Here is a 56,732-nt window from a genome sequence, read left to right on the forward strand (position 1 = left end):
GGCCGCCAGGTCGCCCAGGCGCTTGAACGCCGGGTGCTGCAGGCAACTGATCGCCCCGAAGGTATAGCCCAAGGGCAGCATATCGACGAAACGCAGCAGGTTGCGGATCAGCGAGGCGGACCAGCCGATGGGGCGGCCGTCGTCCTGCACCACCCGCAACCCCATCATTTGCTTGCCGGGAGAGCGCCCTTGGTGCAACACCTCGAACAGCACCATGTACCACCAACTGACCACGAACAGCAGGATGGAACCCAGCCCGATACCCAGGTCACCGAAAAATGCGAGGATGCCGAACAGAAAACCCAGCATCAGCCCCCGTATTCCCAGGTCGATGGCAAACGCCAGTGCGCGGGGCATCAACCCGGCTGGGCGCAGTGGCAGGTCGATGCCTTCGGGTGTCTCGACCTGATACCGCGTGTCCAGTGGCGGGGGCAGCGTCGCGGTCCTTTGCAGTGCTGGTGTCTCGAGCATGGGCAACCTGAGTGATGGGCCGGTTCGAACATTGATCCGGGCAGATGCTAGCAGCCTTCGTGCAGGCAAACGATACAACGGTGTATGTCATTTTATGGATCGTGACGTGATTCAATACCCGGACCTCTGGCCGAAGCCGGGTGGGACCCCCTAGACTTCGCCAGTCTTTTGTTCAGGAACAGCCCGTGACCTCCATCTTCTGGTACGACTACGAAACCACCGGCATCGATCCGCGTTGCGACCGACCCTTGCAGGTGGCGGGCATCCGTACCGATTTCGAACTCAATGAAATCGATGAGCCGGTGAACCTGTATTGTCGACCGAGCGATGACATCCTGCCTCATCCGGCGGCTTGTGCGATTACCGGTATCACCCCGACGTGCCTGGCCGAAAAAGGTTTGAGCGAAGCCGATTTCATGACCCGTGTCCACCAGCAACTGGCGGCGCCCGGTACCTGTGGCGCCGGCTACAACACCTTGCGTTTCGACGATGAAATGACTCGCTACAGCCTCTATCGGAATTTTTTCGACCCGTATGCTCGGGAATGGCAGGGTGGCAACAGCCGTTGGGACTTGATCGATCTGGTGCGCACGGCCTACGCGCTGCGCCCTGATGGCATTGCCTGGCCGCAAGAGGACGGCCGGGTCACCCTCAAGCTCGAGCGCCTGACTGCCGCCAATGGCATCGACCATGGCCAGGCTCACGACGCGTTGTCGGACGTGCGCGCAACGATTGCCCTGGCTCGTCTGATCCGTCAGAAGCAGCCACGGCTCTACGACTGGCTGTTCCAGTTGCGCAGCAAGCAGAAGGTGATGGACCAGATCCGCCTGTTGCAGCCGATGGTGCATGTTTCCGGACGTTTCTCGGCCGCACGAAACTACATCGGCGTGGTTTTACCGCTGGCCTGGCATCCGAAGAACCGCAATGCCTTGATTGTTTGCGATCTGCACCTGGATCCCCAAGGGTTGTTGGACCACGATGCGGACATCTTGCGGCAACGTTTATATACCCGTCGGGACGAGCTGCTTGAGGGAGAGTTGCCAGTGCCTCTCAAACTCATTCATATCAACAAATGTCCGGTGGTCGCGCCGCTGTCGGTGCTGCGCACCGAGGACCGGCAACGACTGCAACTGGACATGGATGGGTTGCAGCAGCGGGCATTGCAGCTAAGTGATGCCCAGCAAGTTTGGCAGGATAAACTTCAGGCTATTTATGGTCGCGAGGATTTCTCCGTCAGCGAGGACCCTGAGCAACAGTTATACACAGGCTTCCTCGGGGATCGCGATCGCCGTTTATGTGAACAAGTGCGCATGGCGGATCCGGCGCATTTGGCACAAGAACGCTGGCCTTTTGATGATGAACGTTTGCCGGAATTATTGTTTCGATATCGCGCGCGTAACTTTCCAGATACGTTGAATGCCGAAGAGCAGGGGCGCTGGCGGCTGTTCTGTCAGCAACGCCTGTCATCACCACAGTGGGGCGCGCCCAATACCCTGGAAAGTTTTGATGAGGCGATGGGAGAGTGGCTGGCGCTTTCCACGCCATTGCAGCGAGAGGTGCTTGTGGAGTGGCAAGGTTATAGCCAGCAACTGCGCAAACGTTTAAGCCTTTGAACGGCGATGAAGTGAAAAATCACAGGCATGAAAAACGCCAGCAATGGCTGGCGTTTTGTGTGCGTAGCGAACGCTGAAACCCGACGAGGCTTAGCCCAGCAGGGTTGCCCAGCCTTCAACCACGTCGCCGCCCCACTTGGCTTTCCACTCTTTCAGAGTCTTGTGGTTGCCACCTTTGGTTTCGATGACTTCGCCGTTGTGCGGGTTTTTGTATTGCTTAACTTTGCGAGCACGCTTGGTGCCGGTAGTTTTCACGGCGCCACCACGAGGTGCTTTAGCCGACTTGGCTTCTGGATCCAAGAGAGCAATGATGTCGCGCAGGGACTTGGAGTATTCGCCCATCAGAGTGCGCAGTTTGCCTTCGAATTCCAATTCTTTTTGCAATTTATCGTCTTTGGACAGGTCGGCCAGACGTTGTGTCAGTTCTTCGATGGCTTGTTTTGTAGCGTTGTATTCAGTGATCAAGGACATGGGGACTACCTTATGTAGGGCGCTGCGGACAAGGAGACAGTGTGGCAATAGTAATCAGACAGTTTCATCAAGTAAACATTTAAGCAGGCTTTTATTTAATTACTTAGTGCCAGGCCACAAAAAAGGGCCTCGCAGTTAAATACCCTCACCGGTTTTCACATCCATACACAATATAAGCGCTTGCCCCGGAGCCAACCCGCTCGCTGCCCGAAGGGCTCGGCCTGTCACTCAATACTGCAGTTTTGCTGCGCAATGGCTAGAATGGCCGCCTTTGCGAAGTTCTGGAGTTCTCTAATGCGCACTTTTCGGCTGGTGATTGCTTGCCCGGACCGCGTCGGTATCGTTGCTAAAGTCAGTAACTTTCTGGCGTCCCATAACGGCTGGATCACTGAGGCAAGCCATCACTCGGACAATCAGAGCGGCTGGTTTTTCATGCGTCATGAGATTCGTGCCGACTCGCTGCCCTTTGGCATCGAAGCTTTCCGCGAGGCGTTCGCGCCGATCGCCGAAGAGTTCTCGATGGACTGGCGCATCACCGACACCGCGCAGAAAAAACGCGTGGTGCTGATGGCCAGCCGTGAATCCCACTGTCTGGCAGACCTGTTGCACCGCTGGCACAGCGACGAGCTCGACTGCGACATCGCCTGCGTGATTTCCAACCATGACGACCTGCGTAGCATGGTGGAGTGGCACGGCATCCCGTACTACCACGTACCGGTCAACCCGCAGGACAAGCAGCCGGCGTTCGCTGAAGTCTCGCGACTGGTCAAGCACCACGACGCCGAGGTGGTGGTACTGGCCCGTTACATGCAAATCCTGCCACCGGACCTGTGCAGCGAATACGCGCATAAGGTCATCAACATCCACCACAGCTTCCTGCCGTCGTTCGTCGGCGCCAAGCCTTACCACCAGGCTTCGATGCGCGGCGTGAAGCTGATTGGCGCCACTTGCCACTACGTGACCGAAGAGCTGGACGCCGGCCCGATCATCGAGCAGGACGTGGTGCGCGTCAGCCATAGCGACAGCATCGAGGACATGGTGCGCTTCGGGCGCGACGTGGAGAAGATGGTGCTGGCGCGGGGCTTGCGTTATCACCTTGAAGACCGGGTGCTGGTGCACGGCAACAAGACTGTAGTGTTCTGATTTCGGAACCCGGTCAACCAGGAACTCTTGTGGCGAGGGGATTTATCCCCGCCACAAAGTTCTGTGCTGTCTATTATTTGGCTGACAGAGGCTCTTCATGAGGCACGCCATGACCGATCCACTGGACAAAGCCACCTCCAAGGCCCCGGCCACCCTCGGTGAGGGTTGCCTGAGCCGCTACGATCCCGAAGAGCTGGGGCCGGAGGACGGCACGGAGTTTCCCGACGCCGCCGAACTCTGGCAACAAACCCATCCCCAGGACGATGCCGAGTAGGCCATCGACCGCTTCAGGCTTCTCTGAGCTTCATCAGCTTCTTGATCAACGGACGCCCCACCATCAGAAAGAACACTGGCCCGCCAGCCACCAGGTAAAAGTAGTAGGTTACCGCCCGCCAGATCAGGATCGCCGCCGCCGCGGTGGACTTGCCCACCATCGGCGCCAGCAGTGCGGCCGAGGTCACCTCCGCGGCCCCGGCGCCGCCGGGCAACAGGCTGAATTGCCCTGCGCTGAGGGACAGCATCTGGACCAGGAAACTCCAGGCCCATTGCAGATCCGCCCCCAACCCCTTCAGCGCCAGGTAGAGCACGCTATACCGCAAGGCCCAATGCAGGCAGGTCAGGCCGAATACCTGGAAGAGCGTCTGCCTGGGCAGTTTCAGCGTCGTGGTGAACGCCGCCAGGAAATTCAGGATCTTGCGCCCCCAGCGGCGGCGGGTAGTGGCTTTGACGCGCAAATGTCGCAGCAGCCTGGCGCCCAGCAGGATCAGCCAGCGATGGTAGCGCGCCACCAACGCACAGCCGATCAGCCCGCCGAACAGCGAAAACGCGCTCAGCGCCAGCATCCATTCCATGCGCTGGCTGAGATTCTGGGACAGTGCATACAGCAAGATGCCCACCAGCGCGCAGAGGAAGAACAGCAGGTCGCTCAACTGATCCATGGCGAACACCGCGCTGGCGTGGGCCGGGCGCACGCCGTTGCGGCCCAGCAGGGCCATCAGCGTCAACGGCCCGCCGCTGCCGCCGGGCGTTGCGCACATGGCGAATTCGGTGGACATCACTACGCCGATGCTTTTCAGCCCGCCGATGCACCCACGTTGTTCACCCAGCAGCAGGCGCAGGCGCACAGCGTTCAGCGCCCAGCACAGCCCGATCATGCCCAGCATGCTCAACAGCAATGACAAGGGAAAGCGCTGCACCCGTGACCACATTTCTCCGCCGCCCACCAGCAGGGGCACCAACAACGCCGTGAGCAGCGCCGCAGCCAGCCAGATCAGCCGTTTCATGCGGCGCGGTCGAGTCGCAGGCCTTGGGTGGCCAGCCACCCGGCCTTGGTCATCGGTATGCGACCGTCGTCGAGCAGGCGCTCAAGGATTCGCAACCAATAGTCCCGGGAAAACCGATGGCGCATATCGACCGGGTGCAGGCCCAGGCGAATCACCGGCGCCTGGCGCCAACGCTGTTCGCGCTGGTCGCTGAGCACTTTCGACAAACCACGGCGCCAGGCACTGCGGGCGCTCCAGACCAGCCCTGGGGCGTCGATGGGGGTGAAATCAGGCAAGCGGTACAGATGCCGGGTATCGCTGGTGTAGCTCAACGGTAACTGGCGCAAGGCCTGACGCGTGCCTTCGCTCATCAACCAGGCCGGGGCAACGAAGCCTTCCAGTGGCCATTGATAACGCTCAAAGGTTTCGATCCCGGCGCGCAAGCGAGCGAGGGCGGCTTCCTCGGACAGGTTGTAAAACTCGCCCTCATGGGTGTAGACCCGGCGCATGAACCAGTCCTTGGGGTGGCGGGCCGGTGGGCCGTCGTCGCAATGGTAGTAGCCGTGCAGCACCAATTCGTCGCCGCGCTCGACCCGGCTGTCGAGCAGGCGCCGGAAGCCCGGATGATCGTCCAGCGCATTGGTGTGATGGAAATCCGGCACCACCAGCCAGGTCATCGGTACATGACCGAGAGCGTCGACGGCTTCGACGAAGGGCTGGTAGTCGGGCCAGGTTTGCGGTGCCACATCATGCAAGACCAGTAATACACTGGGTGAGCGATTCATCGGCACGGACCTCATCTCAACCATTGGCCTGTAACGGCAGCTGTTCGCCGAGCACCGCGTAATAGTGCCCGAGCAGGCTGTTGACCACTGAATCCCAGGCGTAATGACGCTCGACATGGCGACGCGCCAGCAAGCCGCGGCGCTGGCAACCTTCGGCGAAGAGCTGCCGCACGGCATTGGCCATGGCCTGTGGATTATTCGGCGCGCACAACAGGCCGCAGTCTTCGTGGACTATTTCGGTGAATGCCCCAGCCGCGACCGCCACCACTGGAATGCCGCTGGCCATGGCTTCGAGGATCACCAGGCCGAAGGTTTCCTGATCGCCGGCATGCAGCAGGGCGTCGGCGCTGGCCATCAGCCGGGCAACTTGCGGCGCCGGACGGAACGCATCAATCACGGTGACGTTGTCCGGCACGATGGCAGGCATTGACGAGCCCACCAGCAGCAGGTGGTAGCGCTCGCCCAGGCGTTTCATGCATTTGAGCAGCACCGGCAGGTTCTTTTCCTTGGAACCGCGTCCGGCGAAGATCAGCAGACGTGTGTCTTCGGCAATGCCCAGCTCGGCCCGCAGTTCCGGGTCGCGGGCGCCGGGGTTGAAGGTCTGGAGGTCCACGCCCAATGGCTGCACATGGACATTACGCACACCCAACCCGGCCAGCTTGTCGGCCATGACCTGGCTGGGAGCCAGGACCCGGTCGAAATTGCCGTACAACTTGCTGACATAGGCTTCGATGTTAGGGGTGAACCAATTGCCCATGCGATTGCTCACCAGCAGGGGCAGGTCGGAGTGATAGAACCCGATGACCGGCACGTCCAGCTGGCGTCGGGCGTCCAGTGCGGCCCAGGCGGTGAGGTAGGGGTCGCCGACTTCGATCAGGTCTGGTTGCAGGTCGCGCAGGGCATTGCGCCAGGGCGCCAGGCGCAACGGGAAGCGGTAGCCCTTGCCGAAGGGCAGCGCAGGGGCGGGCACCTTATAGATCCCATCCTGCTCGCTCAAATGCGCGCCGGGAATCAGCAGACTGTGGCGGATGCCGGGCCGATCCCCCAGGCGACGGTGCTTGGCATCCAGATAAGTGCGCACGCCTCCGCTGGCGGGGGCGTAGAACATGGTTATGTCCGCTATATGCACGATGAACATCCCTCCGGTCTGTGTTCTCCTGTGTTGACCTTTATGAAGAATAGATGTTCGGTTGGGTTGTGGTGGCAGCGAAGCAATGGATGGTCTGGAGGGCCCATCGCGAGCGGGCTCGCGATGGCGGCTTTTCATCCAGCATCACTTCAGCCGACCCACCGCTTTCGCGAGCAAGCCCGCTCCCACAGGGGGTTGGGGCCGGTCGTAGCCTGTGTGCCTCACCGGAAATCCAATGTGGTGCGGGCTTTGCTCGCGAAAGGGCCCTTGGGTGCGCTAGATACGGAAACTGCCTACCAACTGTTTGAGCCGCGCCGCCTGCCGCTCAAGATCGGAGCACGCGCGCAAGGTGGATTGCAGGTTTTCCACACCTTCCTGGTTCAGGGTGTTGATCTCGGTGATGTCCACGTTGATCGATTCCACTACGGCCGTCTGCTCCTCGGTGGCCGTGGCCACCGACTGGTTCATGCCGTCGATTTCACTGATGCGCAAGGTCACGCTGTTCAGGCGTTCGCCAGCCTGGTTGGCGATCTCCACGCTCTCCTGACTGTGGCGCTGGCTGTCATTCATGGTCGTGACCGACGCCCGCGCGCCGACCTGCAATTCCTCGATCATGGTCTGCACCTGTTGCGCCGACTCCTGGGTGCGATGGGCCAGGTTGCGCACCTCATCGGCCACCACGGCAAAACCGCGTCCGGCCTCACCTGCCCGGGCGGCTTCGATCGCCGCGTTGAGGGCCAGCAGGTTGGTCTGTTGGGAAATGCTGGTGATCACTTCCAGAATCTGGCCGATGTTCACGGTCTTGCTATTGAGCGATTCGATGTTGCTGCTTGAGGTGCTCAGCAGGTCGGACAGCCGGTTCATCGCGGCAATGCTGCGGTCCACCACTTGCTGGCCGTCTTCCGCCAGGCCGCGGGCATCGCTGGCCTGATGGGAGGCCTGGGCGGCGTTGCGGGCGATTTCCTGGGCGGCGGCGCCCAATTGGTTGATGGCGGCGGCGACGCTGTTGGTCCGGCTGGACTGTTCGTCGGAGTTGACCATCGACGAATTCGAGGCGCTCACCACGCGTAAGGCGACTTCGTTGACGTGTTCGGTGGCGCAAGACACTTCGCGAATCGACCTGTGGATGCGCTCCACGAAGCGATTGAACGCGGTGCCCAGGATGCCGAATTCGTCCTGGTTCTGGATCGTCAGACGTTTGGTCAGGTCGCCCTCGCCGTCGGCGATGTCCTCCATGGCCCGGGTCATGACATGCAATGGTTGGATCAGGAGGCGGATCAGCATGCTCAGCAGCGCGATAATGAAAACCACGGCAATGACAGTGGCAATCACCGCCGAGGTTCGGAAATTGCTGAGCATCGAGTAGGCCTGATCCTTGTCGACCGACACACCGACGTACCAGTTCACCGAGGGCAGGCCCTTGATCGGCGTGAAGGTGACGATGCGCGTATGGCCGTCGACCTCGACTTCGTTGATCTGGTCGCTGATCTTCGGTGTGTTTTGCGGATAGGCATCGGTCAGCGTCTTCATGACCAGGGCTTTATCGGGATGTACCAGGATCTTGCCGTCGGCGCTGACCAGGTAGGCGTAGCCCATGCCATCGAAATCCACGGTCTTGAGGTTGTCGATGATGGTTTGCAGGCTCAGGTCGCCACCTACCACGCCGACACTTTGTCCGTTGTTCCTGGAGGCGCTGGCGATGGAGATGATCAGTCCGCCGCTGGCGGCATCGATGTAGGGCTCGGTCAGGGTAGCCGTGGCGCTGCTTTCGGCACCTTTGTACCAGGGGCGCACCCGTGGATCGAAACCGTCGGGCATCTTCGCATCGGGGCGTATGATAAAGCTGCCCTTGGCATCGCCCAGGTAGGACGCCATGAAGGTGGAAGTCAGCGCTTTCTGTTCCAGCAGGCGGGTGACGCCGGCCTGGTCTGGCGTGACGGCGATATTCTGGGCCAGGTTTTCGATCAGCAGGATACGGCCGCTCAGCCAGGTCTGGATGTTACTGGCCGTGACGTCACTCATTTCATGCAGGTAGCTGTCGAGGTCGTCACGGATGGCGTTGCGTTGCAGGTAATCGTTGTAGGCGGTAAATGAAGCGAAGGCCGCTATGACGATCAGTGCGGCGGCAATCAGGATTTTATGGCTGAAGCGCAGGTTTTTGTTCATGGCTCGGGGTTCCGCGGAGTCTTATAGCTCTGGGCGTGCTTTTATATGAAAAGTTCGAAAAAAGGCGCCGTGTTGAAAGCTCTGATATTTCCTTCTCTCCCTGGGGAATTATCCGACCGTGTTTTTCACTGAGGTCTGTCGCTTCTTATATCGGCCAACTTGGCCAGAAATTAATCACAGGTGACCACATGCCTGACTCACTGCAACTCGTTATCGGGGCCGACCTTACCGGCCAGCCCATTGGCCAGGCCATGCGCCTGGCGAACCGTCATGGCCTGGTGGCAGGCGCCACCGGCACCGGCAAGACCGTCACCCTGCAACGCCTGGCCGAAGCCTTCAGCGATGCCGGCGTGGCCGTATTCGCGGCAGACATCAAAGGCGACCTGTGCGGACTCGGCGCCGCCGGCAACCCCCAGGGCAAAGTCGCCGAGCGCATTGCCAGCATGCCCTGGCTCGAGCACAGGCCCCGGGCCTACCCAGTGACCCTGTGGGACGTTCACGGCCAGTCCGGTCACCCACTGCGCACCACCCTGAGCGAGATGGGGCCGTTGTTGCTCGGCAGCCTGCTGGAGTTGACCGACAGCCAGCAGGCTGCGTTGTACGCCGCGTTCAAAGTGGCGGATCGTGAAGGCCTGTTGTTGCTGGACCTCAAGGACCTGAAGGCGCTGCTCAATCACCTCAAGGACAACCCGGCACTGTTGGGGGACGATGCGGCGCTGATGACCACCGGCTCCAGCCAGGCGCTGTTGCGGCGCTTGTCCACACTGGAACAACAGGGGGCCGACGCGTTGTTTGGCGAGCCGGCCTTGCAGCTCGAAGACATCCTGCATCCGGACGGCGACGGCCGCGGCCGCATTCATTTGCTGGACGCCAGTCGCCTGGTCCACGAGGCGCCCAAGGTCTACGCGACGTTCCTGTTGTGGCTACTGGCCGAGTTGTTCGAGCAATTGCCCGAGCGCGGCGATGCGGATAAACCGCTGCTGGCGCTGTTTTTCGACGAGGCACATCTGCTGTTCGCCGGCACGCCGAAGGCGTTGCAGGAGCGGTTGGAGCAAGTGGTGCGCCTGATCCGCTCCAAAGGCGTCGGGGTGTACTTCGTTACGCAATCCCCAGGTGACCTGCCGGACGATGTCCTGGCGCAGTTGGGATTACGCATCCAGCATGGCTTGCGGGCCTTTACCGCCAAGGAACAAAAATCCCTGCGGGCAGTGGCGGACGGTTTCCGGCCAAACCCGCAGTTCGATGCCCTGGCGGTGCTTACCGAGCTGGGCATCGGCGAGGCCCTGGTGGGCACCCTGCAGGAAAAAGGTACGCCGGAGATGGTCCGGCGGGTGTTGGTGGCGCCGCCGCAGTCGCGAATCGGGCCGTTGACCGAGGCCGAGCGAGCCGGATTGATCGCCCGTTCGCCATTGCAGGGCCGTTACGATAAACCCATTGACCGCGAATCGGCCTATGAAGTGCTGATGGGCCGCAAGGGCCTGGAGCCCGAAGTGGCGCCAGGCAAACCGGCGGCCGAGGAGCCGAGCTTTACCGAAAAGGCCGGGGAGTTTCTTGGCACGGCGGCAGGCCAGGCATTGAAATCGGCGATGCGCCAGGCGGCCAATCAACTGGGACGACAGTTAGTGAGAGGATTGATGGGGTCGTTGCTGGGGGGGAGTAAGCGGCGGTAGCTGAGAACCGAGGTGTCTTCATTGCGAGCAGGCTCGCTCCCACAGGGGATCGCAAGTGGTTCAACGGGGGAGCGAGCCTGCTCGCGATGGCGGCCAGCCTGCCGACGGAGAACTCAGGGCTTGGCCCTGGCATGGGCCGCCAACCGCTCCAGCGCTGCCCGCAGGCTCGGGTCGCTGATGCCGTCCGCGGTGGCCTGGATGGTTTCGGCGGCGTCGGTGGACAGGTCCAGGGTGTGCCCCTTGGCCCCGACCTGTACGGTGGGGGGCTGCACCTTGAAGAGAATCCGCGTGAGGCTGGCAAACTCCTCGAATGCCTGTAGCTGACGCAGCAGGCGTTTTTGCTGGTAGCGCAGGCGCGTGGCCCAGTGGCCGTCCGTGACGATCAACAGCAAACTGCCTTCGCGCCAGGAGGCCACGTGGCAGTGTTCGCGGGCGGCGGGCTGCAGCTGGCTGTCCAGCAGGCGTTGCAGATGGCCCAGGCGCCTGGCGTGGCCGAAGATGGCTTTCAGCGGTTTGGCTTCGCGCAACAGAACGGCGGGAGCCTTGGCTGGGAGGGGGCGGAAGGCCATGAACGTATACCGCGAGTGACAGAGGCGCCATGGTAGCAGAAAGTGCCAGGTACGCTTCGGGCAATGGCTGTTTACTCACACAAACAGTAGGAAGTTATGCGTTTTGTGGGTTGAACTTCGCGTAAAAGCCCTTATTTTAGGAGGGCCCCGTCACAGCGCTGTGCCAGCATCGTGGATAACGCCACTTTCCTCACCATCGTTTCCGGGTAGAATGCTCGTTCGCATGCGGCCATGAGGGCTGCACGGGCGACTCATGGGGCCGCCCTCCATCCCTTTAGTGTGGAAGATCCTGCCGATATGTTTGCGCCTTTGTTAAAGAAACTCTTTGGAAGCAAGAACGAGCGTGAAGTCAAACGCATGCTCAAGACGGTACAGATCGTCAATGCCTTCGAAGAGCAAATGGTGGCCCTTTCGGACGATCAGTTACGCGCCAAGACTGCCGAATTCAAGGACCGCATCGCCAAGGGGGAAACCCTCGACCAGCTCCTGCCCGAAGCCTTTGCGGTTGCCCGCGAAGCCGGCAAGCGGGTCATGGGCATGCGCCACTTCGACGTCCAGTTGATCGGCGGCATGACCCTGCACGAAGGCAAGATCGCCGAAATGCGCACCGGTGAGGGTAAAACCCTGGTGGCGACCCTGGGCGTCTACCTCAACGCATTGTCCGGCAAGGGCGTGCATGTGGTGACGGTCAACGACTACCTGGCTCGCCGCGACGCCAACTGGATGCGCCCGCTGTACGAATTCCTCGGGCTGACCGTCGGCGTGGTCACGCCGTTCCAACCGCCGGAAGAGAAGCGTGCCGCCTACGCTGCCGACATCACCTACGGCACCAACAACGAATTCGGTTTCGATTACCTGCGCGACAACATGGCGTTCAGCCTGGAAGAAAAATTCCAGCGCGAACTCAATTTCGCGGTCATCGACGAAGTCGACTCCATCCTCATCGACGAAGCCCGTACCCCGCTGATCATTTCCGGTCAGGCCGAGGACAGCTCCAAGCTGTACATGGAGATCAACAAGTTGATCCCGCAGCTCAAGCTGCACGTCGAGGAAGTGGAAGGCGAAGTGACCCAGGCCGGGCACTTCACCGTTGACGAGAAGACCCGTCAGGTCGAACTCAACGAAGCCGGCCACCAGTACATCGAGGAAGTGCTGACCCGCGTCGGCCTGCTGGCCGAAGGCGAAAGCCTGTATTCGGCCCATAACCTGGGCCTGCTGACCCACGTCTATGCCGGCCTGCGTGCCCACAAGCTGTTCCATCGCAACGTCGAATACATCGTGCAGGACGGCCAGGTGGTGCTGGTCGACGAACACACCGGTCGTACCATGCCGGGCCGTCGCCTGTCCGAAGGCCTGCACCAGGCCATCGAAGCCAAGGAAGGCCTGAATATCCAGGCCGAGAGCCAGACACTGGCCTCGACCACCTTCCAGAACTACTTCCGCCTGTACAACAAGCTGTCCGGCATGACCGGTACCGCCGACACCGAAGCGTTCGAGTTCCACCAGATCTACGGCCTGCAAGTAGTGGTGATCCCGACGAACAAGCCGCTGGCGCGTAAAGACTACAACGACCTGGTGTTCCTGACCGCCGAAGAGAAGTACGCGGCGATCATCAACGACATCAAGGACGGCATGGCCCAGGGTCGTCCGATCCTGGTGGGTACCGCCACCATCGAAACCTCCGAGCACATGTCCGCATTGCTCAACAAGGAAGGCATCGAGCACAAGGTCCTCAACGCCAAGTTCCACGAGAAGGAAGCCGAGATCATCGCCCAGGCCGGTCGCCCGGGTGCGTTGACCATCGCCACCAACATGGCTGGTCGTGGTACCGACATCCTGCTGGGCGGCAACTGGGAAGTGGAAGTCGCCTCCCTGGAAAACCCGACCCCCGAGCAGATCGCGCAGATCAAGGCCGACTGGCAGAAGCGTCACCAGCAGGTGCTCGAGTCCGGTGGTTTGCAGGTGATCGCTTCCGAGCGCCATGAATCGCGCCGTATCGACAACCAGTTGCGTGGCCGTGCCGGTCGCCAGGGTGACGCCGGTTCCAGCCGCTTCTACCTGTCCCTGGAAGACAGCCTGATGCGTATCTTCGCCTCTGACCGGGTGAAGAACTTCATGAAGGCTCTGGGCATGCAGCCTGGCGAAGCGATCGAACACCGGATGGTGACGAACGCCATCGAAAAGGCCCAGCGCAAGGTCGAAGGACGCAACTTCGATATCCGCAAGCAATTGCTCGAGTTCGACGACGTCAACAACGAACAGCGTAAAGTGATCTATCACATGCGTAACAGTTTGTTGGCCGCCGACAACATCGGCGACACCATCGCCGACTTCCGCCAGGAAGTGCTCGACGCAACCGTCAGCGCCCACATTCCACCGCAGTCGCTGCCGGAGCAGTGGGACATTGCCGGCCTGGAAGCTGCCTTGCGCAGCGACTTCGGCGTGTCGTTGCCGATCCAGCAGTGGCTCGACGAAGACGACCACCTGTACGAAGAAACCCTGCGCGAAAAGCTGCTGGCCGAACTGATCGCCGCGTACAACGAGAAGGAAGACCAGGCTGGCGCCGAAGCGCTGCGCTCCTTCGAGAAGCAGATTGTGCTGCGGGTACTGGACGACCTGTGGAAAGACCACCTGTCGACCATGGATCACCTGCGCCACGGTATCCATTTGCGCGGTTACGCCCAGAAGAACCCGAAGCAGGAATACAAGCGTGAATCCTTCACCTTGTTCTCCGAGCTGCTGGATTCGATCAAGCGCGACTCGATCCGTGTGCTGTCCCACGTTCAGGTCCGCCGCGAAGACCCGGCCGAAGAGGAAGCCCGACTGCGTCAGGAAGCCGAGGCCCTGGCCGCGCGCATGCAGTTCGAACACGCCGAAGCCCCAGGCCTGGAAGTGACCCAGGCTCAGGAAGAGGGGGTCGATGTGGATGTCGCCCTGGCGACCGCGCCGGTGCGCAACGAGCAGAAGCTGGGCCGTAACGAGTTGTGCTACTGCGGTTCGGGCAAGAAATACAAGCATTGCCACGGGCAGATCCAGTAACGCCCGTCTCAAACGCTGAACGACCCGCGCCGCGACAGGCAACCTCTGTCGCGGCGTTTTGCCATTTGATTCAGACATACATTTATTGAGGAGCGCATTCATGGCTGTTGGTCTTGGTCCGTTGCCAACGTTGCACCCGGTTGCCGGTTTTGAACTCGGTATCGCCTCGGCGGGCATCAAGCGCCCCGGGCGCAAGGATGTGGTGGTCATGCGTTGCGCCGAAGGCTCGACGGTTGCCGGCGTATTCACCCTCAACGCCTTTTGTGCCGCCCCGGTCATCCTGGCCAAGCAACGTGTCCAGGGGCCGGTGCGCTACCTGCTGACCAACACCGGCAATGCCAATGCAGGCACCGGTGCGCCAGGGCTGGCCGCCGCCGAGCGCACCTGCGCCAAGCTGGCCGAGCTGACCGGCGTTGACGCCGCTCAGGTGCTACCGTACTCCACGGGTGTGATCGGTGAGCCGCTGCCGGTCGAGAAGATCGAAGGTGCGCTGCAGGCCGCCCTCGATGACCTGTCGGAAAACAACTGGGCCGCCGCCGCCACCGGCATCATGACCACCGACACCTTGCCCAAGGGCGCGAGCCGTCAATTCCAGCACGACGGCGTCACCGTCACCGTCACCGGCATCAGCAAGGGCGCCGGCATGATCCGCCCGAACATGGCGACCATGCTCGGCTACATCGCGACTGACGCCAAAGTCTCCCGCCAGGTGCTGCAGGACCTGATGCTCGACGGCGCGAACAAGTCGTTCAACCGCATTACCATCGACGGCGATACATCGACCAACGACTGCTGCATGCTGATCGCCACCGGCAAGGCCAACCTGCCGGAAATCACCGAAGCCAGCGGCCCGCTGTTCGCGGCCCTGAAGCAGGCGGTGTTCGAAGTGTGCATGGAAGTGGCCCAGGCCATCGTCCGTGACGGCGAGGGTGCAACCAAGTTTGTGACTGTGCAAGTCAACGGTGGTGGCAATCATCAGGAATGCCTGGATGTCGGCTACACCGTGGCGCATTCGCCGCTGATCAAGACCGCGCTCTTCGCCTCTGACCCGAACTGGGGGCGGATCCTCGCGGCGGTCGGCCGTGCCGGCGTGCCGGACCTGGACGTGAGCAAGATCGACGTGTTCCTCGGCGAAGTCTGCATCGCCAGCCAGGGCGCCCGCGCCGCGACCTACACCGAGGCCCAGGGGGCGGCGGTGATGCAACAGGAAGAAATCACCATCCGCATCGAGCTGGGGCGCGGTGATTGCAGCGAGACGATCTGGACCACTGACTTGTCCCACGAGTACGTCAAGATCAACGCTGAGTATCGGACTTAAGACAGAGTCGTCCCATTCGCGAGCAAGCCCGCTCCTACAGGAGATTTGAGGTGTGAACACTTTTTATGTCACGCATCAATTCAGTGTGGGAGCGGGCTTGCTCGCGAAGGCGGCGAGGCGGCTGCACACTGTTGAGCTGAAACTGCCCGAGGTGAATGTGGCCCAAGTCGAAACCCTTTATCAATGGCTGGCGGCGCTCAAGGCGTGGCAAACGGCCGGCCTGGAGGACATCGCGCGGTGAAACGAGTACACGTAGCGGCGGCGGTCATTCGTGACGCTGCCGGCAAGATCCTGATCGCCCGACGGGCCGACACCCAGCACCAGGGTGGCCTGTGGGAATTTCCCGGTGGCAAGGTCGAGGCCGACGAATCCGTCGAGACGGCCCTGGCCCGGGAACTTCATGAGGAGCTGGGAATTGTGGTCGACGCTGCCCGGCCATTGATCAAGGTGCGTCACGATTACCCGGATAAACAGGTTTTGCTGGATGTCTGGGAAGTCTCGGCGTTCTCCGGCGAACCCCATGGTGCCGAAGGGCAACCGCTGGCCTGGGTCACGGCTCGCGACCTGACCAACCATGAGTTTCCGGCAGCCAACCAGCCGATCGTGGCGGCGGCTCGCTTGCCCGGCGAATACCTGATCACCCCGGAAGGCCTTGAAACACCGGCCCTGTTGCGGGGAATGCAGAAGGCTATCGCCGGTGGGATCAAGCTGGTCCAGCTGCGGGCGCCCAATGGCTACGATCCGCAATACCGTGATTTGGCGGTGGATGCGGCGGGATTGTGTGCCGGCAAGGCCCAGTTGATGCTCAAGGGGCCTTTCGAATGGCTGGGGGACTTCCCTTCCGCCGGTTGGCACGTTACCGTCGCGCAACTGCGCAAGCATGCGGCGGCCGGCCGTCCATTCGGCAAGGACCGTTGGCTGGCCGCTTCCTGTCATAACGCCGAGGAACTCTCCCTGGCGCAGCAGATGGACGTGGACTTCGTGACGCTCTCGCCCGTGCAACCGACCCAGACCCATCCCGAGGCCCAGCCATTGGGTTGGGCCGAGGCTGCCCGGCTGATCGAGGGCTTCAACCGTCCGGTATATCTGCTGGGCGGAGTGGGGCCTGCCGAGCGGCAGAAGGCCTGGGAGGCCGGCGCGCAGGGTGTGGCGGGGATTCGGGCGTTCTGGCCTGATGCCTGATTTGTGGTGTGGCTGCCGGCGCCTTCGCGAGCAAGCCCGCTCCCACAGTTGACCGAGTTCTTCAGGAGGAACGCGCTTCAACTGTGGGAGCGGGCTTGCTCGCGAAGACGGCCTGACAGGCAATGATATCTGTGATCACTCCCCAGGCTTGGCCGCTGCCACCCAAAGCACCTCCGCCACACCCTGGCGCCGGGCAATCGCCCGCGCCGCCACGAACAACAGATCCGACATTCGATTGATATAGGCCAACCCCGGTCCCGCCAGCGGCTCCACGGCGTTCAATTGCTGGCAACGTCGCTCGGCACTGCGGGCCAGGCTGCGGCAGACGTGGGCCTGGGCCACCAGGGTCGAGCCGCCGGGCAGGATGAAGTTTTCCAGTGGCCCCAGCTCTTCGTTCCACAGATCGATGGCCGCTTCCAGTCGCTCGACTTCCGCCGTGGTCAATGCCTGATAGGCCGGCATTGCCAGTTCGCCACCCAGGTCGAACAACCGATGCTGACAGGGTGCCAACACTTCGATGATCTCCCTTAGCGCCGGGTATCGGCTCGCCTCGTCGATGAGCGCGGCCAGCAGCAACCCCAGTTGGCTGTTCAAGCTATCCACTTCGCCGATGGCCTCGACCCGTGGGTGGTCCTTCGCCACGCGACGACCATCGCCCAACCCGGTTTCACCCTTGTCGCCGGTGCGGGTGTAAATCTTCGACAGGCGAAAGCCCATGCTCAGCGCTCCAGTTGCTTTTGTTCTTGGGGCATCATCGAAATGCCCGCCAGGGGCAGGCGCAAGGTGAAGCAGGTGCCCTGGCCCGGCGCCGACTGCACTTCCATCTGGCCCTTGTGGTTATTGGTGATGATGAAATACGACACCGACAGCCCCAGGCCCGTGCCCTGGCCGATTTCCTTGGTGGTGAAGAAGGGCTCGAAGGTGCGTTTGCGCACGTTCTCGCTCATGCCGATGCCGTTGTCCTCGACCTGGATTTCCGCCCAGGGCGGGTTCAGCCGCGTGCGCAGGGTAATGCGCCCGGGTTCGCTGTCGTCCTGGCGTTGGTGGATGGCCTGGGCGGCGTTTTTCAACAGGTTGAGCAGCACCTGCTCCAATTCGTTGGCGGTGCCGGGTACCGGGCCCAGGTTCGGGTCGAACTGACGGATGATTGCCTGGCCCTTGAAGTCGAAGCCGATCGCCAGGTCGAAGTCGTTGCCGGCGATTTCCACCGCCTGGTCGATCAGGGCCGGCAGGTCGCAAGGGGCCATTTGTCGCGTGCTGCGGCGGCTGAAACTGAGCATGTGGGTGACGATTTTCGCCGCGCGGGCGCCGGCCTGCTGGATGCCATCGAGCAACTGCGGGATGTCCCGGCCCTGGAGGTATTGATTGACCACCTGCAGTTCGATGCCCAGTTGCTCGGCCTGTTCGAGATTCTTGGGCAGTTCCGGTGACAGGCGCCGGCGGATGTTCTGCACGTTGTGCAGGATGGCCCCCAGTGGGTTGTTGATCTCATGGGCCATGCCCGCCGCGAGGCCGCCGACCGAGAGCATTTTTTCCGATTGCACCATCATTTCTTCCAGCGACAGGCGCTGGGTAATGTCGTCGATGCGGATCACCACCCCGCGTCCGGCACCACCCATCAGCGGATAGAAGGTCAGGGCGTAGTGCCGGGCTTCATCGTCCTTGGTCCAGGTGACGCGTTCGATCTTCGCCACCGTGTGCTGCTCGACCGTTTGCTTGAGCTGCGGCAGGTACGGCTTGAGGGGTTCGAAGGCGAGGAAGATCGGCTGGTTCAATGCTTCGTCCAGCCGGGTGCCGGAAAGGGCGCTGGCCTCCTGGTTCCATTGGGTGACATAAAGCTGTTCGTCGAGAGCGATCAGGGCCGACGGCATGGAGTCGATAATGCTGTTGAGGTAGTTCTGAAAGCCGGTGAGCTTTTTCTCGATCTTGCTGCGCACCTGGACTTCGAGTTCCAGCTTGCGGTTGGTATGCCGGGTTTCTTCCGCCAGGCCCTGGGCCTGGTCGTAGGCCGCCTGGGAGTCGTCCCGGGCGCGCTTGAGCTGCTGCTCCCGGGCCTCGATCCGCGACAGCATGGTATTGAAGGCTTCGGCCAGGCTGCCGATTTCGTCGTGGTTGCCACGGGCGGCGCGCAGGGAATAGTTTTCTTCCCGGGTGACCTGGCGCGACAGCTCTTCCAACTGATGAATCGGCTGGGTGATCAGGCGTTTGATCTGCTGGGCGATGACCAGCCACAGCAGCACGCTGAAAATCAGGATGCCGAGGCTGGCGGTCAGGGTGCCGGTGTAGAACGCCGTGGGCAGTTCACTGCTGGCGACCAGCAGCAGGTGGCCCGGCGCGGTACCGGGGCGGGGCAGGGTGATGACCTGGTTGCTGCGGAATTCACCGGCCTGCCAGGCTTGCACATTGCGGAAATGATCCGGCAGCCTGAGCTTCTCACCCTGTTGCAGTTGCGCCAGGCGTTCGCCCTCGCCGTCATACAGCGCCGCCGCCCGCAGCGGGGCGTAGCTGTTGAGTTCGTCAAGCAGGCGCTTGGCGCCTTGTGGCGATTGCAGGGCATCGGAGATCAGGCTCGGATTGGCGATCAGTCGGCCGATGGTTTGCAGGGCCTGGGGGGCCATGCTTTCCTGGGAAATGTAATAGGCGGCGCTGATAAAGGTCAGGTTGGCGACCAGCAGGACAGTGGTCAATAACACCAGCAGGGCGGCCAACAGTTTCTGGCCGACCGGCAGGTTTTCAAGGCGCTGGCGCAATGGCATCAGATTCGTCGCTGAAAAGGAACACCAGGCCAGCGTAGCCGCTGCTCAGTCGCTGGGCAATCCGAGGTTGTCCAAGTGAGCGATCAGGCGCTGGCGCAGCTGTTCCAGATGCGGTATCGCCAGCTCGTGCCGCCGGGCGGCCTTGCAGGCGTGGCCGAGCAGATAGCTGATTTCAGTGCGGCGCCGGTTGGCGACATCCTGGTGCATCGAGGAGTAATTGGCCGCCGTGGCCTGGATCACCCGTTCGACTTCCGGCTGCAAGTCCTCGGCCGCCGCGGGCTGGCCGCAGCGTTCGAGCAGATCAGTCAGTTCCGCGCACAGGGTTGCCACTTCGCAGCGATGTTCCTGCAAGCCACCATTCTTGCAGTGATACAGCACAGTCAGCGGGTTGATCGCACAGTTGAGGGCCAGTTTTCGCCAGAGCCGGGTGAGGATGTCCGCGCTCCATGCGTGGGGGATTCCGGCGGCGCTCAGGTCGTCCAACCAGAACGGCGCCACGGGGTGGGCGGGGTCACCAAGCCACGTGTAGCCGTGACCGGCGAACACCACGCGCCAGTCGCCGTCGCGGAACGCGCCTTCGGTGCTGGAGGCACTGATACAACGGGCCTGGGGGACGCGGTTCGCCACCGCGTCCTGGCTGCCGAGGCCATTCTGCAACAGGATCAGTTCCGACTCGGCGTCCAGGCGATGGGCCACCGAGGCCACGGCCGCCTCTGCGTCATAGGCTTTACAGGCCAATAGCAGGCGTTTGATGGGCTCGGGGCTGTCCGCCGTTTCCCCAGGCACCGGGTAGCGCTGCGTTTGGCCCTGTTCCACCAGTGTCAGGCCACCGCTTGCCCGATACGCCTGCATCCGGGCTTCATTGCGCAACACCAGGCGCACCGGCAGGCCGGCCCGCGCCAGGCGCGTGGCCCACAACGTGCCAAGACTGCCGGCCCCCAGGACATGCCAGGTCGTGGACATCAGTTTTTTACTCGGTTTGGCGCAGGCATCTGAGGGGCTCGCGGTATCGGCAAGAAAAGACCCGTTATAATGAGCCCGATTTTAACCACAAGCCTAGCGCGCGCCTTTGTTACTGGCGCGCCTTTTTATTTGGAGAACACTACATGCCGTCATTCGACGTGGTATCCGAACTGGACAAACACGAAGTCACCAACGCCGTTGAAAACGCCGTCAAGGAACTCGACCGTCGTTATGACCTCAAGGGCAAAGGCAGCTTCGAATTCAAGGAAAAGGACCTGACCGTCAACCTGACCGCCGAAGCCGAATTCCAGCTCGAGGCGATGATCGAGATCCTCAAGATGGCGCTGGTCAAGCGCAAGATCGACGTGCAATGCCTTGAAATCAAGGATGCCTATGCCTCGGGCAAGGTGATGAAACAGGAAGCCGTGCTCAAGGAAGGCATCGACAAGGAGCTGGCAAAGAAGATTGTCGCTCACATCAAGGATGCCAAGCTCAAGGTCCAGGCCGCCATCCAGGGTGAGCAGGTGCGGGTTACCGGCAAGAAGCGCGACGACTTGCAGGAGGCCATCGCAGCGCTGCGCGCCAAAGAATTCGGTATGCCGCTACAGTTCAATAACTTCCGCGACTGACAGGACGCCAGGCTGTTCAGGAATAGGGTGGTGGGGGAGCAGCCTTCCCCGCCACATTCGTGCTTACGGTAATAAAGGAGAGTCGAATGGACTTGAATGCAGAAGTGGATCACCTGATCGAGACCTCCCAGGCCGCGATACCAATGGTCATGGAGTACGGCAGCCGTGTGTTGCTGGCTGTCATCACCCTGGCCATCGGCTGGTGGTTGATCAACAAGGTCACGCAAAAACTGGGTGCGCTGCTGGCCCTGCGTAACGCTGACCTGGCATTGCAAGGGTTTATCAGTACCCTGGCCAATATCATCCTGAAGATATTGTTGGCGATCAGCGTCGCGTCGATGATCGGCGTGGAAACCACCTCGTTCGTTGCTGCCATCGGTGCGGCGAGCCTGGCAATTGGCCTGGCGTTGCAGGGCAGCCTGGCAAACTTCGCCGGCGGCGTGCTGATCCTGCTGTTTCGCCCGTTCCGCATTGGCGACTGGATCGAAGCCCAAGGCATCGCTGGCACGGTCGACAGCATCCAGATTTTCCATACCGTGTTGCGCACCGGTGACAACAAGACGGTGATCGTGCCCAACGGCAACCTGTCGAACGGCATTATCACCAACACCAATCGTCAGCCGACCCGCAAAGTGGTGTTCGATGTGGGGGTGGATTACCAGGCTGACCTGCAAAAAGCGCGCGAGGTCTTGTTGAATCTGGCCAAGGATGAGCGCGTATTGGCCGATCCGGCACCTGAAGCGGTGATTTCCACCCTGGGCGACAGTTCGATCACGGTGTCGTTGCGGGTGTGGGTCAAGACTGCGGATTACTGGAGTGTCATGTTCATGTTCAATGAACAGGCGCGGGATCGCTTGAAGGATGCGGGGATTGATATTCCGTTTCCGCAGCGGGTGATTCGTGTGGTGCAGGAAGAGGCGGCGAGATAACAACATAGATGTAACCTGTCGATTGGGTCAGGTTATATTTAGCTAGCTTGCTATTTATGAAGTTGCGTCAGATTGTTTTTATCGGACACATAAAAAAACCGCTCACCTGGATCAGGTGAGCGGTTTTTTGTTTGTTGCGGGTGTAGCTAACGAATGACCGCTGAGTTACAGGATGCTCAGTGGGTATTCGGCGATGATACGGAAGTCGTTAACGTCGCCAGTTACGTTAGAGGACGCACGGTAGAACGCTTGGCGCACGCGGAAGGAGAGGTCCTTGGCTGGGCCGCTTTGCAGGACATACTTGGTTTCGATATCCAGTTCGTGCTCTTTGCCTTCGCCGGTATCGGTAGAGATGTTGTCACCCTTAACGTAACGGGTCATGAAGCTCAGACCAGGTACGCCGTAGGTTTTCATGTTCAGGTCGTAACGAGCCTGCCACGAACGCTCATCTGCGAAGTTGAAGTCGGAGTACTGAATGGAGTTGGCCAGGAAAATCGTGCCGCCGCCATCCACGCCGTAAACATAACCGGTGTCACCGGTAGAGCGTTGGTGAGCCAGGGTAAATTTATGAGCCCCGATGGAGTAGGCTGCTGCGAGGGACCAGATACGGTTGTCAATGTCACCGTTCAGCTCTTGACCCTGACTTTTGCTGCGATAGCCGTTGAAGTCGAAGTTCAGGGACTGATCTTCGTTGATCGGCAGGGTGTAGTTGGCGTTGATGTATTGCTTCTTGAAGTAGTCATCTACATCGGAAGCAGCTACGCCGGCTACGAAATTGTCAGTGAACTGGTAGGTTGCACCAGCAATGTCAGCGGACGTCAGGCCGGCGGTATGTGGGCCGTTGATGCTGTCACGTCCCATTTGTTGCTGGGCATTCATTGCGGTGAAGTGACCAGCGGTCAGCTCCAGGCCTTTGATTTCCTTGCTGGTGATCAAAGTACCGGTTGCATATTCCGGCAGCAGACGGCTGTCGTCAGTAGAGAAGACAGGGCTGGTGGTTTGCTGGTTACCGTATTTCAGAACGGTGTCGGAGAAGCGCAGTTTGACAGCTGCACCAGCTTTCGATTGGCTCTTTTCAGGATGACCGTCGCTGTCGGAAGCGAACAGGTTGTTGCCTTGACGGCCTTCACCACCGTCCAGTCGGACAGTGCTGCCTACGTACGCATCAAGACCAAAACCAATGGTGCCTTGAGTGAAACCGGACTCGTAAGTGACCAGTTCGCTGAGGCCGGTATCTTCACGATAGCCATTTTTGAAGCCGCCACCTGGCAAGGCGATGTTGCCGCCGCCGTTCCGTTGATCGCGATTCATGTACTCAATGCGAGTTTTAGCTTTCAGGCTTTGATCTTCCAGGAAGCCTTTGGATTCCTCTTGGGAAGACGCCACTGCGAACTGCGAAACACCGGCCGAAACAGCCAGTGCGATCATGCTCCACTTCATCACGCGCATCGTGATTTGCTCCTTTGGTTTTTAGAAGAGTACTGCCGTCCCACCTGTTTTTTTATCTGGGCGGCTCTTTCTTTTTGTGTCGGCGCAAATTTATATCACGACGACATCATTGGCGATACTTGCCCATCCAACCTTCCAGCTTCTTCACGACCATGTCGCCAATGGCTCGATCCATGTCGTAATGGGGCTGTTCCGACGCAATCGGGTTTCGCAATTTGAATATTGCTTTTCTTTCTTCGGCGTCGGTGTAAAGAGTCCTTTGTTACTGCACTTGAAGCTCCTGAGGGCAACCTTGCCACTTTATTTATAGGCCAACAGGTTTTCGTTCCGACGATTGCCTGAGGGCGATGTCCGGGATGAATGCAACAAGTATGCACAAACCCGAAATTTGTTCACAGTTTTTTCACACTCTTCCGTTTGACGCGGTGAAACCTCATGAAACCGGGGGGCAAAGGCCTTGTTTTAAATAGGGTTGACTGCTGTGCCGCTATCGTGTTTGAAAACTGAAAATGGCCCTCGACAACCAAAAACGTTACCGGTTCACCCTGCCAGTGAGTAAATCCCGGATGCTTCGTGCACTGAGCGTAGACGCTTTGTGCAGTTTTGGTGCAAAAAACTTCATGAGTCGCGCATGGCTCTGTGTTTCTCCCCATCAGGATGCTGACGTTTCCGTACTCCCGGGAGATTGCTGCGCTGAAATGGTGCGCGCTGTTACCGCGTGGAGAAGGTCGGACCCGAAAACAGGCATTTCAGTCAAGGCCGGAGGGGCGCAGTGAACGTTCAGTCATTCGCGGGTATGCTGCGAGTATCCAATGCAGGCCCAAACCGGGCAGCCCCGATAACGAGCAAGGAGTACGCGCGGTGTTTGTTTTAGATCCACAACTGCAGCAGGACACATTGCCCATTGGCGATTTCCCACTGTGCCGGTTGCTGCTGTCCAATGATTCGAATTACCCGTGGTTCATTCTGGTGCCAAGGCGGGAAGATATCAGCGAGTTGTTTCAGCTCGATGACGTTGATCAACGCCAGCTGTGGAAAGAGACCACCGCGCTGGCGGAAACCCTCAAGGACTCTTTCGACGCTGACAAGTTGAACATTGCGGCGTTGGGTAACGTCGTCAGCCAGTTGCACATGCATGTCATCGTGCGCAGGCGTGAGGATGTGGCCTGGCCGTCGCCGGTCTGGGGCAAGCACCCGGCCCGGCCTTATAATGCGGAGCAGGTGGCGGCCATTCGCGAGCGGTTGCGGATGGCCCTGACCGATGATTTCAAGTTTGTGGAGGGTTGAACCGTGGATCTTGAGGCGCGTGTTACCGATCTGGAAACTCGCCTGGCATTTCAGGATGACACCATCCAGGCGTTGAATGATGTGTTGGTGGAGCAGCAGCGGGTCGTCGAGCGTTTGCAATTACAGATGGCGGCGTTGCTCAAGCGGCAGGAGGAAATGGCTGGGCAGTTCGAATCCGTCGAGGAAGAGGCGCCGCCCCCGCATTACTGATCGTCCGAGCGACGAGGCATAAAAAAACCGCGATGCAGCCTGGCTGCTCGCGGTTTTTTCATGCCTGGAATCAGCGGCGCGGCAGTGCGGCGATGACGTCTTCGGCTTGCAGGCCTTTGTCGCGGTGCATCACGGAGAACTCCACGCGCTGGCCTTCGACCAGGACGCGATGGCCTTCGCCGCGGATGGCCCGGAAATGCACGAAAATGTCATCGCCGGAGTCACGGGAGATGAAGCCGAAGCCCTTGGAGGTGTTGAACCACTTCACGGTGCCGGTATCACGATTGGACATGTCGTAGTTCTGCGGCGCGGCGGTCGGCGACGACTTCTTGTAGAAGCTGGCGGCCAGGTGCAGTGCCACGGCAAGCAACGCCGCAGTGAGGCTGAACAGGACGGCCGGTTGACCGCTGATTTCCGGCATCGGAGCCAGCAGGCTCAGGGTTTGCAAGGCAACGGCCAGCACCAGCAGTACGCTGACCAGGTTTTGCAATTGATGACGAGGACCTTTGTGCCAGTAAGGAATGACAGGTGCGAGGATCAGGTTGAGCAGGCCGAAGAAGGCCAGGTAAAGCGCATCGGGATGTTGCAGGTAAGGTGTGGCTTCGGAACCCAGGCTAGGGATGAAGGACAGCAGCAGGGCAGCTGCGCCCATTAGCAAGTGGACGATTTTCAACATTTTGATTGACTCACGGTTAAGACGGATCACAAGGAAGAGCTGGTCGGGTGCGGTTCGCTTCAGAACAATGAGAGGCGCTGGACACGTACCCGATTCAGCCTATGCGCCACACCCAGGAAAATAGGCGTAGCGACACACTGCCTATTTAACAGCAAAGCCTTGGCCTTCTCAAACTCGTAACAGGTGCGCACGGCGCTGTTCGTCGGCCGGAAAGCTGCACGCATGTGGGAGGGGTATTTATCCTGCTGATAGCGCATAGCCTGGAACTGTCCGATGTCTTGGCTTGTCGGTTCAGGAGGTTAGGCGATTTGTCGCAGGCCACTGGCGAAAACACCCGCTACGCTGTGGAATTCATCACCGTCAGGAGATCAACCAACATGGCAATTGATATCGGTATCAGTGAAGAAGATCGCAAGTCCATCGTCGATGGGCTTTCACGCTTGTTGTCGGACACCTACGTGTTGTATCTCAAGACCCACAATTTCCACTGGAACGTCACGGGGCCGATGTTTCGGACCCTGCATCTGATGTTCGAGGAGCAATACAACGAGCTGGCGTTGGCGGTGGATCTGATTGCCGAGCGCATTCGTGCGCTCGGCTTTCCCGCGCCGGGAGCTTATTCGGTGTATGCGCGCTTGTCTTCCATCAAGGAAGAGGAGGGCGTGCCCTGTGCCGAAGACATGATCCGGCAACTGGTCGATGGCCAGGAGGCGGTGACGCGCACGGCCCGCGGTATCTTCCCCTTGCTGGACAAGGTCAGCGACGAGCCGACCGCCGATCTGCTGACCCAACGCATGCAGGTTCATGAAAAGACTGCGTGGATGTTGCGCTCTCTGTTGGACGAGCGGTAAGCCTCTGGCGGGCGATGGTGGGTGGCATGGCATCATCGCCCGCGTGTGCAACTATTGGTTTCCTGGTATCGGGTTTTCCGATCAGTCGTGTGTCTGCTGTCGAGGTCACCCATCGTGTGTAGGACGATGTAATTCATCGTCTATTTGCTGTTGGCTTGTCCTACGTTGCCGGTCAAAAAGTCATCTGGATCTGGCGACGCCGTTGAGCTTCCATAGGGCACCAGATTGGTTGTCCTGACTGAGAGGTTCGTATGGCAAAGGAGTGTCGACGGTATGATTCAAGGAAAAGAGTCAAGGGAGGGTGCGCAGTCCATCGAGATCGACCCGTTTGTCAGTGGGTTCGATATGCAGCTGGCCCGCCCCTTGTCCAGATCCATCCGTTTGAATGGGTTCGCCACCTGTCTTCGGCTGGAACGGGTCTATTGGGAGATTCTCGGCGACATGGCCCAGCTCAACAACTGTTCCATCAATGCCCTGTTGTCTCATGTCGACCGGGAGGTGCACCTGCGCCACGGCGGAGTTCGCAATTTCAGCGGCCTGGTGCGGGTTGTCTGCGTGGTGCACAGCTTGAAGGAGGCCGGCTTGGAAGTCGTGGAGCGTCACTGGCGTGGGGCCCCGCAGTGACTCGACCGGGCTGGTAGGTGCCCTGGGCAGCCCTGGGGGCTTCGAGATTCATTTTCCCATCCCATGGAAACGAATGGAGAACGCCCCTACGGCTGCACAGGCTGCATTTAATGGATATAATCCCGCTCTTTGCCGCAAAGCCCAGCTTTTGCGCGATTAACCTGATCGCCGAGACAACCCATGCCGATGTACGACTATCAATGTGCTTCCTGTGGTCATCAGATGGAAGCCATCCAAAAGATCAGCGAAGCACCGCTGGTCGACTGCCCTGCCTGCCAGGCGCCGGAACTGAAAAAAATGCTGTCCATGCCGGGTTTCCGTCTCGGCGGTACGGGCTGGTATGAAACCGACTTCAAGACCGGTGCGAAGAAGAACCTCGCCGGTGGCGACAAAGCTGACTGAGATGAATACGCGCGGGTTCTTGCATGGGCAGGGCCTCCAACCGAATGTCGAATTACGAGAAGTGAAACCACTACCATGATGCGCAGCCATTATTGCGGCCAACTGAACGAAAGCCTGGAAGGTCAGGAAGTTACTCTTTGCGGATGGGTCCATCGTCGCCGTGACCATGGCGGGGTGATTTTCCTCGATATCCGTGATCGTGAAGGCCTGGCCCAGGTGGTGTTCGATCCGGACCGTGCTGAAACCTTCGCCACCGCCGACCGCGTGCGCAGCGAATACGTAGTCAAGATCACCGGCAAGGTGCGCCTGCGTCCGGCCGGTGCCGGCAATGCCAACATGGCGTCCGGCATGATCGAAGTGCTGGGTCATGAGCTGGAAGTGCTCAACGAAGCGGAGACCCCGCCGTTCCCGCTCAACGAATTTTCCGACGTGGGCGAAGAAACCCGCCTGCGCTATCGCTTCATCGACCTGCGTCGTCCGGAAATGGCCGAGAAGCTGCGCCTGCGTTCGCGCATGACCACCAGCATCCGTCGCTACCTGGACGAGAACGGCTTCCTCGACGTCGAGACGCCGATCCTGACCCGTGCCACGCCGGAAGGCGCCCGTGACTACCTGGTGCCGAGCCGCACCCACCCCGGCAGCTTCTTCGCCCTGCCGCAATCGCCGCAGTTGTTCAAGCAACTGCTGATGGTGGCCGGCTTCGACCGTTACTACCAGATCGCCAAGTGCTTCCGCGACGAAGACCTGCGTGCCGACCGTCAGCCTGAGTTTACCCAGATCGACATCGAGACCAGCTTCCTCGACGAAAAAGACATCATGGGCCTGACCGAAGGCATGATCCGCAACCTGTTCAAGGAAGTGCTGGGCCTGGAATTCGGTGACTTCCCACACATGACCTGGGACGAGGCCATGCGTCGTTATGGTTCCGACAAGCCGGACCTGCGTATCCCGCTGGAGCTGGTGGACGTGGCCGACCAGCTCAAGGACGTCGAATTCAAGGTCTTCAGCGGTCCGGCCAATGATCCGAAATGCCGTGTTGCCGCCTTGCGCGTGCCGGGTGCGGCGAGCATGCCGCGCAGCAAGATCGACGACTACACCAAGTTCGTCGGCATCTACGGTGCCAAGGGCCTGGCGTACATCAAGGTCAACGAGCGCGCCAAAGGCGTCGAAGGCCTGCAATCGCCGATCGTCAAGAATATCCCTGAAGCCAACCTGAACGTGATCCTCGATCGCGTCGGCGCGGTCGACGGCGATATCGTGTTCTTCGGCGCAGACAAGGCCAAGATCGTCAGCGAAGCTCTGGGGGCGTTGCGGATCAAGGTCGGCCACGATCTGGAACTGCTGACCTGCGAGTGGGCGCCGTTGTGGGTCGTGGACTTCCCGATGTTCGAAGAAAACGACGATGGCAGCTTCACTGCCCTGCATCACCCGTTCACTGCGCCGAAATGCACGCCGCAAGAGCTGGAGGCCAATCCGGCTACCGCTCTGTCCCGTGCCTACGACATGGTCTTGAACGGCACCGAGCTGGGTGGCGGTTCGATCCGTATCCACCGCAAGGACATGCAGCAGGCGGTGTTCCGCCTGTTGGGCATCGACGAAGCGGAGCAGGAAGAGAAATTCGGCTTCCTGCTCGACGCCCTGAAGTTCGGTGCACCGCCCCATGGTGGCCTGGCCTTCGGCCTGGATCGCCTGGTAATGCTGATGACCGGCGCCCAGTCGATCCGTGAAGTGATCGCATTCCCGAAAACCCAGAGCGCGGCCGATGTCATGACCCAGGCCCCGGGTGCGGTGGATGCCAAGGCGCTGCGCGAGCTGCACATCCGCCTGCGTGAACAGCCTAAGGCTGAGTAAGGCCGACACCTGAAGGCGCATCTTCGGATGCGCCTTTTCGTTGGTGTCGATATTTCTGCTTGCCTGCCACCGCGCGAGCGCGGGGCGGGCAACGTTTCAAGAAGAACCGGAGCGAGTTATGGCAGGTCATTCCAAGTGGGCGAACATCAAGCACCGCAAAGAACGTCAGGATGCCAAGAGGGGCAAGATCTTTACCAAGTGGATCCGTGAACTGACGGTCGCGGCCCGCCAGGGTGGCGGCGATCCGGGTTCTAACCCGCGTCTGCGCCTGGCCCTGGACAAGGCACTCGGTGCCAACATGAGCCGCGATATCATTGACCGGGCGATTGCCCGTGGCGCTGGCGCGACCGAGGCCGACAACGTTGAAGAACTGACCTACGAAGGGTATGGCCCGGGCGGCGTGGCGGTGATGGTCGAATGCATGACCGACAACCGCAACCGTACCGCGGCGGCCGTGCGTCACGCCTTCAGCAAGTGCGGTGGCAACCTCGGTACCGACGGTTCGGTGGCTTATCTGTTCGAGCGCAAGGGGCAGATCAGCTTCGCGCCGGGTCTCGATGAAGATGCCCTGACGGAAGCGGCCCTGGAGGCCGATGCCGATGACGTAGTCAGCCATGAAGACGGCTCGTTCGACGTCTTCACGTCGTTCGCCAGCTTCTATGCCGTGCGCAACGCCCTGGAAGCGGCCGGGTTCAAGCCGGCCGACGCGGAAATCGTCATGCAGCCGACCACCAGCGCCGAACTGGACCTCGAGGGTGCCGAGAAGGTGCTCAAGCTGATCGACATGCTGGAAGACCTGGATGACGTGCAGAACGTTTATTCCAATGCCGATATCCCAGAATCCGTGGCGCAACAGCTTGGCTGATATTGTTGTGTGCAATAACTTTTTTTCTGATGCCTGATGACTAGGGTGGGAGCGGGCTTGCTCGCGAAGGCGGTGTGTCAGGCAATACATGTGTGACTGACATTCCGCTTTCGCGAGCAAGCCCGCTCCCACAGGTCCAGGCAACTCCTTCTTCAACCTGCAGGCGCTATGACTTTAATCCTTGGCATCGACCCCGGTTCGCGCATTACCGGCTACGGCGTGGTTCGCGACACCGGACGCGGCTGTGTGTATGTGGCGTCCGGCTGCATCCGCACCGGGGCGGGCGAGTTGCATGAGCGTCTGCAGATCGTTTATCGCGGCGTGCGCGAAGTCATCCAGACCTACGGCCCGGTCACCATGGGGATCGAAAAGGTCTTCATGGCGCGCAACGCCGATTCCGCCTTGAAGCTGGGGCAGGCCCGGGGAGCGGCGATTGTTGCTGGCGCCGAGGAAAGTCTGGAGATCGCCGAGTACACCGCGACCCAGGTCAAGCAGGCGGTCGTCGGAACAGGGGCGGCGAACAAGGAGCAGGTGCAAATGATGGTGATGCACCTGTTGAAGCTGGTCAGCAAGCCGCAGATTGACGCCTCCGACGCCCTGGCCATCGCTATTTGTCATGCCCATACCCGCTCCAGCCTGTTGCCTCATGGTCTGGGAACCGCACGCAGTCGTGGCGGGCGCCTGCGTCTCTGATAGCATCAGCGCTCTCATTCATGAGCCCGAGCCTGTTGCGCCTGTGTCGTCGGCCTTCATGCCCGGGCCGTTATTCGCCAGCCAGCGGCTGGTCAACGCCCAAGGATCTGAAACGTGATTGGACGCTTGCGCGGCACCCTGGCTGAAAAACAGCCGCCGCACCTGATTCTGGATGTAAATGGCCTGGGCTATGAGCTGGAAGTGCCCATGACCACGCTGTATCGCTTGCCGTCGGTCGGTGAACCGCTGACGTTGCACACCCATTTGGTCGTGCGCGAGGATGCGCAGTTACTCTATGGTTTCGTCGGCAAGCGCGAGCGAGACTTTTTCCGTGAGTTGATCCGTCTCAATGGTGTAGGTCCGAAACTGGCCCTGGCCTTGATGTCGAGCCTGGAAGTCGACGAACTGGTGCGTTGCGTGCAATCCCAGGACACCTCGGCGCTGACCAAGGTGCCAGGTGTCGGCAAGAAAACCGCCGAACGCCTGTTGGTGGAGCTCAAGGATCGCTTCAAGGCCTGGGAAGCGGTGCCGGCCATGTTTGCGCTGGTGCCGAACCAGCCTGATGCACCGGTGCCAGCGGCCAGTGCCGAGAACGACGCGGTCACTGCGCTGATCTCCCTGGGCTACAAGCCACAGGAAGCCAGCAAGGCGATTTCCGCCATCAAGGAAAAAGGCTTGAGTACTGAAGACATGATTCGTCGTGCCCTGAAGGGAATGATCTAAGTGATTGAAGCTGATCGTCTGATCGCCGCCACGGGTGCGCCCCGTGACCGCGAGGAAGTCCAGGACCGTGCGATTCGCCCTGTCAGCCTGGCCGACTACATTGGCCAACCGACCGTGCGTGAGCAGATGGAGTTGTTTATCCAGGCGGCCCGGGGGCGTAGCGAGTCGCTGGACCACACCTTGATCTTCGGCCCGCCGGGCCTGGGCAAGACCACCCTGGCCAATATCATTGCCCAGGAAATGGGTGTGTCGATCAAGAGCACGTCCGGTCCGGTCCTCGAGCGTCCGGGCGACCTGGCGGCGTTGTTGACCAATCTTGAGCCCCACGACGTGTTGTTCATCGACGAGATCCATCGGCTGTCGCCGATTGTCGAAGAAGTGCTGTATCCGGCCATGGAAGATTTCCAGCTCGACATCATGATCGGCGAGGGCCCAGCGGCGCGCTCCATCAAGCTGGACCTGCCGCCCTTCACCCTGGTGGGTGCCACCACCCGCGCCGGCATGCTCACCAACCCGCTGCGCGACCGTTTCGGCATCGTCCAGCGCCTGGAGTTCTACAACAACGCGGACCTGGCCACGATCGTCAGCCGCTCGGCGGGCATCCTCGGGTTGCCGCTGGACCCGGAGGGTGCCTATGAAGTGGCGCGTCGGGCCCGGGGTACGCCGCGGATCGCCAACCGGCTGTTGCGCCGGGTTCGGGATTTTGCCGAGGTCCGGGCCAAGGGCCACATCACCAAGTCGATTGCCGACCTGGCGTTGAACCTGCTGGACATTGACGAGCATGGTTTCGATCATCAGGATCGGCGCCTGCTGCTGACCATGATCGAGAAGTTCGACGGTGGTCCGGTGGGTGTGGACAGTCTGGCCGCGGCCATCAGCGAGGAGCGCCATACCATCGAGGATGTACTGGAGCCGTACCTGATCCAACAGGGCTACATCATGCGCACCCCACGCGGGCGAGTGGTGACGCGTCATGCTTACCTGCATTTTGGCTTAAACATCCCGACACGAATGGGCGAGATGCCGGTGGTAGACGAATTCCTTGATGCCGTGGACGATTGAACGACTTTTCATGTAGCGACTTTTTTCCGGATTGTGCTGTCCCAGACGACGTCCGGAGCGTCTATGTACTCGAGAATGAAAAAACAGTTGCCGCCGATTGGCAACCCGAGGAGTAAGCACTAGAGTATGCGCGCGCAAAACGGGCTGGAGTCGTTCGCACATCGCTGTCGCGTTTATTACGAGGACACCGATGCCGGCGGCATCGTTTACTACGTCAATTACCTCAAGTTTATGGAACGGGCTCGAACCGAACGGCTGCGGGAACTGGGTTTCGCCCAATCCGCGCTGGCAGGGGAGGACCTGTTATTCGTCGTGCATTCCAGCGAAGCGCGTTACCACGCGCCGGCGCGACTTGACGACGAGCTTCTGGTAAGTGCCGATGTCATCGAATTGAACCGTGTCAGCCTGCGCTTCAAGCAGCAGGTCAGGCGGGCTACGGATAATGCGCTGCTCTGTGAAGGGCAGTTTTTGGTGGCCTGTGTGCGCACCCATAGTTTGAAACCCCGGGCCATTCCCGAAGCTCTACGTGCGGCCTTTGCCGGCGTGAGCGGCGCGGGTACACACTCAGAGCAGGAGATAAAGCGTGGAAGCTAACGTCGTCGACCATACCTCCATGTGGAGCCTGGTCAGCAATGCCAGCGTCGTGGTGCAACTGGTAATGCTGACCCTGGTAGCCGCATCGGTGACCTCATGGATCATGATTTTTCAGCGCAGCAACCTGCTGCGCGCTGGTCGCCGTGCCCTGGAGAGCTTTGAAGAGCGCTTCTGGTCGGGTATAGACCTGTCCAAGCTGTACCGCCAGGCGGGCAGCAACCCGGATCCGGATTCGGGCGTGGAGCAGATCTTCCGTGCCGGTTTCAAGGAGTTCTCCCGTTTGCGCCAGCAGCCGGGCGTCGACCCTGAAGCGGTGATGGAAGGTGTGGCCCGTGCCATGCGCGTCGCCATTTCCCGGGAAGAAGAAAAGCTCGAGCAGAGCCTGCCGTTCCTGGCCACCGTCGGTTCGGTCAGCCCGTACATCGGCCTGTTCGGTACCGTGTGGGGGATCATGAACTCCTTCCGTGGCCTGGCCTCCGCCCAGCAGGCAACCCTGGCCACCGTGGCCCCGGGTATCGCCGAGGCACTGGTCGCCACCGCCATTGGCCTGTTTGCGGCGATCCCGGCTGTTATCGCCTACAACCGCTTCGCTGCCCGCAGCGAAACGCTGATCGGCCGTTACTACACCTTCGCCGATGAATTCCAGGCGATCCTGCACCGCAAAGTGCACACCAGCGAAGAATAAGCAGGTATTTCCCGATGGCTTTAATCGCTCGAGCCCGAAACAAGCGCAAGCCGGTTGCCGAGATGAACGTGGTGCCCTACATCGACGTGATGCTGGTGCTGCTGGTCATCTTCATGGTGACCGCGCCCATGCTCAATCAGGGCGTGAAGGTGGATCTGCCCAAGGTTTCCAGCGAAGCCTTGCCGCAGGACAACAACACCCAGGTCCTGACCATTTCGATCAAGGCTGACAAGACCTACTACTGGAACCTTGGCAGCGAAGTCGATACCGAGAAGCAACAGGACCGGGCCATGACCCTGCCCCAGATGACCGATGCGGTGACCAAGATCATTCGTGTCGGCAATGATGCTGGCAAACGCACCCAGGTCTTCATTCGCGGTGACAAGACCGTCGACTACGGAGCCGTGATGGGCGCGATGGGCGGTCTGCAGAAAGCCGGGGTCGGTAATGTTGGCTTGATCACCGAGGCCCCCTGATGCAGCAACAGCGAGAGCCGTCCGCCTCGGAAAGCTACTTCTGGCCCAGCGTCCTGGCAATTGGCCTGCACGTGCTGGTGTTCGGCATGTTGTTCGTCAGTTTTGCCATGACACCGGAGCTGCCGCCGGCCAAGCCGATCGTGCAGGCGACCCTTTACCAGCTCAAGTCCAAGAGCCAGGCCACCACGCAGACCAACCAGAAGCTGGCCGGTGAGGCGAAGAAATCCGCTGCGCGGCAGACTGAAGTCGAGCAGATGGAGCAGAAGAAGGTCGAACAGGAAGCGATAAAGGCAGCGGAACAAAAGAAAGAAGAAGCCGCTCAAAAGGCCGAAGAAGCGAAGAAGGCCGACGAGGCGAAAAAAGCTGACGAGGCCAAGAAAGCCGATGAAGCGAAAAAAGCCGAGGCCAAGAAGGCAGAAGAGAAACAATTGGCTGATATAGCCAAGAAGAAAGCCGAAGAGGAAGCCAAGAAAGCCGCTGAGGAAGAGGCCAAGAAAGCGGCCGCCGAAGAGGCCAAGAAGAAGATTGTCGAGGACGCGAAGAAGAAAGCGGCCGAAGACGCCAAGAAGAAAGCTGAAGCTGACGAGGCGAAAAAGAAAGTCGCCGAGGATGCGAAGAAGAAAGCCGCCGCCGACGCCGCCAAGAAAAAGGCCCAGGATGCAGCGCGCAAATCTGCCGAAGAGAAGAAGGCCCAGGCCTTGGCGGATCTGCTTTCCGACACGCCGCAGCGCCAGCAGGCCTTGGCCGATGAGCAGGGCGATGAAGTCGCCGGTAGCTTCGATGATCTGATTCGTGCCCGGGCGGCAGAGGGCTGGGCTCGTCCGCCTTCGGCGCGCCAGGGCATGACGGTGGTATTGCAGATCGGCATGTTGCCGGACGGTACGGTGGCCTCGGTCAGCGTGGCCAAGTCCAGCGGCGACGGACCTTTCGATGCTTCGGCGGTTGCCGCGGTCAAGAACATTGGACGATTGACGGAAATGCAAGGAATGAAGCCGAGCGATTTCGCTCCCTATCGTTCATTCAAGATGACATTCACACCTGAGGATCTAGCCTTGTGAGAAACCTTCTTCGAGGAATGCTTGTCGTTATCTGCTGCCTGGCAGGGATAGCGGTGGCAGAGGAAAAGAACATTCTGGTCACCAGCGGCAGCGATCGGGCGACCCCGATCGCCGTCGTACCGTTCGGCTGGCAGGGCGGTAGCGTCCTGCCGGACGATATGGCGGAAATCATCGGCAACGACCTGCGCAACTCGGGTTACTACGCGCCGATTCCGAAGCAGAACATGATCAGCCTGCCCACCCAGGCCAGCGAAGTCATCTACCGTGACTGGAAGGCCCTGGGCGCCCAGTACATCATGGTCGGCAGCATCGTTCCGGCGGGCGGCCGCCTGCAGGTGCAATATGCTCTGTTCAACGTCGCCACCGAACAGCAGGTGCTGACCGGCAGCGTATCGGGCAGCACAGACCAGCTGCGTGACATGGCGCACTACATCTCCGACCAGTCGTTCGAGAAGCTCACCGGTATCAAGGGTGCATTCTCCACCCGCATGCTCTACGTGACGGCCGAACGTTTCTCCGAGAAAAACACCCGCTACACCCTGCAGCGCTCCGACTACGACGGTGCACGCGCGGTCACCCTGCTGCAATCGCGTGAGCCGATCCTGTCGCCGCGTTTCGCCCCCGATGGCAAGCGCATCGCCTATGTGTCGTTCGAGCAGAAGCGTCCGCGCATTTTCGTGCAGCACATCGACACCGGTCGCCGCGAGCAGATTACCAACTTCGAAGGCCTGAACGGCGCGCCAGCCTGGTCGCCGGACGGTAACCGCCTGGCATTCGTGCTGTCCAAGGACGGTAACCCGGACATCTATGTGATGAACCTGGGCTCGCGTTCGATCTCCCGTGTCACCAACGGCCCGGGCATCAACACCGAACCGTTCTGGGGCAAGGATGGCTCGACCATCTACTTCACCTCCGACCGTGGTGGCAAGCCGCAGATCTACAAGACCAGTGCCGGTGGCGGCGGTGCCGAGCGCGTAACCTTCGTCGGTAACTACAACGCCAACCCTAAACTGTCGGCGGACGAGAAGACCCTGGTGATGATCCATCGTCAGGACGGTTTCACCAATTTCAAGGTGGCAGCCCAGGATATGCAACGCGGCAGCGTAAAAATCCTAACTGATAGCACTCTGGACGAGTCACCTACTGTTGCGCCCAACGGCACCATGGTAATCTACGCCACCCGCCAGCAGGGCCGGGGAGTCTTGATGCTCGTGTCCATTAATGGACGCGTGAGGCTCCCGCTTCCTACCGCTCAAGGCGAAGTCAGAGAACCGTCCTGGTCCCCTTACCTGAACTGACGCGGCGCAATACGTTTTACTTAACACACTGGGGTTCATTAGGAGTTTCACGATGGAAATGCTGAAGTTTGGTAAATTTGCTGCGCTGGCTCTGGCCATGGCCGTAGCTGTAGGTTGCTCGTCCAAAGGCGGCGACAACGCCGGTGAAGGCGCTGTTGATCCGAACGCTGGTTACGGCGCTAACACTGGTGCAGTTGACGGCTCCATGAGCGAAGAAGCTGCTCTGCGCGCAATCACCACCTTCTACTTCGAATACGACAGCTCGGACCTGAAGCCAGAAGCCATGCGCGCTCTGGACGTTCACGCCAAAGACCTGAAAGCAAACGGCGCTCGCGTTGTTCTGGAAGGCAACACTGACGAACGTGGTACTCGTGAGTACAACATGGCACTGGGCGAGCGTCGTGCGAAAGCCGTTCAACGCTACCTGGTACTGCAAGGTGTTTCCCCAGCTCAGCTGGAACTGGTTTCCTACGGCGAAGAGCGTCCAGTTGCTACCGGCAACGACGAGCAGTCCTGGGCTCAAAACCGTCGCGTCGAACTGCGTAAGAACTGATTCGTCATGCGAACGTGCCGTCGTGCTGTAACTGTTCTGGCTCTCAGTCTCGCACCGCTTGCGGTGTGGGCTGCGGTTCCTGTGGTCGATAACGATGCCGGCTATAACAATAGCGGGAGCAGCTATCCGCCTGCAGGTTACGGTACGAACGGCGCCTATGCCGGGGGAGGGGTTTCGGCCCCTGTCTCGGCACAGGGCGAGCTGTTCAACCAACTGCAGCAAATGCAGGATCAGCTTTCACGCCAACAAGGCGCGATTGAAGTTCTGCAAAACGAAGTATCGCGCATGAAGCAGGAAAACCTGGAGCGTTACCAGGATCTTGATCGGCGCATAGGAAGCGGTGTTGCACCTGCCGCGACTCCTGAGAATTCTCCTGCCGGTGGCGACTTGAACGCCCCTGGTGCTGCCGCAGGCGCGGCTGCCGGAGCAAGCGCTCCAGCACCTGCCGCCAGTGGCGAACCGGCCGATCCGGCGAAGGAAAAGCTCTATTACGACGCTGCCTTCGACCTGATCAAGGCCAAGGATTTCGACAAGGCCAGCCAGGCCTTTGCCGCTTTCCTGCGCAAATACCCAAACAGCCAGTACGCGGGCAATGCCCAATACTGGTTGGGTGAAGTGAACCTGGCCAAGGGTGACCTGCAGGGTGCCGGCCAGGCATTCGCCAAGGTTTCCCAGCTGTATCCCAAGCATGCCAAGGTGCCAGATTCGCTGTACAAGCTGGCTGACGTAGAGCGCCGCCTTGGTCATACCGACAAGGTCAAGGGCATTCTGCAGCAGGTAGTCTCCCAGTATCCGGGGACTTCTGCCGCCCAGTTGGCCCAGCGCGATCTGCAACGCATGTAAGCCGGTTAGACCTGGTAATGAAGAAACCCGCGCTTGTCGCGGGTTTTTTCGTTAGAATTCACGCCCTTTTCTGAAACACGCTTTTTGGAGCCTGCGCGATGGCGGGGTTCCTTGAAGTGCCTGACGGAGGCGGACGGCCTGTTTAGCTGTTACGCCCGTGGCGACTATGCAAGACACATTGAGAATCACCGAAGTTTTTTACTCGTTGCAGGGTGAAACGCGAACGGCCGGGCTGCCCACGGTATTTGTGCGCCTCACCGGTTGCCCGTTGCGTTGCCAATACTGCGACAGCGCCTACGCCTTCAGCGGCGGCACCCTGCGAACCCTTGACGACATCCTCGAGCAAGTGGCCGGCTATCGCCCGCGCTACGTTTGTGTCACAGGTGGCGAGCCACTGGCACAACCCAATGCCATTCCCTTGCTCAAGCAGTTGTGTGATGCCGGCTATGAAGTTTCGCTGGAAACCAGCGGTGCCCTGGATATTTCGGCCGTCGACCCACGCGTCAGTCGCGTCGTGGACCTGAAAACCCCAGGCTCCAAGGAAGCGCATCGTAACCGTTACGAGAACATTGAACTGCTGACGCCCAACGATCAGGTCAAGTTCGTTATCTGTTCTCGGGAGGATTACGACTGGGCCGTGTCCAAGCTGATCCAGTATGGGCTCGACAAGCGAGCCGGTGAGGTCCTGGTGTCGCCAAGTCATCACGATTTGAACGCGCGGGATCTGGCGGACTGGGTGGTGGCGGATAACCTGCCGGTGCGCCTGCAATTGCAGCTGCACAAATATCTTTGGAACGATGAGCCGGGGCGCTGATATGACTGAGCAGACGAACATTGCAGAAAAACGAGCGGTCATCCTGTTGTCCGGCGGCCTGGATTCGGCCACGGTCGTAGCCATGGCTCGTGCCGAGGGTTACCGCTGCTACACCATGAGTTTCGATTACGGCCAGCGTCACCGCGCTGAATTGCACGCCGCCGAGCGAGTGGCTCGGGACCTGGGTGTGGTGGAGCATAAGGTGATCGGCCTGAACCTCAACGGCATCGGTGGTTCGGCCCTGACCGACAGCACCATCGCCGTACCCGAAGCTCCGAGTGAAGGCATACCGGTAACCTACGTGCCGGCGCGTAACACGGTATTCCTGTCATTGGCGCTGGGATGGGCAGAGGTGCTGGAAGCCCGTGACATTTTCATCGGCGTCAACGCGGTGGATTATTCCGGCTACCCGGACTGCCGTCCCGAGTTCGTCGAAGCCTTCGAGCGCATGGCCAACCTGGCGACCAAGGCCGGCGTGGAAGGGCAAGGCTTCCGCATCCAGGCGCCGCTGCAGAATCTCAGCAAGGCCGATATCATCAGGGCCGGTGTGAAGCTCGGCGTGAATTATGGGTTGACCGTTTCCTGTTACCAGGCCGACGATCAGGGCCGCGCCTGTGGCAAATGCGACAGCTGCCGCCTGCGCGCCGAAGGCTTCGCTGCGGCAGGCGTGAGCGATCCAACCCCTTATTTTTGATTTATTTCAAATTAGGTATTGAATAGTCCTTAGAAATCAGTATTATACGCGCCACCACATAGCGGGTCGTTAGCTCAGTTGGTAGAGCAGTTGGCTTTTAACCAATTGGTCGTAGGTTCGAATCCCACACGACCCACCATTTTTGCTGTTTTAAAAGTCTGGAAAGCCCACGAAAGTGAGGATTTCCGGATTTTTTTTTGCCTGCAATATTGTGGGGCGCGGGCCTGAGGGGAGAGCTATCCCAGCGTACAGACATATCTACCTCTGTCGCGAGACGATCTACAACGCGATCTTCGACCTGCCCGTCGGTGAGCTGCGCAAGGAACTGATCGTCTGCCTGCGCTGATCCGGCACGATGTTCCGGCTTCAATTCAATGACTGTGTTGCACTCAGCTCCTGCAACCGCTCAGTTCTTGCCGGGGGGGCAGGGCGCTTGAATAGCCTGAACCCCCGATTCCACAACATCCGTGCGGATTGGTCAGAGGTCTCGAGAGGCGCTCTTAACCAGCATTTGTGAGAATCGGTCCCGCGTATGCAGATGCAGTTGCACTGTTTAATCACTCCCCTTCAACACACTTCATGAACGAGGCCACCACGTTTCGCGCTTTTTCCTCAGCGTTGTGGGTTTTACGATGTAGGCGACAATCGTAAGGAGTCATCCCCATGTTCGCCGGATTCCAGAAAGATCAGCGCCACGTCAACGGTGTGGACATCGTCTACCGCATCAAAGGCACCGGGCCGGGCCTGCTTCTGCTGCACGGCCATCCGCAAACGCATGTCATCTGGCATAAAATCGCCGAACAACTCGCGCAGCACTTCACCGTGGTCGCCGCCGACCTGCGCGGTTACGGCGACAGCAGCAAACCGCCGGCCAACGACCATCACACCCATTACTCCAAGCGCGAAATGGCCCGTGATGGCCTCGAACTGATGAAGGACCTCGGCTTCAGTGAGTTCTCGGTGCTGGCCCACGACCGTGGCGCACGGGTTGCGCATCGGTTGGCCCTCGATCATCCGCAGGCGGTGCAACGCATGGTGTTGCTGGATATCGCGCCAACCTTGTCGATGTACGCCCAGACCGACGAAACCTTCGCCCGCGCCTACTGGCACTGGTTTTTCCTGATCCGTCCGGCACCGTTGCCGGAGACCCTGATCGAGGCCGATCCCGAGTTGTATTTGCGCAGTGTCATGGGCAGCCGCAGCGCCGGACTCAAGCCGTTCACCGAGCAAGCCTTCAGCGAATACCTTCGCTGTCTGAAACTGCCCGGAACCGCACGTGGCATCTGCGAAGACTATCGGGCCAGCGCCAGTATTGATCTGAATCACGACCGTACCGACATCGCTGCCGGTCGCCGCTTGAACATGCCGCTGCTGGTTTTATGGGGCGCCGAAGGCACCGTCGGGCGCTGCTTCGACCCTCTCAAGGAGTGGCGGCAAGTTGCCACCGATGTGCGCGGCAAAGCATTGGCGGCCGGCCACTACCTGGCGGAGGAAGTTCCCGAGTTGCTGCTGGACGAAGTTCTGACTTTCCTTGGCTAAAGCCACTCACCCAACCTGATGGAAACCGTCCCGCGCAGGCCATCACTGGCCTGTAACGGGTTCAACTTGCCCAAAAAACGTCTCGAGATAATAAAAATGATAATCAGAAAACTGCTGGGAGCCCTGTATATCCAGGTGATCATCGCCATCGTCCTGGGCGTGTTGATCGGCAACTATTGGCCTCAGGTCGGGATCGACCTCAAGCCGTTGGGTGACGGATTCATCAAATTGATCAAGATGGTCATTGGCCCGATCATCTTCTGCACCGTGGTCTGCGGCATCACCAGCATGCACGACGTGAAACAGGTCGGCCGGGTGGGTGGCAAGGCGCTGCTGTATTTCGAGATCGTCTCCAGCATCGCTCTGTTGATCGGTCTGCTCGCCGCCCATGCCCTGCACCCAGGCGTCGGCTTCAACGTTGACGTGAAGACGCTCGACACTTCAGCCATCTCAGGTTTTGTCGGTCAGGCCGAACACGGTGAAGGCATCACCGGTTTTCTGCTGCATGTGATCCCGACGACCTTCTTCGACGCATTCTCCAAAGGCGAAATCCTGCCCGTACTGTTCGTCGCGGTGCTGTTCGCTCTAGGTCTGGTGATGATCGGCGAAAAAGGCCGGCCACTGGTTGGTGTCATCAACCAGGCCAGCGATGTGTTCTTCCGTATCGTCGGCATGATCACTCGCGTCGCGCCCATCGGTGCTTTCGGTGCGATTGCGTTCACCATCGGTAAATATGGCCTCGCTTCGCTGTTGCCACTGCTCAAACTGGTCGGCACGTTTTACCTGACTGCTTTTATCTTTGTGGTCTGCGTGCTTGGCAGCATTGCCCGTTATGCCGGCTTCAGCATTTTTCGTCTGCTGACCTATATCAAATCTGAACTGTTGATCGTACTGGGCACCAGCTCTTCTGAATCGGCGCTGCCACAGTTGATGAACAATCTGGAGCGCCTGGGTTGCTCCAAAGGCGTAGTTGGCATCGTCGTTCCCACCGGTTACACCTTCAACCTGGACGGCACCAACATCTATATGACCCTGGCGGTGCTGTTCCTGGCCCAGGCAACCAACATCGACCTGACACTGGAACAGCAACTCACCTTGCTGGCGGTGGCCATGCTCACCTCAAAAGGCGCGGGAGCGGTCGTCGGGGCCGGTTTTGTTGCACTCGCCGCAAGCCTGGCCGTGGTACCAACAGTGCCGGTGGCAACAATGGTCTTGATCCTCGGCGTGGACCGGTTCATGGCCGAATGTCGCTCGCTGACCAATATCATCGGCAACGCCGTCGCGACGCTGGTGGTCGCCGCCTGGGAAGGTGAGCTGGATCGCAGCAAAATGGAGCCCATCGCACTCAAGCGTGGCCGTGCGGCACTGGCCGCTGCGCCAGCCAAGGTTTCAGTCGAGTAATCCCGCAGGATCCTGCGAGCCGAGAGCTCGCCGTTCCAGTGCTATTATGGCGGCTCATGCCGCCATTCTTCGTGTGTTATGACTCTCAAGAAAGACACTGTGCCCCTACCCGAAGACCTGCGCGTTTTTCTCACTGTAATCCGTAAGGCCGGCTTCGCTTCGGCGGCGGATGAACTGGGCCTGTCACCCGCCTACGTCAGCAAGCGTATCCAGATCCTCGAAACGTCCCTGGGTACGCGGCTGTTGCATCGCACCAGTCGGCGCATCGCGCTGACCGAAGACGGCGACCGGGTACAGCGCTGGGCCGTGCGCATTCTCGAAGACTTCCAGCTATTGCACGACGAACTCTGCGACGCTCACGGCAGCCCAAGTGGGCGTTTGCACCTGTGCAGCAGTTTCGGCTTCGGGCGCAATCATGTTGCTCCAGCGCTGTCGTTACTCGCCGAGCGCTATCCCGACCTGGAAATTCGCCTGGACCTGTTCGACCGGGTGGTGGATATCGTCAACGAGGGATTTGACTTGGAGATCCGCGTCGGCGATGACATTCCCGGTCAGCACATTGGCCGGCAACTGGTGAGCAATCGACGGGTGCTGTGTGCAGCACCGGACTATCTGAAGCGCCGAGGCACGCCAAAAACGCTGAGCGAACTGGAGCAACACGATTGCCTGGTGCTCAAGGAGCGTGACAATGCGTTTGGCATCTGGAATCTGGAACACGACGGCACTCAGGACAGCGTTCGGGTTCGCGGCCCCTTGTCCTCCAATAGCGGGGAGATTGTGCTGCAGTGGGCACTGGACGGACGTGGCGTCCTGTTGCGTTCACTGTGGGATGTGAAACCGTTGTTGGAGCAAGGACAACTGGTGCAAGTGCTGCCCCAGTACACCCAAAGCGCCAATGTTTGGGCGGTGTACCCGACGCGGCTGGCGTATTCGGGAAAATTGCGGGCGTGTGTGGAGTTCTTGCAGGAGCACTTCAAGGGGTTGTCGATTTGATCTGCGTAGCCTGATCGAGCCTCATCGCGGGCAAGCCTCGCACCTATCCAATGAGCGAAGCTTGCCCGCGAATGAGCTGGAACCGCTCACCATCGATTTCAGCTCAACCAGGGATTGGCGGCCAGATGCTCACGCTCGAAGGCCTTGATCTGCTCGCGGCGCTGCAACGTGCTGCCGATGGCATCAAGGCCAAGCAACAACGCGGTCTTGCGCAGGGTATCGATCTGGAACGGGATCACCGCGCCGTCCTGTAATCGAATCTCCTGAGCCTCCAGGTCGACGCTGATGGTTGCACTGTCCGGTTGGCTGACCACCTGTCCGATGCGCTGCAAGAGCGCCTCCTCCAGCGTAATCAGCAACACCCCATTACGTTGACAGTTGTCGTAGAAGATCCCGGCGAAACTGCTGCCGATCAGTGCCCGAATACCCAATTGCTTCAAGCCCCACACAGCATGCTCACGGCTTGAACCACAGCCAAAATTCGGTCCCACCACCATGAAGCTCGCGCCGCTCCAGGCCGGCTGATTGAACACGAACTCAGGGTTCGGCTCACCGGTAGGCAGAAAGCGCAAATCAAAGAACAAACCACGGTCCAGGCCGTTGCGGTCAATGCCCTTAAGAAACTGCTTGGGCATGATCACGTCAGTGTCAATATTGGCCGCGAGCATCGGCGCGGCCTTGCCGGTGACTTGGGTGAACGGTTGCAGGCTCATGTTTTGTCTCCAAAGTTGCGGATATCGGTGAGGCGTCCGGCAATCGCCGCCGCTGCAACCATCGCCGGGCTCATCAGGTGTGTACGCGCCCCCGCGCCCTGGCGTCCTTCGAAATTGCGGTTGGTACTGGACGCGCAGCGATCGCCCGGTTCCAATACGTCGTCGTTCATCGCCAGGCACATGGAGCAGCCTGATTGCCGCCATTCAAAACCGGCGTCGATAAATATCGCGGCCAGTCCTTCCGCTTCCGCCTGATTACGGACCTCAGTGGACCCGGGAACAATTATCCCCCGCACATGATCGGCCACGTGCTTACCGCGAACTACGCTGGCGGCATCGCGCAAGTCTTCTATCCGAGCGTTGGTGCACGAGCCGATAAAGGCATGGCTGATGACGATGTCACTCAGCGGCATGCCGGCTTCCAGACCCATATAGTTCAGGGCGCGGCGCATGTCCTGACGCAGGATCAGATCGCTGATGGCGTCCGGGTCCGGCACCGTGGCGCCGATGGGTGACGCCTGATCCGGGCTGGTACCCCAGGTGACCATGGGCTCCAGAGCGCTGGCATCGAGCTCGATTTCACGGTCGAACAGCGCGTCGACGTCGCTGTGTAAGGTTCGCCAATGGTTCACGGCACGTTGCCACTGCTCGCCTTTCGGTGCGCGCGGTTTGTCATTCAAGTAGGCAAAGACTTTCTCGTCCGGCGCCATGAATGCGCCACGCGCTCCCGCCTCCACCGCCATGTTGCAGATGGTCATGCGCGCCTCGACGCTCAAGGCATCGATGGTCGAACCACGGAATTCAATGGCATAGCCAGTGGCACCGGAAGCGCCGATTTTGGCGATCAGCGCCATGATCACGTCTTTGGAGGTCAGACCGACGGCGAGTGCGCCGTTGACGGTCACGCGCATGCTCTTCAGGCGTTTGTAGACCAGCGTCTGCGTGGCCAGCAAGTGCTCGATTTCCGAGGTGCCAATACCAAACCCGAACGCCCCGAGCGCTCCATACGTGGTGGTGTGGCTGTCCCCCGCCGCGATGATCATACCCGGCAAAATGAAACCCTGTTCTGGTGCAACCACGTGTTCGATGCCCTGGCGCTTGTCGAGGATGTCAAACAGTTCGATGCCGAAATCCCGGCAGTTTTCCGCGAGGTACGAGACCTGCCGCGCACCACCGGCGTCGGGCATGGCGGCGATGCGTTTGGGCGTGGTGGGGTTCACATGGTCAACTACCGCCAGCGCAGTTTGAGCGCGCCAGACGCCGCGCTTGGCTTCACGCAAGCCGGTGAATGCCTGCGGGCTGGTGTATTCGTTGATCACTTGGCGGTCGATGTACAACAGGACGTGGCCCTGATCATCGAGGCGGCACACTGTGTGGGAATCAATGTGTTTGTCGTAGAGGGTTCTTGCTTGAGTCATGAAGGCACTCGCTTGGGTGAAAGTACGCGAGGCTGTCGGAAAGCGGCAGGTCTATGCCGACAGGCGTATGGCTCAATCATAGGCAGCACCACAAGCCCATCAATGGTAGGACAGTGATGGCTTGGGACATGGTTCGTGTTCGATCGACGGCAAAAAGCAACGTTAGTGCGTTATCGCCTCAATAGGCACGGAGTGCTCACGACTCATTTCCAGATTTTTTTGGGGGCCCGTCGGAAAACCCCACCCCGGGAACCACGCGAAGATGCGCGTGGTTCCCGGGCGGCTTAGAGCAAGCCGTCTTCGGCGCAGACCTTCACGATCTGCTCGCGAAACCAGACGTTGGCGTTGTCCTGGCCCGGTTTTTCACTCCACATCATATCCAGCGTAAAGTTCGGTAACCCGGCCGGTGGCTTGCGATGGCTGAATTTGGCCTCATCACAGGTCAATGCCTGAATGCGTCGGGGCAGGGTCAGCACGAAGTCGGTCCCGGTGACCATATTGAGCGCGGCCACATAGCTGTTGGCCCGGGCGACGATCTGCCGGCTATGGCCCTGGCGGGCAAGCCAACCGTCGATCATGTTGGTGTCGGATGTCCATGGGGTCGGGAACACATGCTGGCATGCCACGAATGTTTCCAGGCTGAGGGCCTCGCCCGGCAAATCGACGTTCCTATCGACTACGCAGACCAGTTCATCTTCCAGTAATACTTGCGAGCGCAAGCCTTTGGCACTGCGATGAAAGTTTGGGCCGAAACAAACCACTAGATCAAAACGGCCGTCCGTCAGTTCGTCAACGGGAATATCCTTGTGAAATTTCGTTATATTAATGATGACCGGGAATTGACTGCCGATAAAGCGCTTGACCAACTTGGGCAGGATCAATAATTCAAAATATTCGGGAGCGCAGATATTGAATGTTATTTCTTTTTGCGTGGGGTCGAAGCTCTGGATACCTGAGTGGCAGATATTAATAGCTTGAAGAATCTTGACGATATGGCTGTACATCGCGGTGGCTTTATTGGTTGGGCGCATGCCACTGCGGGTATTAATGAATAATTCATCTTCGAAGCTGGTGCGCAGCTTCTTCAAGCAGTAGCTCACGGTTGACTGGCTGACGCAGAGGGCTTCGGAGACCTCGGTAACGCTGCTCTGCTCGTACACCGCGACGAACACCATCAAGTCCTGCATGTCCAGCTTTCTAAGCAAATTACTATTGAGCATAAGATCCTTCTTGGCGCAATCCATGGGCTAGCGTCTCTGGTTTTTATGACAAAGACGTTTATTTATATATTAGCGGAAGCAATTTATTTTTTAAATGGCTTGTAGGAATTTTCTTAAATATGCTCGCCTCGCTTTTAAGACATCCTGCACAGGGACGGAGGAGGACGAAATGCAAATACGAGTCGCGGAAACTAAAACGCCACTATGGGTACAGGCTACTGAAGTAGTAAAAGACAAGTTTCGAAGTTCTTATGCGGCTTCGGTAGAACCGAATCCGCAATACTTTGCAGTTACTCAGGATCAGGACGATCGCATACTCGCGTGTGCCGGGATTACTTTTGCGGACCACCGCATTCTCTTTTCCGAACAATACCTGACACAACCGATCGAGGAGATCCTGTCTCAACGTTTCGAGAAAACCATCGAGCGTTCGAACATTGTCGAGATCGGCAATTTGATTTCCCATCACCTAACAGCGGGAATGATTCTCGTTAATATGATTCCGTTGTTGTCCTGGTGCATGGGCGGGCATTACCTGTTGTGCACTGTTACGCCTCGGGTCCGGCAAATGATGGAAAGTTGCCAGATCGATTTCGAGCCGCTGTTGACCGCTGACCCCACTCGCCTGGCCGATGATGGTGGCAAAAATTGGGGAACCTATTACGCCAAGAAACCGGTGACCGGTTTCATCCGGGTCGATCCAAAGCGTTCTCGTTTCGCCGCTACGACACTCAGTACCTCGTTTACCCAGTTGCCCGGTGAATCTTTGGCGAGGGCACAACCATGAGCGGCGGTTTCATCAATCAGTTGAAGCAGGCGTTGCAGGACAATCGCCAGGCGGTCTGCGCGGTCGACTGGACGTCGGGTACCGAATCCGTGGCGCTGACCTACGGCGAACTGGAACACCGGGCGCTTAATCTGGCTGCGGAGCTGCAATGGCGTTTCGCGACGCCAGCCCACGGCGATCAAGTGGTGCTGGGGATCGCGACGCGCAATAGCAGTGACTGGCTGGTGGCCGACCTGGCGTGCCTGTTTGCCGGGATTACCGCGCTGCCGTTGCCGCTGGCGTTCAGTCAATCCCAGGCCGAGCACCTGGCCGAGCGTTGCGACGGATTCCTGGTGGATGCCGCAGGGCAGCGGACACTGGCGCAACGCTGGAAGCTGAATTTTCCCGACAGTCGCCTGCGCCGTCTCGGCGAGCCGGTGATCGAACAGCCCCTGCCTCACACGCCGGATGGTGAGGGTGATTGGATCTGCAAGATCATTCACACCTCGGGCACCACCAGCCGGCCGAAAGGCGTGCGCCTGAGCAATCAGGCGGTTGGCGCGGTACTGGCGTCGCTGCGCGAACGCATGCCGGTCAATGCCCATCGTCGGTATTTGTCGCTGGTGCCATTGAGCCTGCTGCTCGAGCAGGTGACCGCTGCGTACCTGCCGTTGTTGGCCGGTGGGACCGTGCATTTCCTGCCGCCGAGCGAAGCATTGCTCGGCGAACCCGGGGCGTCGCCGCAGCGTCTGGTCGACTGGATCTTGCAGGTCCAGCCAACGGCGCTGACGGTACCGCCGGTCATGATCAATCGCTTCCTGGAACAATTGAACGATGGCGGTGAGGCTGGGGAACGGCTGGCGAGTTACCTGAAGTCCGGGGCTCATATCACCTGCGGCGGCGCGGCGGTGAGTATCGATGCTCTGCATGCTCTGGCCGAGCAAGGCATCGAGGTGTACCAGGGCTACGGACTGTCGGAAAACGCCTCTGTGGTCAGCATGAACACCTTCGAAGAGCAGCGCCTGGGCAGTGTTGGCAAACCGCTGCCCCATGTTCAGGTGCGGATCGGCGCCGACCAGACCATCGAGGTCAAGAGCAGTTCGCTGTTCAGCGGCTATTCGGGGACGGACCCCAGCGCATGCTCAATGTCTGGCGATGGCTGGATGGACACCGGCGACCTGGGGATGCTCGATGAAGACGGCTACCTCTATGTGCACGGCCGCAAGAAGAACGTGATCTGCCTACCCAACGGTCGCAATGTCAGCCCCGAGCAGGTCGAGCTGGAATACCGCAAGTACCCGGGCGTGAACGACGCCGCGGTGTTCTTCGATGAGCAGCACGGTCTTGTGGCGTTGCTGTGTGTCGAGTCCACGCCGGCCAGCGATGAACTGGTGACCTGGTCGACCGGCCGTTTCTCCGACATTGAACGACCGAACCGGCTCTGGTTGTTGAACAAGGACGATCCGTTGATCGAGCAGCTCTACACCGTCACCGGCCGACCGAAACGTGCCGACATCGCCACTGTTTTTTCCACTCTGCAAGGGAACGCATCCAATGAGCACACCTGCCTTTCACTTTGAAAACCCCGACGTCTCTATCGTCGAGTCGCACCACTTCGCCAGCCTGGGCAAGGCCGAGTTGTACGAGCTGCTGGGACACTACGGTGTCGTGCTGTTTCGCAACTGCATTCACAGCGCCGAGGCGTTCAGCGCCTACGTCAAGCAAAACAGTTCCCGGTTGAGCCTGGATCCGGCGCGGGTCATGGTCGGTGGTGCGGCGCAGTTGGTGGACGCCGGGCATCAGGCGGTCGGCCTGCATTGCGAAAACGGTAATTCGCCGTTCTGGCCGGACATGACTTGGTTCTATTGCCAGGAAGCGCCGCGCAAGGGTTCGCAAACCACGATCTGCGACGGTGAGAAAGTGCTGGCGAGGCTGTCTCCGGGTTGCCGCAGCTTCTTCGAAAACAACCCTATTCGCTACAGCCGCACCGTGGCGGGGGAAAAGTGGCGTCGGCTGGTTTGCCATTATTCGCCGACCCTGTCGAACCCGGCAGACGTGGTCATCGAGGATCTGTTGCAGATCATTGGCAATGACCCGCAGACGCAGATTTCCTTCAATCCGGCCGATGATTCGATGCACTACGCCTTCAGCACGTCGGCGATCCTCACTTCTGCCTTCAGCCAGCGCCCGGCTTTTGCCAACAGCATCCTGGGGCCTTCGTTCAACTATGAGGCGCCGGTGATCGATACGGTGAGCGGTCAGGTGATTCCCGCCGAGTTTCTCGCCGAAATCGCTGAAGTCTCAGCCCAGTACACCGTTCCGGTGGGGTGGCGTGACCACGACGTGGTGATGATCGATAACCGTCGGGTCATGCACGGTCGTGAAACGATCGTCGATGAGCGTCGACGCATTTTCAATGCCCTGAGCTATCGCTGAGAGGGATCCATGAACAACGATAAATACATTATTGGCGGGCAGTACGAGACGTACCTCGACGGCGATGGTCGGCAGATCATCGACCTGACCGGCGGGTTTGGCTTCCAGGTGCCTGCGGTGATCGAAGCGGTCACTCGCCAGGCGCAGATCATGGGGCTGTCCAACCGGGTACTGATGTCTGAACCGCTGATTGCCTTGTGCCGCCGCCTGGCCGAGCTGCTGCCTGAGCAGCTGGTCAGTTCCTATGTATGCAGTTCCGGCGACGAAGCGTTCGAGGGCGCTTTGAAGTTATGCAAGGGGCTAAAGCCGAAGGGCAACACCATCGTGTATATCCAGGGTGGTGATTACGGCTCGCTGACCTACGGGCGTTGCCTCAACGCCGCGCAGGGCGACCTCGATGTGCAAGATTTCCTGGGCTTAAAGCGTGTGGCGATTCGTCATCTCACGGACCTGGACTCGGTGGATTGGAATGATTGCTTCGCGGTCTGCCATAGCAGTACCCGCCTCGATGCGAGCGGTCGATTGCAATTGCTCGAGCCGGCCCTGGTCGAGCGCTTGCATGCCCGTGCAGCGCAAGCCTCGGTGCCGGTGATCGCGGTCGATACCCAGACCTGCCTCGGCAGTCTGGGTTCGCTGTTCGGCTTCCAGCGTTATCGCTGTGTACCGGACATTGTCGTGCTCGGTGGCGCGCTGGGGGGCAGTGCGATTCCCATCGGCACCTATACCTGCAGCGAGCGCATGGCCTGGCAAGTCTATGGACGCAGCAGCCCGGCCAAGCATGGCAGCACCACTGCCGGCAATCCGATGGCTTGCGTGGCCGCGCTGGCCGCGCTGGACTACGTGCAGGCCCACGACTCGCCCCGTCAATGCCTGGAAAACGGCCAGCGACTGGCGCAGACCCTGGCGTCGTTCGGCGCCGTGGCGGAAGGCGGCTGGGTCAGCCTGCCACTGGCCGATGACCTGCAACCGAGCGTGCTGTGCGAGGCGCTTTACCTGCAAGGCATCTATGTCAGTACGCCCCGTGGCCGCGAATTGATCTTGCGCTGCCCGATCACCGCTCGCCCCGAACATATCCAACGTGCCGCCAACATCATCAAGGAGACTTTAAGCCATGTCCTTACTCAGGCCGCATGAACAACTGCTGGATGATTGCCAGCGGTACTGGAGCGCATCGGCGGCCAAGCTCTATCGCCTGGGCAAGACCAGCGTCGAGCAACAGGCCGATGGCATTCACGTCACCGACCACACCGGTAAACGCTTCATCGACTGCGCGTGCAGCTATGGCGTATTTATCGTCGGCCACCGTAACCCGATGGTCCGCGAGCAGGTGCAGGCTCAACTGAACCAGATGGCCTGGGTACCGGAAGGCCGGCGCCATCCGCTCCAGGACAAATTGACCGAGCGTCTGTGCCAGTTGGTACCGGGGGAGTGGGGTGATGTGCAGTATATGGTCTCGGGGGCCGAGGCCATCGAGCAGAGCCTGCGCTATGCGTTGCGCATCCAGCCGCATCGGCGTGGGATCGTGGTGATGAGCGGGTCCTACCATGGCAAGACCCTGGCGGCGATGAGTATCCTGGGGCAACGCCAGAATCACAGCAGCTATGGCATCGCGGCTCCCGATGTGACCCATGTGCCCTACGGTGATTTTGCGGCCCTGCAAAAAGCCGTCGGCGAGGGCGTATGCGCGGTGTATGTCGAACCGATCCTGGGCGGCGCCCACCTGCAGGTGCCGCCGGTGGGCTACATGGCCAATCTGCGAGCCTTGTGCGATGCCACCGGCACCCTGTTGGTGGCGGATGAAATCCAGACCGGCTTCGGTCGCTGCGGCAAATGGTTCGCCGTGCAGTATGACGACGTGGTGCCCGACATCATGATCCTCTCCAAAGGTCTGACCGGCGGCTACACCTCGTTCGCCTGCGCCATGTACAGCAAGCGCCTGGCGACCCAATACCCACTCAGTGAAATCGAGCCCGATACGCGCACCAATGGCGGGCACCCGGTGGCGTGCGCCTCGGCGCTGGCGGCGATCGATTACATCGAGCAGAACAACCTGGTGGAGCAGTCACGGATCAACGGCGGTTTGCTGCGCCATGGCCTGCAACGCCTGGCGCTGCGCTATCCGCAGATCATCGAGGACGTACCGGGCGTGGGCCTGATGACGGGGTTGCGTTTGCGCGGATCGGTCTATGAAGCCCTGATGAGCATGGAATTGAGCAAACGCGGCATTCATGCCGGCCACTCGATGAATGAAAAGGCCGAGCGTCCGGTACTGCGCTTTTATCCGCCGCTGAACATCTCGCCCGATGCGTTGCGCCATATCCTGACGATGATCGAAGAGGCCCTCGAAGCCATCAACCGGCGCCCGAAGCTGGCGGTCAAGGCGTTTTCCCTAGTGGTGCGCAACATGTACCAGTTACCCAATAAATGGTTGCGCAGCAAGGAGGCGTCGTGAGTATGTTCAATCCCGACTCGCTGACCCTGCGGGAAATGGCGGGTCTGTTGCGACGTGGCGTGCTGACCAGCGTCACGTTGCTGGAGTTCTACCTGCAGCGGATTGCCGAGCGTAACCGGCAGATCAATGCACTGATCCAACTGGCGCCCGTGGAGGAACTGCGGCGCCAGGCCCGCGAAGCGGACGAAATGGCGCGCATCGGCCAGATCAGTGGTCCGCTGCACGGTATTCCCATCACCATCAAGGATGTCCTCCACGTCCAGGGATTCCGGATGTCCCGGGGGGTGGAGGAGATGCTGGGCGACGTCAGCCAGCAGGACGCGACGGCCGTCGCCCGGCTTCGGCAGGCCGGTGCGATCATCCTGGGCATCAGCAATGTGCCTGAACTGTGCATGGCCTTCGAGACCGAAAACCTGATCTACGGTCGCACCCTCAATCCCCACGACTTGCAACGCTCCGCCGGCGGCAGCAGTGGCGGTGAAGCGGCTGCAATCGCCGCCGGATGCTCGCCCGCCGGGCTGGCTTCCGATGCCTGCGGCAGCGTGCGGATACCTGCGCACTTCAACGGCATTTGCGGCTTGAAACTGACCCAGGGCCGGGTGCCGTTGACCGGCCAGTTTCCCAACGACCGCTCCGGGTTGTTCCACATGACTTCGGCTTTCGGCGTGATGGGACGTTATGTCGATGACCTGGCGTTGCTCGGGCCGCTGATCAGCGGTGCCGACGGACAGGATCCGGACACCGTCGACGTGCCGTTTGTCGCCAGTGAACCGCTGGCCAGCCTGCGGGTCGCACTGTTTTCGGAGTCGGACCGCACGCCTGTCAGTGCGGCGGTGAGCGAGGTGTTGCAACAGGTCGAACGGTGCCTGGGGCAGGTGGTGGCGCAGGTGAGTCCGGTAGCGCCGCCGATGCTCGAGGAGGCCTGTGATGTGCTGTGGCGGGTGTTCATCACCGGCGCCGATGCCGGGCGTGGCTGGCGACAGTTGTTCGAGTCGATGAACAAGCGTCGTTTCACCCCGGCCATCGCGCGGTTGCTGGACATGAGCGAAGCGACTGAGTTGACCGTGGATGAGGTCAAGCGTGACTGGATCGCGATCGACACGTTCCGCTATCAGCTGGCGAAGTTCTTCAAGCAACACGACCTGTTCATCTGCCCGGTGTTTCCTGACGTTGCGTTCCGTCATGGCGAGTCCCTGGAGGATCGCAACCGCTATGCCTTCGTGTTCCCGTTCAGTCTCAGCGGTTCGCCGGCGGTGGTGATCCGCGCCGGCACCGATGCGGCCACCGGGATGCCCATCGGCATCCAGATCGTCGGACCCCACTGGCAGGAAGAGCGGTTGCTGGCGGTAGCGGCTTTCCTGGAACGGGAGCTGGAGCGCTGGAGCCCGGTTGCACCTCGTTCGGCGTCGGCGTACTAGCGTTGCATGTGCGTCGCGCAAGCATAGGGCCCCGGGGCGATTTCAAGCCGTAGCGGTTCTGGCATTACGGCTTGAAATCACCAATGCCAGCATCCCGACGCCTACCAGCCCGGCGCCGATGATTTCGAGCGCCATTGGCTGTTGCCTGAGCCAGAACCAGTTGAGCAGCGTCACGAACAGGGTGTTGAGGTACACGTAGGAAATGACCGTGGACGGTGCGATCACGCCGATGGCCCGGTGCAACAGCCAGAACGTGGCAAGGGTACCGAACAGGGCCAGGTACACCAGCCAACCGATATCCGGCAGCGACAGCAGCCGGCCGCTGCGCCAGCCGCCGCTGAACAGGCAGAACACCAGCAGAAACAGCGAACCGAACAGCATGTTCCAGAACGTCATCGCCACTGGATCCCGGCCCTTGAGCGCCTTGGCCTTGAATCGTTGGCTAAGGGGCGAGTACAACGCCATCGCCACGCAACCGACACCGAAGACCAGTACCGGATAGAGCGCGGGCATCTGCCCCGGTGCCGCCCCCTTGAGCGTCAGTAACACGGCACCGGCCGCCGCGATCAGCATGGGCAGCAGGCGGGTCTTGAGGTTTGGACTGGGCAGCAGGAACACCTCGAAGAACAAGGTGATCAATGGCACCAGTGTGTACAACGTCGCGGTATTGACCGCCGAGGTGTAGCGCAACGCCTCGAACAACGAACCAAAATAGGTCGCCAACAACAGGCCAAGCACTGCGTGAGCCAGCAACCCTTTGGTGGTGATGGGCGAGGTGTTTTTCAGCAGCAACAGCGGCAGGAACAGCAAGGCCGAAAACAGCAGTCGCAAGCCCGTGAGCAGAATCGGATCGATCGAGTGGCTGACCTGGGCCGCCGCGAAGAACGAAGAGGCGATCAGTATTGCCCAGATAAGCATGCCCCAGTGAGCGGCTGCAAAACCGACGTGTTTCATCAATGTCTGATTCCTGTGTTCGAGAACTGGAACGTCATGATGGACAAATCCGTCAGCCGTCATGGGTAGGGTGGATAAAGACAGGGCCGCAGTCATTGCGGCCCTTTGCTCTGTGACGCAAACGGATTCTCTAGCTGATGTGCCGTGCGTACTGCTTGGGATTGAAGCGCAACACCATGAGGATCATCAGTGCCATGACCGCGGTGAGCGACCACCAGGCCCATTCGAAGCTGCCCAACTGATCGCGGATCATTCCGGCAATCAACGGTGAAAGTCCGGCGATCAGATAGCCGATGCCCTGCACGAATGCCGTCAGGCCCCCGGCCCGGCGTGGATTGTCCAAGTGATCAAGGGACACGATCAGGCTCATCGGGAACAGGCCACCGATGCCCAGCCCCAGCAGGCAAGGCCACAGCAGGCTGAAGCGGTCCGGGCTGAGAATCAGGCCGCAGAAGCCCGCCATGATCAGGGCCAACAGGACAGCCAGTACCAGGCGCTTATCCTGGCTGCGGTTGGCAATGGCCGGGGTGACGAGGCCAGACAACACTTCCATCGCCGTCAGGAACCCCAGCAACAGGCCCGCGTGCTGCTCGCTCCAGCCTTTTTCCACATAGTACGGCGCCAGCCAGGCCAGCACACAGGTGTAGGACGCAGTGCCCAGGCCGAAGAAAATCGCCAGCAGCCAGGCCCGGCCATTGGCGAAGAACGACTCCTTGTTCCGGCTCGGAGCGTCGGGTAGCGGCGTGACGGCCGAGCGCTGGGCGTACCAGCAACCCAGGGCCACCAGCGCCAATACCGCCCAGATCGCCAGTCCAATACGCCAGCTGCCGGTCTGGGTCAGGACGAAGGGCGAAAACGACGCTGCCAGTGCCGCGCCGCCCATGATCGAAGTGACATACAGCCCCATGAACAGCGAAACGTTGTCGCTGAATCGCGATTTGATCAGGGCCGGCATTACCGCCTGAATCAGCGCGATCCCGACCCCGGCCACCACGGCGCTGACAATCAGCTCGGCGGCGCTGTCCAGATACAGGCGCGACGCCGTGGCGATGCCCACGATCAACAGCGACAGCACGATGGTGCGATGTTCACCGATGCGCAGGGCAATGCGCATGCCCAGGAACATCGCCAGGCCCATCGCCATGACCGGCAGCATGGTCAGCAGTGAAGCGGTGCTGAAACTCAACGGTACGTCGCCACGAATGGCTGACAACAATGGCCCGACCGCGGCCATCGAAGGTCGCAGGTTCAACGCCACCAACACCACACTGACCATCAGCCAGACGGCGTGGGTGCTTGAAGTTCGAACATTTTCCATAACGAAGCCTTGGCTGATAAAAATGCCATTTAGGCCGGGAAGCGAGGGCAGGGGCAAACTGAAAACTGGGCAGGGATATTGAAAGATTAAATGCTATTAACCCTGTGATTGGGGGCGGCAAAGCCGACATCGCCGCAAGTTGACCCACTGCCATCGCGAGCAGGCTCACTCCAACATTTGAGTCGGATGTAAGCAGCATTGGCAGACGCCGCCGACCCCTGTGGGAGCAAGCCTGCTCGCGATGACCGGCAGAGCCGACATCGCCGCAAGCTGACCCACCGCTATCGCGAGCAGGCTTGCT

General features: G+C 60.1%; 55 protein-coding genes and 1 tRNA gene (1 of these 56 only partly in view). 39 read left to right on the top strand and 17 right to left on the bottom strand.

The window, feature by feature from the left end; all coding sequences use genetic code 11:
• A protein-coding gene (locus FBY02_RS05840; protein WP_144924563.1) for an RDD family protein crosses the window boundary here: on the bottom strand, positions 1-471 show its 5' portion. The gene continues 255 nt to the left of window position 1, outside the view; the window shows 471 of its 726 coding nt (coding positions 1-471); its start codon is at positions 469-471; its stop codon lies off the left edge, out of view.
• Between the two features lie 185 nt (positions 472-656).
• On the opposite strand from FBY02_RS05840, the gene sbcB reads away from it, so the two are divergent.
• Positions 657-2,084: an exodeoxyribonuclease I gene (sbcB, locus tag FBY02_RS05845; RefSeq protein WP_144924566.1), complete on the top strand. Its 1,428-nt coding sequence runs from the start codon at positions 657-659 to the stop codon at positions 2,082-2,084.
• Between the two features lie 90 nt (positions 2,085-2,174).
• On the opposite strand, the gene mvaT is transcribed toward sbcB, so the two are convergent.
• Positions 2,175-2,555 (bottom strand): histone-like nucleoid-structuring protein MvaT, encoded by a 381-nt coding sequence (gene mvaT, locus FBY02_RS05850; RefSeq protein WP_144924569.1) that lies wholly within the window; start codon positions 2,553-2,555, stop codon positions 2,175-2,177.
• Positions 2,556-2,849: 294 nt separating this feature from the next.
• Between mvaT and purU the strand changes: the two genes are divergently transcribed.
• The gene (gene purU / locus FBY02_RS05855; RefSeq protein WP_144924572.1) at positions 2,850-3,698 is read left to right on the top strand and encodes a formyltetrahydrofolate deformylase; all 849 of its coding nucleotides are present in this window, start codon (positions 2,850-2,852) and stop codon (positions 3,696-3,698) included.
• 109 nt (positions 3,699-3,807) lie between these two features.
• On the top strand, positions 3,808-3,972 hold the full coding sequence (locus FBY02_RS28060; RefSeq protein WP_178111825.1) for a hypothetical protein: 165 nt from the start codon (positions 3,808-3,810) through the stop codon (positions 3,970-3,972).
• A gap of 13 nt (positions 3,973-3,985) precedes the next feature.
• On the opposite strand, the gene FBY02_RS05860 is transcribed toward FBY02_RS28060, so the two are convergent.
• The 4 genes from FBY02_RS05860 to FBY02_RS05875 all read right to left on the bottom strand — a co-directional run bounded on the left by FBY02_RS05860 (position 3,986) and on the right by FBY02_RS05875 (position 9,040).
• Positions 3,986-4,981: a lysylphosphatidylglycerol synthase transmembrane domain-containing protein gene (locus FBY02_RS05860; protein WP_144924575.1), complete on the bottom strand. Its 996-nt coding sequence runs from the start codon at positions 4,979-4,981 to the stop codon at positions 3,986-3,988.
• Positions 4,978-5,745, bottom strand: coding sequence for a DUF2334 domain-containing protein (locus FBY02_RS05865; protein WP_371921394.1), 768 nt, complete (start codon positions 5,743-5,745; stop codon positions 4,978-4,980). Before FBY02_RS05865 ends, FBY02_RS05860 begins: the two co-directional genes overlap by 4 nt.
• Before the next feature lie 16 nt (positions 5,746-5,761).
• Positions 5,762-6,883, bottom strand: a complete 1,122-nt coding sequence (locus tag FBY02_RS05870) for a glycosyltransferase family 1 protein (protein WP_144924580.1) — start codon at positions 6,881-6,883, stop codon at positions 5,762-5,764.
• A gap of 267 nt (positions 6,884-7,150) precedes the next feature.
• A complete protein-coding gene (locus FBY02_RS05875) occupies positions 7,151-9,040 on the bottom strand; it encodes a methyl-accepting chemotaxis protein (protein ID WP_144924583.1) in 1,890 nt (629 codons plus the stop codon).
• 188 nt (positions 9,041-9,228) lie between these two features.
• On the opposite strand from FBY02_RS05875, the gene FBY02_RS05880 reads away from it, so the two are divergent.
• The gene (locus FBY02_RS05880; protein WP_144924586.1) at positions 9,229-10,710 is read left to right on the top strand and encodes a helicase HerA-like domain-containing protein; all 1,482 of its coding nucleotides are present in this window, start codon (positions 9,229-9,231) and stop codon (positions 10,708-10,710) included.
• A gap of 113 nt (positions 10,711-10,823) precedes the next feature.
• Here the strand turns inward: FBY02_RS05880 and FBY02_RS05885 are convergent, their stop codons facing one another.
• The gene (locus FBY02_RS05885; RefSeq protein ID WP_144924588.1) at positions 10,824-11,279 is read right to left on the bottom strand and encodes a DUF721 domain-containing protein; all 456 of its coding nucleotides are present in this window, start codon (positions 11,277-11,279) and stop codon (positions 10,824-10,826) included.
• A 297-nt stretch (positions 11,280-11,576) separates the two neighbouring features.
• On the opposite strand from FBY02_RS05885, the gene secA reads away from it, so the two are divergent.
• The 4 genes from secA (at position 11,577) to FBY02_RS05905 (ending at position 16,818) form a co-directional block, all read left to right on the top strand.
• Complete coding sequence (gene secA, locus FBY02_RS05890; protein ID WP_144924591.1) at positions 11,577-14,318, top strand: preprotein translocase subunit SecA; 2,742 nt, start codon at positions 11,577-11,579, stop codon at positions 14,316-14,318.
• A 100-nt stretch (positions 14,319-14,418) separates the two neighbouring features.
• Positions 14,419-15,636: a bifunctional glutamate N-acetyltransferase/amino-acid acetyltransferase ArgJ gene (gene argJ, locus FBY02_RS05895; RefSeq protein WP_053146943.1), complete on the top strand. Its 1,218-nt coding sequence runs from the start codon at positions 14,419-14,421 to the stop codon at positions 15,634-15,636.
• Positions 15,637-15,688: 52 nt separating this feature from the next.
• Positions 15,689-15,877 carry a hypothetical protein gene (locus FBY02_RS05900; protein ID WP_144924594.1) on the top strand — a complete coding sequence of 63 codons (189 nt, stop codon included), beginning with the start codon at positions 15,689-15,691 and terminating at the stop codon, positions 15,875-15,877.
• Positions 15,874-16,818, top strand: a complete 945-nt coding sequence (locus tag FBY02_RS05905; RefSeq protein WP_144924597.1) for a Nudix family hydrolase — start codon at positions 15,874-15,876, stop codon at positions 16,816-16,818. Before FBY02_RS05900 ends, FBY02_RS05905 begins: the two co-directional genes overlap by 4 nt.
• A gap of 135 nt (positions 16,819-16,953) precedes the next feature.
• Here FBY02_RS05905 and FBY02_RS05910 read toward each other — a convergent pair whose 3' ends face one another.
• Genes FBY02_RS05910 through FBY02_RS05920 form a run of 3 tightly spaced genes read right to left on the bottom strand, consistent with a single transcriptional unit; the run spans position 16,954 to position 20,537 of the window.
• Entirely contained in the window at positions 16,954-17,535 is a 582-nt protein-coding gene (locus FBY02_RS05910) for a cob(I)yrinic acid a,c-diamide adenosyltransferase (RefSeq protein WP_144924600.1), read from the bottom strand.
• A 2-nt stretch (positions 17,536-17,537) separates the two neighbouring features.
• Positions 17,538-19,574, bottom strand: a complete 2,037-nt coding sequence (locus tag FBY02_RS05915) for a HAMP domain-containing sensor histidine kinase (RefSeq protein WP_144924603.1) — start codon at positions 19,572-19,574, stop codon at positions 17,538-17,540.
• Positions 19,575-19,619: 45 nt separating this feature from the next.
• Positions 19,620-20,537 (bottom strand): putative 2-dehydropantoate 2-reductase, encoded by a 918-nt coding sequence (locus tag FBY02_RS05920; protein ID WP_144924606.1) that lies wholly within the window; start codon positions 20,535-20,537, stop codon positions 19,620-19,622.
• Between the two features lie 143 nt (positions 20,538-20,680).
• Between FBY02_RS05920 and FBY02_RS05925 the strand changes: the two genes are divergently transcribed.
• Together FBY02_RS05925 and FBY02_RS05930 are read left to right on the top strand one after the other, a co-directional pair.
• Complete coding sequence (locus tag FBY02_RS05925) at positions 20,681-21,166, top strand: YajQ family cyclic di-GMP-binding protein (RefSeq protein WP_144924609.1); 486 nt, start codon at positions 20,681-20,683, stop codon at positions 21,164-21,166.
• Between the two features lie 86 nt (positions 21,167-21,252).
• Positions 21,253-22,095: a mechanosensitive ion channel family protein gene (locus tag FBY02_RS05930; protein WP_144924612.1), complete on the top strand. Its 843-nt coding sequence runs from the start codon at positions 21,253-21,255 to the stop codon at positions 22,093-22,095.
• A gap of 165 nt (positions 22,096-22,260) precedes the next feature.
• Here FBY02_RS05930 and FBY02_RS05935 read toward each other — a convergent pair whose 3' ends face one another.
• Entirely contained in the window at positions 22,261-23,544 is a 1,284-nt protein-coding gene (locus tag FBY02_RS05935; RefSeq protein WP_144924615.1) for an OprD family porin, read from the bottom strand.
• Positions 23,545-24,405: 861 nt separating this feature from the next.
• On the opposite strand from FBY02_RS05935, the gene FBY02_RS05940 reads away from it, so the two are divergent.
• Positions 24,406-24,831, top strand: coding sequence for an HIT domain-containing protein (locus FBY02_RS05940; protein ID WP_144924618.1), 426 nt, complete (start codon positions 24,406-24,408; stop codon positions 24,829-24,831).
• Between the two features lie 3 nt (positions 24,832-24,834).
• Positions 24,835-25,041, top strand: coding sequence for a SlyX family protein (locus FBY02_RS05945; RefSeq protein WP_041021693.1), 207 nt, complete (start codon positions 24,835-24,837; stop codon positions 25,039-25,041).
• 70 nt (positions 25,042-25,111) lie between these two features.
• On the opposite strand, the gene FBY02_RS28575 is transcribed toward FBY02_RS05945, so the two are convergent.
• Positions 25,112-25,717 (bottom strand): cold-shock protein, encoded by a 606-nt coding sequence (locus FBY02_RS28575; protein WP_144924620.1) that lies wholly within the window; start codon positions 25,715-25,717, stop codon positions 25,112-25,114.
• Between the two features lie 377 nt (positions 25,718-26,094).
• On the opposite strand from FBY02_RS28575, the gene FBY02_RS05955 reads away from it, so the two are divergent.
• The 21 genes from FBY02_RS05955 to FBY02_RS06060 all read left to right on the top strand — a co-directional run bounded on the left by FBY02_RS05955 (position 26,095) and on the right by FBY02_RS06060 (position 43,736).
• Complete coding sequence (locus FBY02_RS05955) at positions 26,095-26,568, top strand: Dps family protein (RefSeq protein ID WP_144924623.1); 474 nt, start codon at positions 26,095-26,097, stop codon at positions 26,566-26,568.
• A 273-nt stretch (positions 26,569-26,841) separates the two neighbouring features.
• Positions 26,842-27,192, top strand: coding sequence for a ribbon-helix-helix domain-containing protein (locus FBY02_RS05960; protein WP_144924626.1), 351 nt, complete (start codon positions 26,842-26,844; stop codon positions 27,190-27,192).
• Between the two features lie 180 nt (positions 27,193-27,372).
• Positions 27,373-27,594 (top strand): FmdB family zinc ribbon protein, encoded by a 222-nt coding sequence (locus FBY02_RS05965; protein ID WP_024776474.1) that lies wholly within the window; start codon positions 27,373-27,375, stop codon positions 27,592-27,594.
• A 75-nt stretch (positions 27,595-27,669) separates the two neighbouring features.
• Complete coding sequence (gene aspS / locus FBY02_RS05970) at positions 27,670-29,445, top strand: aspartate--tRNA ligase (RefSeq protein ID WP_024776475.1); 1,776 nt, start codon at positions 27,670-27,672, stop codon at positions 29,443-29,445.
• Positions 29,446-29,563: 118 nt separating this feature from the next.
• Complete coding sequence (locus FBY02_RS05975; RefSeq protein WP_144924629.1) at positions 29,564-30,310, top strand: YebC/PmpR family DNA-binding transcriptional regulator; 747 nt, start codon at positions 29,564-29,566, stop codon at positions 30,308-30,310.
• A 168-nt stretch (positions 30,311-30,478) separates the two neighbouring features.
• A complete protein-coding gene (ruvC, locus tag FBY02_RS05980) occupies positions 30,479-31,003 on the top strand; it encodes a crossover junction endodeoxyribonuclease RuvC (RefSeq protein ID WP_024776477.1) in 525 nt (174 codons plus the stop codon).
• Between the two features lie 114 nt (positions 31,004-31,117).
• A complete protein-coding gene (gene ruvA, locus FBY02_RS05985) occupies positions 31,118-31,726 on the top strand; it encodes a Holliday junction branch migration protein RuvA (RefSeq protein ID WP_024779454.1) in 609 nt (202 codons plus the stop codon).
• The gene (gene ruvB, locus FBY02_RS05990) at positions 31,727-32,788 is read left to right on the top strand and encodes a Holliday junction branch migration DNA helicase RuvB (protein ID WP_144924632.1); all 1,062 of its coding nucleotides are present in this window, start codon (positions 31,727-31,729) and stop codon (positions 32,786-32,788) included.
• A gap of 126 nt (positions 32,789-32,914) precedes the next feature.
• Complete coding sequence (ybgC, locus tag FBY02_RS05995; protein WP_139645237.1) at positions 32,915-33,382, top strand: tol-pal system-associated acyl-CoA thioesterase; 468 nt, start codon at positions 32,915-32,917, stop codon at positions 33,380-33,382.
• Positions 33,372-34,067, top strand: a complete 696-nt coding sequence (tolQ, locus tag FBY02_RS06000; protein ID WP_042728759.1) for a protein TolQ — start codon at positions 33,372-33,374, stop codon at positions 34,065-34,067. The genes ybgC and tolQ overlap by 11 nt, the downstream gene beginning before the upstream one ends.
• Positions 34,068-34,090: 23 nt before the next feature.
• Complete coding sequence (gene tolR / locus FBY02_RS06005) at positions 34,091-34,543, top strand: protein TolR (protein ID WP_161796096.1); 453 nt, start codon at positions 34,091-34,093, stop codon at positions 34,541-34,543.
• Positions 34,543-35,601 carry a cell envelope integrity protein TolA gene (gene tolA / locus FBY02_RS06010; RefSeq protein ID WP_144924635.1) on the top strand — a complete coding sequence of 353 codons (1,059 nt, stop codon included), beginning with the start codon at positions 34,543-34,545 and terminating at the stop codon, positions 35,599-35,601. The genes tolR and tolA overlap by 1 nt, the downstream gene beginning before the upstream one ends.
• Positions 35,598-36,899, top strand: a complete 1,302-nt coding sequence (gene tolB, locus FBY02_RS06015) for a Tol-Pal system beta propeller repeat protein TolB (protein WP_144924638.1) — start codon at positions 35,598-35,600, stop codon at positions 36,897-36,899. The genes tolA and tolB overlap by 4 nt, the downstream gene beginning before the upstream one ends.
• 52 nt (positions 36,900-36,951) lie before the next feature.
• The gene (gene pal / locus FBY02_RS06020; RefSeq protein ID WP_024779460.1) at positions 36,952-37,452 is read left to right on the top strand and encodes a peptidoglycan-associated lipoprotein Pal; all 501 of its coding nucleotides are present in this window, start codon (positions 36,952-36,954) and stop codon (positions 37,450-37,452) included.
• Positions 37,453-37,458: 6 nt separating this feature from the next.
• Positions 37,459-38,295, top strand: coding sequence for a tol-pal system protein YbgF (gene ybgF, locus FBY02_RS06025; RefSeq protein WP_144924641.1), 837 nt, complete (start codon positions 37,459-37,461; stop codon positions 38,293-38,295).
• Between the two features lie 166 nt (positions 38,296-38,461).
• On the top strand, positions 38,462-39,109 hold the full coding sequence (gene queE, locus FBY02_RS06030; RefSeq protein WP_041021787.1) for a 7-carboxy-7-deazaguanine synthase QueE: 648 nt from the start codon (positions 38,462-38,464) through the stop codon (positions 39,107-39,109).
• Between the two features lie 19 nt (positions 39,110-39,128).
• Positions 39,129-39,803 (top strand): 7-cyano-7-deazaguanine synthase QueC, encoded by a 675-nt coding sequence (queC, locus tag FBY02_RS06035; RefSeq protein WP_178111833.1) that lies wholly within the window; start codon positions 39,129-39,131, stop codon positions 39,801-39,803.
• A gap of 63 nt (positions 39,804-39,866) precedes the next feature.
• Positions 39,867-39,942: transfer RNA gene (locus FBY02_RS06040), tRNA-Lys, on the top strand.
• A 524-nt stretch (positions 39,943-40,466) separates the two neighbouring features.
• The gene (locus tag FBY02_RS06050; RefSeq protein WP_144924648.1) at positions 40,467-41,342 is read left to right on the top strand and encodes an alpha/beta fold hydrolase; all 876 of its coding nucleotides are present in this window, start codon (positions 40,467-40,469) and stop codon (positions 41,340-41,342) included.
• Between the two features lie 96 nt (positions 41,343-41,438).
• Positions 41,439-42,743: a C4-dicarboxylate transporter DctA gene (gene dctA, locus FBY02_RS06055; protein WP_144924651.1), complete on the top strand. Its 1,305-nt coding sequence runs from the start codon at positions 41,439-41,441 to the stop codon at positions 42,741-42,743.
• A 78-nt stretch (positions 42,744-42,821) separates the two neighbouring features.
• Positions 42,822-43,736, top strand: a complete 915-nt coding sequence (locus FBY02_RS06060; RefSeq protein ID WP_144924654.1) for a LysR substrate-binding domain-containing protein — start codon at positions 42,822-42,824, stop codon at positions 43,734-43,736.
• Positions 43,737-43,834: 98 nt separating this feature from the next.
• Here FBY02_RS06060 and leuD read toward each other — a convergent pair whose 3' ends face one another.
• The 3 genes from leuD to FBY02_RS06075 all read right to left on the bottom strand — a co-directional run bounded on the left by leuD (position 43,835) and on the right by FBY02_RS06075 (position 47,087).
• Positions 43,835-44,449 carry a 3-isopropylmalate dehydratase small subunit gene (leuD, locus tag FBY02_RS06065; RefSeq protein ID WP_144924657.1) on the bottom strand — a complete coding sequence of 205 codons (615 nt, stop codon included), beginning with the start codon at positions 44,447-44,449 and terminating at the stop codon, positions 43,835-43,837.
• On the bottom strand, positions 44,446-45,867 hold the full coding sequence (leuC, locus tag FBY02_RS06070; protein WP_144924660.1) for a 3-isopropylmalate dehydratase large subunit: 1,422 nt from the start codon (positions 45,865-45,867) through the stop codon (positions 44,446-44,448). Before leuC ends, leuD begins: the two co-directional genes overlap by 4 nt.
• Before the next feature lie 284 nt (positions 45,868-46,151).
• Complete coding sequence (locus FBY02_RS06075; RefSeq protein WP_144924663.1) at positions 46,152-47,087, bottom strand: LysR family transcriptional regulator; 936 nt, start codon at positions 47,085-47,087, stop codon at positions 46,152-46,154.
• 169 nt (positions 47,088-47,256) lie between these two features.
• Here FBY02_RS06075 and FBY02_RS06080 point away from each other — a divergent pair, with 169 nt between their 5' ends.
• Genes FBY02_RS06080 through FBY02_RS06105 form a run of 6 tightly spaced genes read left to right on the top strand, consistent with a single transcriptional unit; the run spans position 47,257 to position 54,159 of the window.
• Positions 47,257-47,874 (top strand): thermostable hemolysin, encoded by a 618-nt coding sequence (locus tag FBY02_RS06080; protein ID WP_144924666.1) that lies wholly within the window; start codon positions 47,257-47,259, stop codon positions 47,872-47,874.
• Entirely contained in the window at positions 47,871-49,433 is a 1,563-nt protein-coding gene (locus FBY02_RS06085) for an AMP-binding protein (RefSeq protein ID WP_144924669.1), read from the top strand. The genes FBY02_RS06080 and FBY02_RS06085 overlap by 4 nt, the downstream gene beginning before the upstream one ends.
• Complete coding sequence (locus FBY02_RS06090; protein WP_144924672.1) at positions 49,408-50,289, top strand: TauD/TfdA family dioxygenase; 882 nt, start codon at positions 49,408-49,410, stop codon at positions 50,287-50,289. Before FBY02_RS06085 ends, FBY02_RS06090 begins: the two co-directional genes overlap by 26 nt.
• Positions 50,290-50,298: 9 nt before the next feature.
• On the top strand, positions 50,299-51,423 hold the full coding sequence (locus FBY02_RS06095; RefSeq protein WP_144924675.1) for an aminotransferase class III-fold pyridoxal phosphate-dependent enzyme: 1,125 nt from the start codon (positions 50,299-50,301) through the stop codon (positions 51,421-51,423).
• The gene (locus FBY02_RS06100) at positions 51,401-52,741 is read left to right on the top strand and encodes an aspartate aminotransferase family protein (protein WP_144924678.1); all 1,341 of its coding nucleotides are present in this window, start codon (positions 51,401-51,403) and stop codon (positions 52,739-52,741) included. The genes FBY02_RS06095 and FBY02_RS06100 overlap by 23 nt, the downstream gene beginning before the upstream one ends.
• 2 nt (positions 52,742-52,743) lie before the next feature.
• The gene (locus tag FBY02_RS06105; protein ID WP_144924965.1) at positions 52,744-54,159 is read left to right on the top strand and encodes an amidase; all 1,416 of its coding nucleotides are present in this window, start codon (positions 52,744-52,746) and stop codon (positions 54,157-54,159) included.
• Between the two features lie 42 nt (positions 54,160-54,201).
• Here FBY02_RS06105 and FBY02_RS06110 read toward each other — a convergent pair whose 3' ends face one another.
• Both FBY02_RS06110 and FBY02_RS06115 read right to left on the bottom strand, forming a co-directional pair.
• Positions 54,202-55,113: a DMT family transporter gene (locus tag FBY02_RS06110; RefSeq protein ID WP_144924681.1), complete on the bottom strand. Its 912-nt coding sequence runs from the start codon at positions 55,111-55,113 to the stop codon at positions 54,202-54,204.
• Positions 55,114-55,243: 130 nt separating this feature from the next.
• Complete coding sequence (locus tag FBY02_RS06115; RefSeq protein WP_144924684.1) at positions 55,244-56,431, bottom strand: cyanate transporter; 1,188 nt, start codon at positions 56,429-56,431, stop codon at positions 55,244-55,246.
• Between the last annotated feature and the right edge of the window lie 301 nt (positions 56,432-56,732).

Source organism: Pseudomonas sp. SJZ078 (assembly GCF_007828255.1).
In the GTDB taxonomy this organism is placed as follows: domain Bacteria; phylum Pseudomonadota; class Gammaproteobacteria; order Pseudomonadales; family Pseudomonadaceae; genus Aquipseudomonas.

Excerpts from the sequence above, each read along its gene's own strand:
- FBY02_RS05925 (WP_144924609.1), top strand. The coding sequence starts at position 20,681 with ATGCCGTCATTCGACGTGGTATCCGAACTGGACAAACACGAAGTCACC.
- FBY02_RS05860 (WP_144924575.1), bottom strand. The coding sequence starts at position 4,981 with ATGAAACGGCTGATCTGGCTGGCTGCGGCGCTGCTCACGGCGTTGTTG.
- mvaT (WP_144924569.1), bottom strand. The coding sequence starts at position 2,555 with ATGTCCTTGATCACTGAATACAACGCTACAAAACAAGCCATCGAAGAA.
- FBY02_RS05915 (WP_144924603.1), bottom strand. The coding sequence starts at position 19,574 with ATGCCATTGCGCCAGCGCCTTGAAAACCTGCCGGTCGGCCAGAAACTG.
- FBY02_RS06075 (WP_144924663.1), bottom strand. The coding sequence starts at position 47,087 with ATGCTCAATAGTAATTTGCTTAGAAAGCTGGACATGCAGGACTTGATG.
- secA (WP_144924591.1), top strand. The coding sequence starts at position 11,577 with ATGTTTGCGCCTTTGTTAAAGAAACTCTTTGGAAGCAAGAACGAGCGT.
- leuC (WP_144924660.1), bottom strand. The coding sequence starts at position 45,867 with ATGACTCAAGCAAGAACCCTCTACGACAAACACATTGATTCCCACACA.
- dctA (WP_144924651.1), top strand. The coding sequence starts at position 41,439 with ATGATAATCAGAAAACTGCTGGGAGCCCTGTATATCCAGGTGATCATC.
- FBY02_RS06050 (WP_144924648.1), top strand. The coding sequence starts at position 40,467 with ATGTTCGCCGGATTCCAGAAAGATCAGCGCCACGTCAACGGTGTGGAC.
- FBY02_RS05960 (WP_144924626.1), top strand. The coding sequence starts at position 26,842 with ATGATTCAAGGAAAAGAGTCAAGGGAGGGTGCGCAGTCCATCGAGATC.
- ybgC (WP_139645237.1), top strand. The coding sequence starts at position 32,915 with ATGCGCGCGCAAAACGGGCTGGAGTCGTTCGCACATCGCTGTCGCGTT.
- queE (WP_041021787.1), top strand. The coding sequence starts at position 38,462 with ATGCAAGACACATTGAGAATCACCGAAGTTTTTTACTCGTTGCAGGGT.
- FBY02_RS05930 (WP_144924612.1), top strand. The coding sequence starts at position 21,253 with ATGGACTTGAATGCAGAAGTGGATCACCTGATCGAGACCTCCCAGGCC.
- argJ (WP_053146943.1), top strand. The coding sequence starts at position 14,419 with ATGGCTGTTGGTCTTGGTCCGTTGCCAACGTTGCACCCGGTTGCCGGT.
- FBY02_RS05885 (WP_144924588.1), bottom strand. The coding sequence starts at position 11,279 with ATGGCCTTCCGCCCCCTCCCAGCCAAGGCTCCCGCCGTTCTGTTGCGC.
- FBY02_RS05875 (WP_144924583.1), bottom strand. The coding sequence starts at position 9,040 with ATGAACAAAAACCTGCGCTTCAGCCATAAAATCCTGATTGCCGCCGCA.
- FBY02_RS06060 (WP_144924654.1), top strand. The coding sequence starts at position 42,822 with ATGACTCTCAAGAAAGACACTGTGCCCCTACCCGAAGACCTGCGCGTT.
- FBY02_RS05935 (WP_144924615.1), bottom strand. The coding sequence starts at position 23,544 with ATGCGCGTGATGAAGTGGAGCATGATCGCACTGGCTGTTTCGGCCGGT.
- FBY02_RS06095 (WP_144924675.1), top strand. The coding sequence starts at position 50,299 with ATGAACAACGATAAATACATTATTGGCGGGCAGTACGAGACGTACCTC.
- FBY02_RS06100 (WP_144924678.1), top strand. The coding sequence starts at position 51,401 with ATGTCCTTACTCAGGCCGCATGAACAACTGCTGGATGATTGCCAGCGG.
- FBY02_RS05975 (WP_144924629.1), top strand. The coding sequence starts at position 29,564 with ATGGCAGGTCATTCCAAGTGGGCGAACATCAAGCACCGCAAAGAACGT.
- FBY02_RS06105 (WP_144924965.1), top strand. The coding sequence starts at position 52,744 with ATGTTCAATCCCGACTCGCTGACCCTGCGGGAAATGGCGGGTCTGTTG.
- tolA (WP_144924635.1), top strand. The coding sequence starts at position 34,543 with ATGCAGCAACAGCGAGAGCCGTCCGCCTCGGAAAGCTACTTCTGGCCC.
- FBY02_RS06090 (WP_144924672.1), top strand. The coding sequence starts at position 49,408 with ATGAGCACACCTGCCTTTCACTTTGAAAACCCCGACGTCTCTATCGTC.
- purU (WP_144924572.1), top strand. The coding sequence starts at position 2,850 with ATGCGCACTTTTCGGCTGGTGATTGCTTGCCCGGACCGCGTCGGTATC.
- FBY02_RS06110 (WP_144924681.1), bottom strand. The coding sequence starts at position 55,113 with ATGAAACACGTCGGTTTTGCAGCCGCTCACTGGGGCATGCTTATCTGG.
- FBY02_RS06080 (WP_144924666.1), top strand. The coding sequence starts at position 47,257 with ATGCAAATACGAGTCGCGGAAACTAAAACGCCACTATGGGTACAGGCT.
- FBY02_RS06115 (WP_144924684.1), bottom strand. The coding sequence starts at position 56,431 with ATGGAAAATGTTCGAACTTCAAGCACCCACGCCGTCTGGCTGATGGTC.
- ruvC (WP_024776477.1), top strand. The coding sequence starts at position 30,479 with ATGACTTTAATCCTTGGCATCGACCCCGGTTCGCGCATTACCGGCTAC.
- FBY02_RS05920 (WP_144924606.1), bottom strand. The coding sequence starts at position 20,537 with ATGTCCACGACCTGGCATGTCCTGGGGGCCGGCAGTCTTGGCACGTTG.
- FBY02_RS05965 (WP_024776474.1), top strand. The coding sequence starts at position 27,373 with ATGCCGATGTACGACTATCAATGTGCTTCCTGTGGTCATCAGATGGAA.
- leuD (WP_144924657.1), bottom strand. The coding sequence starts at position 44,449 with ATGAGCCTGCAACCGTTCACCCAAGTCACCGGCAAGGCCGCGCCGATG.
- FBY02_RS28575 (WP_144924620.1), bottom strand. The coding sequence starts at position 25,717 with ATGTTGAAAATCGTCCACTTGCTAATGGGCGCAGCTGCCCTGCTGCTG.
- FBY02_RS05955 (WP_144924623.1), top strand. The coding sequence starts at position 26,095 with ATGGCAATTGATATCGGTATCAGTGAAGAAGATCGCAAGTCCATCGTC.
- FBY02_RS28060 (WP_178111825.1), top strand. The coding sequence starts at position 3,808 with ATGACCGATCCACTGGACAAAGCCACCTCCAAGGCCCCGGCCACCCTC.
- ybgF (WP_144924641.1), top strand. The coding sequence starts at position 37,459 with ATGCGAACGTGCCGTCGTGCTGTAACTGTTCTGGCTCTCAGTCTCGCA.
- FBY02_RS05880 (WP_144924586.1), top strand. The coding sequence starts at position 9,229 with ATGCCTGACTCACTGCAACTCGTTATCGGGGCCGACCTTACCGGCCAG.
- FBY02_RS06085 (WP_144924669.1), top strand. The coding sequence starts at position 47,871 with ATGAGCGGCGGTTTCATCAATCAGTTGAAGCAGGCGTTGCAGGACAAT.
- FBY02_RS05865 (WP_371921394.1), bottom strand. The coding sequence starts at position 5,745 with ATGAATCGCTCACCCAGTGTATTACTGGTCTTGCATGATGTGGCACCG.
- pal (WP_024779460.1), top strand. The coding sequence starts at position 36,952 with ATGGAAATGCTGAAGTTTGGTAAATTTGCTGCGCTGGCTCTGGCCATG.
- FBY02_RS05910 (WP_144924600.1), bottom strand. The coding sequence starts at position 17,535 with ATGGGCTTTCGCCTGTCGAAGATTTACACCCGCACCGGCGACAAGGGT.
- aspS (WP_024776475.1), top strand. The coding sequence starts at position 27,670 with ATGATGCGCAGCCATTATTGCGGCCAACTGAACGAAAGCCTGGAAGGT.
- FBY02_RS05870 (WP_144924580.1), bottom strand. The coding sequence starts at position 6,883 with ATGTTCATCGTGCATATAGCGGACATAACCATGTTCTACGCCCCCGCC.